Source organism: Streptomyces sp. F63 (genome assembly GCF_018070345.1).
In the GTDB taxonomy this organism is placed as follows: domain Bacteria; phylum Actinomycetota; class Actinomycetes; order Streptomycetales; family Streptomycetaceae; genus Streptomyces.
In genome coordinates, this window is record NZ_JAGPXX010000024.1 from 1 (window position 1) to 56,942 (window position 56,942).

49 protein-coding genes (1 of these 49 running past the window's edge) are annotated in these 56,942 nt (G+C 72.5%); 12 read left to right on the forward strand and 37 right to left on the reverse strand.

Going from position 1 to position 56,942, the window contains the following annotated elements:
• Nucleotides 1-97: 97 nt before the first annotated feature.
• The 6 genes from KBZ10_RS21325 to KBZ10_RS21350 all read right to left on the reverse strand — a co-directional run bounded on the left by KBZ10_RS21325 (nt 98) and on the right by KBZ10_RS21350 (nt 5,939).
• Entirely contained in the window at nt 98-541 is a 444-nt protein-coding gene (locus KBZ10_RS21325; protein WP_210989295.1) for an NUDIX hydrolase, read from the reverse strand.
• Nucleotides 542-722: 181 nt separating this feature from the next.
• Nucleotides 723-1,712, reverse strand: coding sequence for a zinc-dependent alcohol dehydrogenase family protein (locus KBZ10_RS21330; protein ID WP_210989296.1), 990 nt, complete (start codon nt 1,710-1,712; stop codon nt 723-725).
• Nucleotides 1,709-2,644 carry a carbohydrate ABC transporter permease gene (locus tag KBZ10_RS21335; protein WP_210989297.1) on the reverse strand — a complete coding sequence of 312 codons (936 nt, stop codon included), beginning with the start codon at nt 2,642-2,644 and terminating at the stop codon, nt 1,709-1,711. The genes KBZ10_RS21330 and KBZ10_RS21335 overlap by 4 nt, the downstream gene beginning before the upstream one ends.
• Nucleotides 2,641-3,618, reverse strand: coding sequence for a carbohydrate ABC transporter permease (locus tag KBZ10_RS21340; protein WP_210989298.1), 978 nt, complete (start codon nt 3,616-3,618; stop codon nt 2,641-2,643). Before KBZ10_RS21340 ends, KBZ10_RS21335 begins: the two co-directional genes overlap by 4 nt.
• Nucleotides 3,615-4,973, reverse strand: coding sequence for a sugar ABC transporter substrate-binding protein (locus KBZ10_RS21345; protein ID WP_210989299.1), 1,359 nt, complete (start codon nt 4,971-4,973; stop codon nt 3,615-3,617). Before KBZ10_RS21345 ends, KBZ10_RS21340 begins: the two co-directional genes overlap by 4 nt.
• A gap of 204 nt (nt 4,974-5,177) precedes the next feature.
• Nucleotides 5,178-5,939, reverse strand: coding sequence for a DeoR/GlpR family DNA-binding transcription regulator (locus tag KBZ10_RS21350; RefSeq protein WP_210989300.1), 762 nt, complete (start codon nt 5,937-5,939; stop codon nt 5,178-5,180).
• 381 nt (nt 5,940-6,320) lie between these two features.
• Between KBZ10_RS21350 and KBZ10_RS21355 the strand changes: the two genes are divergently transcribed.
• Nucleotides 6,321-7,541: a TerD family protein gene (locus tag KBZ10_RS21355; RefSeq protein WP_210989301.1), complete on the forward strand. Its 1,221-nt coding sequence runs from the start codon at nt 6,321-6,323 to the stop codon at nt 7,539-7,541.
• A 395-nt stretch (nt 7,542-7,936) separates the two neighbouring features.
• Here the strand turns inward: KBZ10_RS21355 and KBZ10_RS21360 are convergent, their stop codons facing one another.
• The gene (locus KBZ10_RS21360) at nt 7,937-9,394 is read right to left on the reverse strand and encodes an alkaline phosphatase PhoX (protein ID WP_210989302.1); all 1,458 of its coding nucleotides are present in this window, start codon (nt 9,392-9,394) and stop codon (nt 7,937-7,939) included.
• A gap of 185 nt (nt 9,395-9,579) precedes the next feature.
• Nucleotides 9,580-11,448, reverse strand: a complete 1,869-nt coding sequence (locus KBZ10_RS29660) for a hypothetical protein (RefSeq protein WP_247702740.1) — start codon at nt 11,446-11,448, stop codon at nt 9,580-9,582.
• 298 nt (nt 11,449-11,746) lie between these two features.
• On the opposite strand from KBZ10_RS29660, the gene KBZ10_RS21370 reads away from it, so the two are divergent.
• Together KBZ10_RS21370 and KBZ10_RS21375 are read left to right on the forward strand one after the other, a co-directional pair.
• A complete protein-coding gene (locus tag KBZ10_RS21370; RefSeq protein ID WP_210989303.1) occupies nt 11,747-13,603 on the forward strand; it encodes an endonuclease/exonuclease/phosphatase family protein in 1,857 nt (618 codons plus the stop codon).
• A 291-nt stretch (nt 13,604-13,894) separates the two neighbouring features.
• A complete protein-coding gene (locus tag KBZ10_RS21375; RefSeq protein ID WP_210989304.1) occupies nt 13,895-14,353 on the forward strand; it encodes a DUF6069 family protein in 459 nt (152 codons plus the stop codon).
• 254 nt (nt 14,354-14,607) lie between these two features.
• Here the strand turns inward: KBZ10_RS21375 and dapD are convergent, their stop codons facing one another.
• The 11 genes from dapD to KBZ10_RS21430 form a co-directional block, all read right to left on the reverse strand.
• Nucleotides 14,608-15,597 (reverse strand): 2,3,4,5-tetrahydropyridine-2,6-dicarboxylate N-succinyltransferase, encoded by a 990-nt coding sequence (gene dapD / locus KBZ10_RS21380; RefSeq protein WP_210989305.1) that lies wholly within the window; start codon nt 15,595-15,597, stop codon nt 14,608-14,610.
• A gap of 131 nt (nt 15,598-15,728) precedes the next feature.
• Nucleotides 15,729-16,988 (reverse strand): type II toxin-antitoxin system HipA family toxin, encoded by a 1,260-nt coding sequence (locus tag KBZ10_RS21385; RefSeq protein WP_210989306.1) that lies wholly within the window; start codon nt 16,986-16,988, stop codon nt 15,729-15,731.
• Between the two features lie 46 nt (nt 16,989-17,034).
• Complete coding sequence (locus KBZ10_RS21390; RefSeq protein ID WP_210989307.1) at nt 17,035-18,768, reverse strand: DUF262 domain-containing protein; 1,734 nt, start codon at nt 18,766-18,768, stop codon at nt 17,035-17,037.
• Between the two features lie 560 nt (nt 18,769-19,328).
• Nucleotides 19,329-19,664, reverse strand: coding sequence for a metal-sulfur cluster assembly factor (locus KBZ10_RS21395; protein WP_210989308.1), 336 nt, complete (start codon nt 19,662-19,664; stop codon nt 19,329-19,331).
• Nucleotides 19,661-20,125, reverse strand: a complete 465-nt coding sequence (gene sufU, locus KBZ10_RS21400; protein ID WP_210989309.1) for a Fe-S cluster assembly sulfur transfer protein SufU — start codon at nt 20,123-20,125, stop codon at nt 19,661-19,663. The genes KBZ10_RS21395 and sufU overlap by 4 nt, the downstream gene beginning before the upstream one ends.
• A 31-nt stretch (nt 20,126-20,156) precedes the next feature.
• The gene (locus tag KBZ10_RS21405) at nt 20,157-21,428 is read right to left on the reverse strand and encodes a cysteine desulfurase (protein WP_210989310.1); all 1,272 of its coding nucleotides are present in this window, start codon (nt 21,426-21,428) and stop codon (nt 20,157-20,159) included.
• A gap of 5 nt (nt 21,429-21,433) precedes the next feature.
• Nucleotides 21,434-22,189: a Fe-S cluster assembly ATPase SufC gene (sufC, locus tag KBZ10_RS21410; RefSeq protein WP_210989311.1), complete on the reverse strand. Its 756-nt coding sequence runs from the start codon at nt 22,187-22,189 to the stop codon at nt 21,434-21,436.
• Between the two features lie 7 nt (nt 22,190-22,196).
• Entirely contained in the window at nt 22,197-22,544 is a 348-nt protein-coding gene (locus KBZ10_RS21415; protein ID WP_210989312.1) for a non-heme iron oxygenase ferredoxin subunit, read from the reverse strand.
• On the reverse strand, nt 22,544-23,716 hold the full coding sequence (gene sufD, locus KBZ10_RS21420) for a Fe-S cluster assembly protein SufD (RefSeq protein WP_210989313.1): 1,173 nt from the start codon (nt 23,714-23,716) through the stop codon (nt 22,544-22,546). The genes KBZ10_RS21415 and sufD overlap by 1 nt, the downstream gene beginning before the upstream one ends.
• 121 nt (nt 23,717-23,837) lie before the next feature.
• Nucleotides 23,838-25,259: a Fe-S cluster assembly protein SufB gene (gene sufB / locus KBZ10_RS21425; RefSeq protein ID WP_210989314.1), complete on the reverse strand. Its 1,422-nt coding sequence runs from the start codon at nt 25,257-25,259 to the stop codon at nt 23,838-23,840.
• Nucleotides 25,256-26,146: an ArsR family transcriptional regulator gene (locus tag KBZ10_RS21430; RefSeq protein WP_210989315.1), complete on the reverse strand. Its 891-nt coding sequence runs from the start codon at nt 26,144-26,146 to the stop codon at nt 25,256-25,258. The genes sufB and KBZ10_RS21430 overlap by 4 nt, the downstream gene beginning before the upstream one ends.
• A 206-nt stretch (nt 26,147-26,352) precedes the next feature.
• Between KBZ10_RS21430 and KBZ10_RS21435 the strand changes: the two genes are divergently transcribed.
• A complete protein-coding gene (locus KBZ10_RS21435; RefSeq protein WP_210989316.1) occupies nt 26,353-27,279 on the forward strand; it encodes an ABC transporter ATP-binding protein in 927 nt (308 codons plus the stop codon).
• A gap of 65 nt (nt 27,280-27,344) precedes the next feature.
• Nucleotides 27,345-28,061, forward strand: a complete 717-nt coding sequence (locus tag KBZ10_RS21440) for an ABC transporter permease (protein ID WP_210989357.1) — start codon at nt 27,345-27,347, stop codon at nt 28,059-28,061.
• Nucleotides 28,062-28,177: 116 nt separating this feature from the next.
• Here KBZ10_RS21440 and KBZ10_RS21445 read toward each other — a convergent pair whose 3' ends face one another.
• The 4 genes from KBZ10_RS21445 to KBZ10_RS21460 all read right to left on the reverse strand — a co-directional run bounded on the left by KBZ10_RS21445 (nt 28,178) and on the right by KBZ10_RS21460 (nt 32,458).
• The gene (locus KBZ10_RS21445) at nt 28,178-29,146 is read right to left on the reverse strand and encodes a carbohydrate kinase (protein ID WP_210989317.1); all 969 of its coding nucleotides are present in this window, start codon (nt 29,144-29,146) and stop codon (nt 28,178-28,180) included.
• 47 nt (nt 29,147-29,193) lie between these two features.
• A complete protein-coding gene (locus KBZ10_RS21450) occupies nt 29,194-30,048 on the reverse strand; it encodes a carbohydrate ABC transporter permease (protein ID WP_210989318.1) in 855 nt (284 codons plus the stop codon).
• Between the two features lie 2 nt (nt 30,049-30,050).
• Nucleotides 30,051-31,052, reverse strand: coding sequence for a carbohydrate ABC transporter permease (locus KBZ10_RS21455; RefSeq protein ID WP_210989319.1), 1,002 nt, complete (start codon nt 31,050-31,052; stop codon nt 30,051-30,053).
• Nucleotides 31,053-31,117: 65 nt separating this feature from the next.
• Complete coding sequence (locus KBZ10_RS21460; protein WP_210989320.1) at nt 31,118-32,458, reverse strand: sugar ABC transporter substrate-binding protein; 1,341 nt, start codon at nt 32,456-32,458, stop codon at nt 31,118-31,120.
• Between the two features lie 404 nt (nt 32,459-32,862).
• On the opposite strand from KBZ10_RS21460, the gene KBZ10_RS21465 reads away from it, so the two are divergent.
• On the forward strand, nt 32,863-34,194 hold the full coding sequence (locus tag KBZ10_RS21465; RefSeq protein ID WP_210989321.1) for a mucin-1: 1,332 nt from the start codon (nt 32,863-32,865) through the stop codon (nt 34,192-34,194).
• A 25-nt stretch (nt 34,195-34,219) separates the two neighbouring features.
• Here KBZ10_RS21465 and KBZ10_RS21470 read toward each other — a convergent pair whose 3' ends face one another.
• From KBZ10_RS21470 to KBZ10_RS21490, 5 genes are all read right to left on the reverse strand, one after another.
• Nucleotides 34,220-35,242 carry a LacI family DNA-binding transcriptional regulator gene (locus KBZ10_RS21470; protein ID WP_210989322.1) on the reverse strand — a complete coding sequence of 341 codons (1,023 nt, stop codon included), beginning with the start codon at nt 35,240-35,242 and terminating at the stop codon, nt 34,220-34,222.
• A gap of 200 nt (nt 35,243-35,442) precedes the next feature.
• Complete coding sequence (locus tag KBZ10_RS21475) at nt 35,443-36,585, reverse strand: B12-binding domain-containing protein (RefSeq protein WP_210989323.1); 1,143 nt, start codon at nt 36,583-36,585, stop codon at nt 35,443-35,445.
• A complete protein-coding gene (locus KBZ10_RS21480) occupies nt 36,582-38,252 on the reverse strand; it encodes a PP2C family protein-serine/threonine phosphatase (protein WP_374223392.1) in 1,671 nt (556 codons plus the stop codon). Before KBZ10_RS21480 ends, KBZ10_RS21475 begins: the two co-directional genes overlap by 4 nt.
• Nucleotides 38,253-38,465: 213 nt before the next feature.
• Nucleotides 38,466-38,855, reverse strand: coding sequence for an STAS domain-containing protein (locus KBZ10_RS21485; protein ID WP_210989324.1), 390 nt, complete (start codon nt 38,853-38,855; stop codon nt 38,466-38,468).
• A gap of 610 nt (nt 38,856-39,465) precedes the next feature.
• Nucleotides 39,466-39,915, reverse strand: a complete 450-nt coding sequence (locus KBZ10_RS21490; protein WP_210989325.1) for a hypothetical protein — start codon at nt 39,913-39,915, stop codon at nt 39,466-39,468.
• 347 nt (nt 39,916-40,262) lie between these two features.
• On the opposite strand from KBZ10_RS21490, the gene KBZ10_RS21495 reads away from it, so the two are divergent.
• Nucleotides 40,263-41,261, forward strand: coding sequence for a COX15/CtaA family protein (locus KBZ10_RS21495; protein ID WP_307847539.1), 999 nt, complete (start codon nt 40,263-40,265; stop codon nt 41,259-41,261).
• A gap of 239 nt (nt 41,262-41,500) precedes the next feature.
• Here KBZ10_RS21495 and KBZ10_RS21500 read toward each other — a convergent pair whose 3' ends face one another.
• On the reverse strand, nt 41,501-41,902 hold the full coding sequence (locus KBZ10_RS21500; RefSeq protein WP_247702741.1) for a hypothetical protein: 402 nt from the start codon (nt 41,900-41,902) through the stop codon (nt 41,501-41,503).
• Nucleotides 41,903-42,221: 319 nt separating this feature from the next.
• Nucleotides 42,222-43,163 (reverse strand): heme o synthase, encoded by a 942-nt coding sequence (locus KBZ10_RS21505; protein WP_210989360.1) that lies wholly within the window; start codon nt 43,161-43,163, stop codon nt 42,222-42,224.
• A gap of 441 nt (nt 43,164-43,604) precedes the next feature.
• On the opposite strand from KBZ10_RS21505, the gene tkt reads away from it, so the two are divergent.
• Genes tkt through pgl form a run of 5 tightly spaced genes read left to right on the forward strand, consistent with a single transcriptional unit; the run spans nt 43,605 to nt 50,414 of the window.
• Nucleotides 43,605-45,698: a transketolase gene (tkt, locus tag KBZ10_RS21510; protein WP_210989327.1), complete on the forward strand. Its 2,094-nt coding sequence runs from the start codon at nt 43,605-43,607 to the stop codon at nt 45,696-45,698.
• Nucleotides 45,699-45,733: 35 nt separating this feature from the next.
• Nucleotides 45,734-46,849: a transaldolase gene (gene tal / locus KBZ10_RS21515; RefSeq protein WP_210989328.1), complete on the forward strand. Its 1,116-nt coding sequence runs from the start codon at nt 45,734-45,736 to the stop codon at nt 46,847-46,849.
• A gap of 3 nt (nt 46,850-46,852) precedes the next feature.
• Nucleotides 46,853-48,376 (forward strand): glucose-6-phosphate dehydrogenase, encoded by a 1,524-nt coding sequence (gene zwf / locus KBZ10_RS21520; protein WP_210989329.1) that lies wholly within the window; start codon nt 46,853-46,855, stop codon nt 48,374-48,376.
• Nucleotides 48,373-49,635, forward strand: a complete 1,263-nt coding sequence (gene opcA / locus KBZ10_RS21525; protein ID WP_210989330.1) for a glucose-6-phosphate dehydrogenase assembly protein OpcA — start codon at nt 48,373-48,375, stop codon at nt 49,633-49,635. Before zwf ends, opcA begins: the two co-directional genes overlap by 4 nt.
• Complete coding sequence (gene pgl / locus KBZ10_RS21530) at nt 49,632-50,414, forward strand: 6-phosphogluconolactonase (protein WP_210989331.1); 783 nt, start codon at nt 49,632-49,634, stop codon at nt 50,412-50,414. Before opcA ends, pgl begins: the two co-directional genes overlap by 4 nt.
• 110 nt (nt 50,415-50,524) lie before the next feature.
• On the opposite strand, the gene pgi is transcribed toward pgl, so the two are convergent.
• The 7 genes from pgi to gap form a co-directional block, all read right to left on the reverse strand.
• Nucleotides 50,525-52,177: a glucose-6-phosphate isomerase gene (pgi, locus tag KBZ10_RS21535; RefSeq protein ID WP_210989361.1), complete on the reverse strand. Its 1,653-nt coding sequence runs from the start codon at nt 52,175-52,177 to the stop codon at nt 50,525-50,527.
• Between the two features lie 60 nt (nt 52,178-52,237).
• Nucleotides 52,238-53,488: an MFS transporter gene (locus KBZ10_RS21540; protein ID WP_374223395.1), complete on the reverse strand. Its 1,251-nt coding sequence runs from the start codon at nt 53,486-53,488 to the stop codon at nt 52,238-52,240.
• Between the two features lie 397 nt (nt 53,489-53,885).
• Nucleotides 53,886-54,221 carry an RNA polymerase-binding protein RbpA gene (locus KBZ10_RS21545; RefSeq protein ID WP_078649359.1) on the reverse strand — a complete coding sequence of 112 codons (336 nt, stop codon included), beginning with the start codon at nt 54,219-54,221 and terminating at the stop codon, nt 53,886-53,888.
• A gap of 159 nt (nt 54,222-54,380) precedes the next feature.
• Nucleotides 54,381-54,611, reverse strand: coding sequence for a preprotein translocase subunit SecG (gene secG, locus KBZ10_RS21550; RefSeq protein ID WP_210989333.1), 231 nt, complete (start codon nt 54,609-54,611; stop codon nt 54,381-54,383).
• Between the two features lie 130 nt (nt 54,612-54,741).
• The gene (gene tpiA / locus KBZ10_RS21555; protein ID WP_210989334.1) at nt 54,742-55,530 is read right to left on the reverse strand and encodes a triose-phosphate isomerase; all 789 of its coding nucleotides are present in this window, start codon (nt 55,528-55,530) and stop codon (nt 54,742-54,744) included.
• A gap of 6 nt (nt 55,531-55,536) precedes the next feature.
• Nucleotides 55,537-56,739 (reverse strand): phosphoglycerate kinase, encoded by a 1,203-nt coding sequence (pgk, locus tag KBZ10_RS21560; protein WP_210989335.1) that lies wholly within the window; start codon nt 56,737-56,739, stop codon nt 55,537-55,539.
• Nucleotides 56,740-56,868: 129 nt separating this feature from the next.
• Nucleotides 56,869-56,942 carry the final stretch of a type I glyceraldehyde-3-phosphate dehydrogenase gene (gene gap / locus KBZ10_RS21565; RefSeq protein WP_030544640.1) on the reverse strand. Its footprint extends 931 nt past the window's final position, so the window shows 74 of its 1,005 coding nt (coding positions 932-1,005); its start codon lies beyond the right edge, outside the window; its stop codon occupies nt 56,869-56,871.

Below are 56,942 nucleotides of genomic sequence, written 5' to 3' on the forward strand. Positions count from 1 at the left end.
GACACGATCCGTGCCGCCGGACGCGACGAGTACGCGGGCGACCAGGACATCCAAAACCGTTCGGGGTGTCCGCAGTGACCAGGTATGGGTCCAAGACTCACTCCTGCTCACTGATTAGGAACGGTTCCTCGGCGGCGCGCCAGTGGATGGCGGCGATCTCCTCGTTCGGGGTGAACGGGCGGGGCACCGAGGTCAGCCCGGTGTAGACGGCCCCGTAGACCAGGCGTTGGCTGCGCCCCAGGGTGTAGAGCCCGTAGCCGGTGAAACGGAGCTCGTCGGCGACCTGGCCGGACTCCTCGGCCAGTTCGCGGACCGCCGCCTCGCGCGGGCTCTCCCCGGGATCGATGCCGCCGCCGGGCAGCTCCCAGGTGGCGCGGTCCCGCTCGTAGACCATCAGCAGCCGGTCCCCGTGCCACAGCGCCACCAGGGACAGATCCACTGCGGCGTCGTCGAAGCGGGTGTCCTCGGGGACGCGGTGGAACGTGTGCAGCGTGAGGCCGCGGCCGTCGCTGACCAGGCATTCTTTCGGTGCTTGTCGCATTCCCGAACTCTACGGCCGGAAGGGGCCGGTCCACAGGCCGGGACCGGGCCGCCGGCCGGGACCGGGCCGCCGGCCGGGACCGGGCCGCCGGCCGGGACCGGGCCGCCGGCCGGGACCGGGCCGCCGGGGCGGGTGTCCGGATCCGGACACCCGTTGGCCGGCGCCCCGCCCCGGCGGCCGGTCACGGCACGACGACGATCTTCCGCCCCTTCCCCGCCGCGAACCGCTCCAGCGCCTCGGGGTAACCCTCCAGCGGCAGACGGTCGCTGATGAAGACCCCGGGGTCGATGACGCCCGCCGCGAACAGGTCGGCGGCCCGCTCGTAACTGTGCAGGACCGCCATCGAGCCGGTGATGGTGATCTCGCGGTTGTAGATCCGGTACGGCTCGATGACGGCGGTCGTCGCGTAGTCGGCGACCCCGAACTGCAGGAAGGTGCCGGCCTTGGCGACCCGCCCGAGGCCGTCCTGGATCGCCGCGGCGTTGCCGGTGGCGTCGATGACGACGTCCCAGCCGCCGGGCCGGCCGAACTCCCCGGCCGCCGCCGCCGTACCGGAGCAGCCCAGGGTCCGGGCGGTGGCGAGGCGTTCGGGGCTGATGTCGACGACGTCGACGCCCGCGGCCCCGGTCCGCTTGGCCAGCTCCAGCATCATCAGGCCCATGGTGCCGGAGCCGTAGATCAGCACCCGGGCGCCCATCCGCGCCGACAGCACGTCGTAGCCGCGCACGGCGCAGGACAGCGGCTCGATGAGCGCGGCGTCCTGGAGGCCGACGTGGTCCGGGAGTTTCACGCAGTTGGCGGCCGGGGCGAGGGCGTACTCGGCCGCGCCGCCCGGCGCGGACACGCCGATGGCGGCCCAGCGGTCGCACAGATTGGCGTGGCCGGTGCGGCAGTAGCGGCACGCGTGGCAGTACAGGGAGGGGTCCACCGCCACCCGGTCACCGGCCTTGAGACCACCGGCCGCGCCGCCGGTGGCGACCACCTCGCCGGCGAACTCGTGCCCCGGCACCAGCGGCAGGGAGGGCGCGAACTCGCCCTGCAGAATGTGCAGATCGGTGCCGCACAGCCCGCAGGCGGCGACCTCGACGACCACCTCGCCGGGGCCGGGGACGGGATCGGGGACGGTGGCCAGCACGGCCCTGCCCGGCGACTCGATGACGGCGGCCCTCATTTGACGGCTCCCAGGGACAGGCCCTGGACGAGTTTGTCCTGGGCGGCGAACCCCGCGGCGAGCACCGGCAGGGAGATGACGACGGAGGCGGCGCACACCTGGGCCAGGAACAGCCCCTGACTGGTGATGAAACCGGTCAGGAAGACCGGCGCGGTCTGCGCGGTCACCCCGGTGAGGACCCGGGCGAACAGCATCTCGTTCCAGCTGAAGATGCAGCAGATCAGCGCCGTGGCGGCGATGCCGGGACCGGTCAGCGGGGCGATCACCCGGCCGAGGACGGTGGGCAGCCGTGCCCCGTCGAGCTGCGCCGCCTCGATGAGGGCGGCCGGCACCTCGGAGAGGAAGGACTGCATCATCCACACCGCGATCGGCAGGTTCATCGAGGTGTAGAGGAGGACGAGCAGCCAGATGTTGTCCAGCAGCCCGGTGTTCCGGGCGAACAGATACACCGGCAGCAGCCCCGCGACCACCGGCAGCATCTTCGTGGACAGGAAGAAGAACAGCACGTCCCGCCACTTGCGCACCGGCCGCAGCGACAGCGCGTACGCCGCCGGGAACGCCAGCAGCAGCACCGCGGCGGTGGAGAACAACGACGCCATGGCCGAGTTGGCCAACGACGGCCAGGGGCCGGCGGCGCCGGCTCCCCCGGCGGTGAAGAACTCGCGGTAGCCGTCCAGGGTGAGCGGGGCGGCGAGCGAGGGCGGGTTGGTCGCGGCGTCGGCCTCGGAGTGCAGGGAGGTGAGGACCATCCAGGCGACGGGCAGGAAGAACACGATCCCGGCGAGCCAGGCCAGCACCCCGAGCGCGGTGTTCCGGCGCCGGGCACGGCGCACCGCGGGATGCGGGGCGGTGCGGCCGGGGGGCCGGACGGGGCCGGCCGCGGCGGTCCCGGCGGGGGCAGCGGGCACGGGAGCGGGAGCGGGGGCGGTCATGAGCCGGACGCCTCCTCACCGAACAGGGACGAGACCACACGCAGGGCGAAGACGGCGAGGGCGATCGAGCCGAGGACGACGAGCACCCCCGCCGCCGAGGCGAGGCCGTACTCGTGGGCCTTGTAGAAGGTGTGGTAGATCGTGTAGGGCAGGTTGGCGGTGCCCAGCGACCCGGCGGTGAGGGTGAACACCGCGTCGAAGTGCTGGACGATGTAGATGGAGCCCAGCAGGGCCCCCAGCTCCAGATAGCGCCGCAGGTGCGGCAGCGTCAGATGGCGGAAGACCTGCCAGGAGCCGGCGCCGTCCAGCCGGGCCGCCTCGGCCGTCTCCAGCGGCCGGCTCTGCAGCCCGGCCAGCAGGATGAGCATCATGAACGGCGTCCACTGCCACACCAGGGACGCGGCCACCGCGGGCAGCGGCATATCGGAGAGCCAGTCGGGCTGGACGGGCTCCTCCACGCCGAACAGCCCGCCCAGCCAGGCGAGGACGCCGTTGAACAGCCCGTACTCGGGGTTGTAGAGGGCGTGTTTCCACAGCAGCGCGGCGGCCACGGGGACGACCAGGAACGGGGCGATGAGCAGGGTGCGCACCACGCCCCGGCCGCGGAAGGACCGGTCCAGCAGCAGCGCCAGGCCGAGCCCCAGGAGAAGGCTCGCCAGCACCACGGACGCGGTGAGCACCGCCGTGGTGACCACGGAGGACCGCAGCCGGGGATCGGAGAGCACCGTGCCGTAGTTGGCGAGCCCGGTGAACTCCCGGCCGCCGGGGTCGAGTGCGTACCAGTCGAAGAGGGAGATGACGAGCGTCGCCGCGAAGGGGAGCTGGGTGACGGCGATCAGGAAGACCAGGGCGGGCAGCAGCGGGGCGCGGGTGGCCCAGGCCCGCAGCCGCGCGGGGGCGGCCGGGGCCCGCGCGGGCGCGCGGGGCGGGGCGGCGGCGGGCGGCGGTGCGGCCGCGGAGAGCTGTCCGGTCATCGGCCCTTGTACTCCTCGCCGACCGCCTCCGCCAGCCGCTGCGAGGCGGCCAGCGCCTGCTTCACCGACGTGCGTCCGGCGATGGCCGCGCTGATCTCCTGGGAGACCTTGGTGCCCAGGTCGGTGAACTCCGGTATGCCCACGAACTGGATGCCGGGCGCGGGCCGCTCCTGCACGCCCGGGTCGCGCGGGTCGGCCCCGGCGATGGCGGTCCGGGCCACCTCGGAGAAGGCCCCGGCCGCCTCGCGGTACTCGGGGCGCTCGTAGGTGGAGGCGCGCTTGCCCGCCGGGACGCCGGCCCAGCCGATCTCCTCGCCGACCAGTTCCTCGTACTCCTTGCCGGAGGCCCAGGAGATGAACCTCCAGGCGTCGTCGGCGTTCTCCGAGGCCTTCTGCACGCCCCACGCCCAGGTGTAGAGCCAGCCGGAGCTGTCGGTCTTCTCCACCGGGGCGGGCACGTAGCCGATCTTGCCCTTCACCGGGGAGCCGGCGGCCTCCAGTGATCCGGCGCCGGCGGTGGCGTCGTACCACATGGCGGTCTTGCCCTGGGTCATGTTGTTGAGGCACTCGGCGTACCCGGCCTGGGCGGCGCCCGCCTCGCCGTGCTCGCGCACCAGGTTCACGTAGAACTCGGTGGCCTCGGTGAACTCGGGGGAGGTCAGCCGGGCGTTCCAGTCCGCGTCGAACCAGGTGCCGCCGAAGGTGTTGACGACCGTGGTGAGCGGTGCCATGACCTCGCCCCAGCCGGGCAGTCCGCGCAGGCAGATGCCCTTCATGCCCTGCTCGGCGGTGTCGAGCTCCTCGGCGAGGTCCGCGACCTCCCGCCAGGTGGGCTGCTCCGGCATGGTCAGCCCGTGCTTCTCGAAGACGTCCCGGCGGTACATCAGGAAGGACGACTCGCCGTAGAAGGGCTGGCCGTAGAGCTTGCCGTCCTCGCCGGTGAGCGACAGCCGCATCGGTTCCAGGATGTCGTCCTGGTCGAACGCCTCGTCCTCGGCCGCGGCGGAGTCGAGGGCGTGCAGCCAGCCGTTGCCGGCGTAGATCGGCGCCTCGTAGTTGCTGATGGTGGCGATGTCGTACTGGCCGGCCTGGCTGGAGAAGTCCTGGCTGATCTTGTCGCGGACGTCGTTCTCCGGCAGCACGGTGAAGTTGACCTCGATGCCGGTCTCCTTCGTGAAGTGTTCGGCGGTGAGCTTCCGCAGGTCGTTCATCGGCGGGTTGTTGACCATCAGCACATTGATCGTGCCGTCCTCCGAGGAGGCACCGCCGGCTCCGGCGCAGGCCGCCAGGAGAGAGCCCGCCACGGCGGTGGCGATCAGAGCGTGTGCCGGGTTCCGGATCTTTCTGCGTCGCATGTCGGACTCCTTGCCGGGGATCGGGACGGGGACGGGGACGGGGATGGGGACGGGGACGGGCTGATCGCGGTCTGCCCGCGGAGGGGAGCCGGCGTACGTGCGGGGCGGGGTGCGCGGGCGTGCGGTGCCGTACCGCCCGCGGTGGGTGGGCCGCGGACGGTGTACCGGTGCGGGTTTTCGCGCCGTTGCGGGTCCGGCCGCCGGTCAGACGCGGATGACCTGCGGTCCCAGGAGCGAGTAGCGGTGGGCTTCGGAGGGCGGCAGGGCGGTGCCGGTGACGATCGCCTCGACGTCGGAGACCTCCGCGAAGCGGCAGAAGCCCACGGCCCCGAACTTGGTGTGCGCTCCGACGAGCACCCGGCGCCGCGCCACCCGCACCGCCGTCGCCTTCACCTCGCCGACCACCGGGTCGGGTGTGGTCAGGCCGTGGCGGCGGGAGATGCCGTTGGCCCCGACGAACGCCAGGTCGATGACGAACCCGGAGAGCATCCGGGTCGCCCAGTGGCCGACCGTGGCCCGGGTGCCGCCGCGCACCCGGCCGCCCAGCAGGAGCACGGTGGTGTTGTCCCGCGCGGCCAGCGTCCCGGCGGTGGCCAGGGAGGTGGTGACGACGGTCAGCGACCGGTCGCGGGGCAGCGCCTCGGTGATGAGCTGCGGGGTGAAACCCTCGTCGATGAACAGGGTCTCGGCCTCGCCGATCAGCTCGGCCGCGGCGGCGGCGATCCGCCGCTTCTCCGGCACGTGGAGGGTGGCGCGGAAGGCGAGCGTCGTCTCGAACCCCGGGGTCTCCACGGGGTAGGCGCCGCCATGGGTGCGCCGCACCAGCCCGTGGTCCTCCAGAACGCGCAGATCACGGCGGATGGTCTCCTTGGCGACGGCCAGCTTCTCGGCGAGCCCGGTGACGTCCACCGCGCCCGTGTCCCGGGCCAGGGCCACGATCTCCCGCTGCCGTTCCTCGGCGTTCACCGGCGCACCTCCTCTGCTCGCCCGGGCCCGGCCCGGCCCGGCTCCCGGGGGTCTCCCGCGGAGCAGGTGGCCGGTGCGGGCCGTGAGGAGATTTGTACAGGGCCCGCGAGGGCCCGGCCAGGTTGCTGCGGGCGGCGATCCTGCCCGGATGTGCCCGGTCCCGCCGGCCGGCCGGAACGGTTCCACCAGGTGGGACGGGCCGGCCGCCGCCGGAGCCGGTGCCCGGGCGGTGGATCCGGATGCCCGCCCGGTGCCCGTTTGCCCGCCACGTCGTCCGGGCGGCTGCCCGTGACGGGGCGGGGACGGCGGCCGGACGGGAGCACTCCCCCGCCGGACGGGTAGGTAATGGAACCGTAAAGCCGGGCCGCTCGTTACCCCGGCATGACCGCAATGACCCCCGGCTCGAACATCCCGCTCTCCGTCCCCCGTGTGGCGGTGGACGTCACCGCACCGGCGCGGCTCGACGTGTCGGGCCTGCTGCTGACCGCCGACGGCAAGGTCCGCTCCGACGCCGACTTCGTCTTCTACAACCAGCCCACCGGCCCCGGTGTCACCCACCGCGGCGGTGGCGGCGCCGCGCCCGACACCATCACCGTCGACACCGGCGCCGTACCGGCCGGCATCGACAAGGTGGTCGTGACGGCCAGTCTCGACGCCCCGGGGGCGACCTTCGCCGGCACGGAGCCGACGGCCACGGTCCGCAACGCCGACGACGGCGCGGTGCTCGCCGCGTTCACGCCGCCGCGCCTCGGCCCGGAGACGGCCCTCGTGGTGGTCGAGGTCTACCGCAGGGGCGGCGCCTGGAAGGTGCGGGCCGTCGGGCAGGGCTACGCCGACGGACTGGCGGGCATCGCCACCGACTTCGGGGTGAGCGTGGAGGAGCCCGCCGCCCCCGCCGCGCAGCCCGCTCCCCCGCCGGCCGCCACCACGCCTCCCCCGCCTCCGGCGGCGCCCGCGCGGCCCGCGCCCGCGGCGCCGGCCGCTCCGGCGGCCACTCCGGCCCCGGGCGCTCCGGCCCCCGGCACCGGGAAGATCAACCTGGACAAGGGCCGGGTCAGCCTGCGGAAGAACGAGACGGTCTCCCTGGTGAAGGGCGGCCGCCCGCTGCTGACCTCCGTGCGGATGGGCCTCGGCTGGGAGCCGGCCTACCGGGGCAAGGACATCGACCTCGACGCCTCCGTGATCGCCTACGGCCCGGACCGCAAGAAGATCGACGCCTGCTACTTCGGCAAGCTCGCGATCCTGAACGGCGTCATCCAGCACTCCGGCGACAACCTCACCGGCGAGGGCGGCGGTGACGACGAAGTGATCACCGTGCATCTGGGCGATGTGCCGCCGCAGGTCACGGGGCTGGTGTTCACGGTGAACTCCTTCTCCGGGCAGAAGTTCACCGAGGTGTCGAAGGCGTACTGCCGACTGCTGGACGGCGCGGGGCAGGAGCTGGTGCGCTTCGATCTGACGGGGGCCGAGCCCCGCACGGGCGTGATGATGTGCAAGCTCATCCGGCAGTTCTCGGGCGAGTGGGAGATGACGGCGATGGGTGAGTACGTGGATTCCCGCACGGTGCGCGGCATGGTGAAGCCGGGCGGCAGGGCCCTCTAGGGCGGCGCCGCTCGCCCGCCCGCCGCCGTACGCGGCACGGCAGTTGACGCCGGACCGTCTTCTGCGGCGCCGAGGCGGCGGGCGGCATCGGAAGGGCGGGCAGCGGGCGGTACCGGGCCTTCGGGCAGCGGAGCGCGGAACGGCGGTCGTCGCGCCGCCTCGGAACCCGGTCCCGGCCGAGTCCGCCGCCCACCGGCCGCCCGCACCCCCATGCGTACGGGTGACCGGACGCCCGGCCCGTGCCCGGAGCGGGCGCGGGACCGCAGCGAGGCCCCGGGCGGGGCCGGGCGTCCGGGGCCGGGGGGCCCGGGCGTCACGGACGGGGCCGGGCAGCGCCGGATGCCCGGCATCCGGCGCCCCGGCCCGCGTCATCCCGGGCCGGAGGCCACAGGGCGTCAGCGGGGCTGGCGGCGCCAGGGGCCGGTGATGGCGAGCATGATCCCGGGCTCCTGGATGTGGGCGTACAGCGTCTTGCCGTCGGGTGAGAAGACCACGCCGGTGAACTCGCTGAACTCCGGCTCCTCCGCGGTGCCGATGTTCACCTCGTTCCGGGCGATCGGATACGTCCGGCCGCTGTCCGTGGCGCCGAAGAGGTGCTGGATTCCCTCGCCGTCCTCGGCGATGATCAGCCCGCCGTACGGCGAGACGGTGATGTTGTCGGGGCCGTCGAAGGCGCCCTCCTCGAAGGGCCGGTCGTTGACGCCGAGGATCACCTTGAGGGTGAGGGTCCGGCGCCGCGGGTCGTAGAACCAGACCTGGCCGTCGTGCGGCCGCCCTGGGCTCTCCTCGCGGGCGTAGGAGGAGACGAAGTACGCCCCGCCGTCCGCCCACCACATGCCTTCCAGCTTGCGGCCCCGGGTGACGCTCCCGTCCCCGAACTGCTTGCGCACGGGAACGGTCCGTGCGTCACGGTCGGGCACGTCCACCCAGTCGACGCCGTAGACGGTGCCGGCCCTGGTCGCCCGGGAGAGGTCGTCGACGAAACGGCCGCCGGAGTCGAAGCACTTGGGGGCCTGGAGGACGCCCGCGTCGCCGGCGAGCGTGCGGAGCCGGCCGCGGCCGTGCTCGAAGCCCTTCGGCGGGACCCAGCGGTAGAAGAGGCCGTTGGGCTCGTCGTCGTCCTCCGTCAGATAGACGTGCCCGCGCCGGGGGTCGATGACGACGGCCTCGTGGTCGTAGCGGCCCAGGGCCTTGACGGGCTTCGGGTCGCGGTTGGCGCGCCGGTCGAGGGGATCGACCTCGAAGACATAGCCGTGGTCCTTCGTCATCCCGTTCTCGCCGGCCCGGTCGGAGTTCTCCTCGCAGGTCAGCCAGGTGTTCCAGGGGGTACGGCCGCCGGAGCAGTTGTCGGCGGTGCCGGCGATGCCGACCCACTGGGCCACCTCGCCGCCGCGGCGGACCTCGACCACGGTGCAGCCGCCGGGCGCGGCGGGGTCGTAGACGAGGCCGTCGGCGAGCGGCACGGGGTGCTCGGTCTCCGCGCGCGGGCCGTCGATCTCGTGGTTGACGACGAGCAGGGTCGTGCCGCGCGGGCCGGCGAAGGCGGCGGTGCCGTCCTGGTTCGCGGGGGTCGGCTCGCCGGACTCCAGCTCGGTGACGCCGGTGCGGGAGATGACGCGGTACGAGAAGCCCTCGGGCAGCGCGACGATGCCGCCGGGGTCGTCCCGCAGCGGGCCGTAGCCGACGCCGTGCGGGGGGTGCCGGTCCGCGCCGGCGGCCCCGGACTCCCCGTCCCGGCCGCCGATGCCGATGGCGTCGGGCGCGCCGGCCAGCACGCCGACGCTGCCGGCGAGCACCACGCCCGCACCGGTGTAGGCGGACCCTCTCGCGAAATCCCTGCGGGTGAGCGGCATCTTCATCTCCTGCGTCGCCGGACGATCCCCTGCGCTACGGGAACCACGGTGCCCGGCGCCGCCGAACAGCGGCTGAACACCGCCCGACGGCCGTTCGTCCATTGGGCGATCCGACGGCCCGGAAGACGGGGTTCCGCCGGCCGGCGAGGACACCACCCCGGCCACCCCGCACGAGAGAGGCCGGCTCACCGCCCCCGCGAGCGGGCCTTGTACGCCGCCTGGCGGGCCGCTTTCGCCACGGCGCGGTCGGGGTGCAGCCGTCCCATCGCCTCCAGGACCTCCCCGGTGGCCGGGTGGTCCACCCGCCAGGCCGTGTCGAAGAAGGCGCCGTGCTGCCCGACCAGCCCGAGGACCAGCTCCTCCAGTTCGGCGGAGTCGCCGTCCGCGCCGAGCTGGGCGGCGAGGGTGTCGACGGTCAGCCAGAAGACCATCTCCTCCGAGGGCTCCGGCACTCCGGCCGCCCCGTGCTCCGCCAGCCAGACCCGGGCGAGGCCGCCGAGGTGCCGGTCGTCCAGCACCTCGCGCAGCGCGGGCTCGGCCTCCCGGCCGATCAGGGCCAGCGCCTGCTGGCAGCCGAGCCGGCGCAGCGGTGCGGCCGGGTCGTCGCCCCGGCCCGCGGCGAGGAGTTCACGGGCGGCGGCGACGGGCTCGCGCCGGAGCAGCCACTCCTCGACCTCGGCCCGGGCCGCGGGCTCCGGGTAGCCGGTGACGGTGTCCAGCAGGGTTTCCGCGCCCTGTCCGGCGAGGTCGCCGGTGAGCGGCGCGGTGATGCCCGCGTCGAGCAGCCGGGCCCGCACGCCGTGGGCGCCGAGGGCGGTCAGCCGGACCATGCCGTAGCGGGCGGCGGCGTCGTCCCGGCCGCCGGCCGGAGCGGCGTGCCCGGCAACGGCCGGAGCGACGGCGTCCGTTGCGACAGCGGTGACCGTGCCGTCCGCGGTGACCGTGCCGTCCGCCGGTTCGCCGGCCCCGGCTTCGGCCCCCGCCCCGTCCCCGTTCCCGTCCAGCTCCTCGATGAGGCTCGCGTCGACGGGCCGGTACTCGACGAGCCCGAGGGGCTCCAGCAGCCGGAAGCAGTGGTCCAGCCGCATGACCTCCTCCGACACCTCCTCCAGTACGGCGTCGGTGGGTTCCGTCATGCCCTCGGGCACGATGACCGTGGCGGCGAGCGCGGGCAGCGGTACGAAGCTCCGCCCGGGGTCGCCGAGGGCGCGGCCCTCCAGGGCGGTGAGGGCATAGAGCGCGGCGAGGACGCGGTCGAGGCTCCCGGCGGCCCCGCCGGAGGGGCGGCCGGGTCCGGCGCCGACGCGGGCGCCGGAGCCGATCGAGGCGGCCGTGCCCGCGGATGCGGATGCCCCCGCCCCGGCGGTCGCGGTGCCCATCCCGGTGCCGGACGGGATGGCCGCGCCCGGACCCGCGGACGTTCTCGCCTTGGCGGTGCCGCTCCCGGTGCCGGTTCCCGTGCCGGTTCCGGTGCCGTTCGCGGCGGGCGCGGAGTGACCGGCGCCTGCGGGCGTCCCCGCCTCGGCGGGCCCGGTTCCGCTCCACGCCGCGCGCTCCGGCCCGTTCCCCGTCCCGCTCTCCGCCTCCGCCTTCGCCTCCGCCTCCGCCTCCGCCTCCGCGAGCACGGTCTCCAGTCCGCTCCGCCAGAGCTCCAGGATCTCGCGCGGGCTCCCGCCGGTGACCCGGGCGGCCTTCTCGCCGGGGACGGCCCGCAGGCCCGTGCCTGCCGCGCCCGCCCGGCCCGCGCCGGCCGGTGTCCCGGCGTCCGCGCCGCCCTCCCCGGAGGTCCGCAGCAGGCCGGTGGCGGCGGCGAGCCGCCATGCCGCGCGGGTGGCCGCGAGCCCGTCCGGATCGCCGTCGAGTCCCAACTCCCCGGCCAGGCGCAGCAGTCCGGCGCGTTCCGGCTGCCCGTCCGCCTCCGTCGGCACCCCGTCCCCCAGCCGGCGGGCGAGCCGCACGGCGCGGGCGAGGAGGGGTGCCGTCAGTGCCTGGCGCGCGAGTTCGGCCTCGGAGGGCAGCCGGAGCGGCGGCATGACGGAACGGTCTCCGGGCATGGGCGACTTCTCCTCGGGATGCTGGGGTCCGCACCGCCCGCGTCGGGCGCGCCGCACAAAGCCTAGACCGATATGGGCCCTTCCTGTCCGTTCACCGTGGTGTCCGCCCGTGTACACCGGTGGTCCCTTGACAACGGGGGTGCGGACGCCGGAGATTGACGCGCGTAGAAACAGTGCGGGTGCCGAACTCCCGTTCCCCCGCCTCCGATCCGGCGGCGCGGGCCCGCTCCGCCCGTCCCGCGCGTGACCGCGGGGAGGCGGGCCCGCCCTCCGTCCGACCTCACCATCCGGAGAACCGATGGACCCGATAGCCCCGTCCACCGCAGCCCGTCCGCTCCGCCGAACCGCCGTGCTGGGCACGGTGGCCGTCACCGCGCTCGCGGCCGGACTGCTGGCCGCGCCACAGCAGGCCGAGGCGGCACAGCCGCGCATCCACGACATCCAGGGGAACACCCGGCTCTCCCCGTACGACGGCGAGCGGGTCACCGACGTCCCCGGCGTCGTCACCGCGGTCCGCGCCTTCGGCTCCGCGCGCGGCTTCTGGGTGCAGGACCCGCGGCCGGACCGCGATCCGGCCACCAGCGAGGGCGTGTTCGTCTTCACCGGCTCCAAGACCCCGGCCGTGGCGGTGGGCGACGCGGTGCTGCTCTCCGGCACCGTCGGCGAGTACTACCCGGGCGGGAAGGACCGCGGGCTCCAGTCCGTCACCCAGATCTCCGGCGCCACCTGGACGGTGGAGTCCTCCGGCAACGCCCTCCCCGCCGCCTTCCGGCTCAACGGCGCCTCGGTGCCGAACCGTTACGCCCCCGAGGCGCGCGGCGGCGGCAGCATCGAGCATCTGCCGCTCCGTCCGCACCGCTACGCGCTGGACCGTCACGAGTCGCTGGAGGGCATGCGCGTCCAGGTCTCCGACGCCGGGGTGGTCGGCCCGAGCAGCCGCTACAACGAGCTGTGGGTGACGGCCGATCCGCGGGAGAACCCCACCGCGCGCGGCGGCACGCTCTACGCCTCGTACCGCGACCAGAACGGCGCCCGGGTGAAGGTCGCCTCCCTCATCCCGTTCGCCGAACGCCCGTTCCCGCAGGCCGATGTCGGCGACCGGCTCACCGGCACCACCGCCGGACCGCTGGACTACGACCAGTACGGCGGCTACGAGCTCCAGGCCACCGAGCTCGGCGCGCTGGAGGACAACGGCCCGGAGCGGGAGCGGACCCGGCCGCAGCGGGCGGACGAGCTGTCCGTCGCCACGTACAACGTGGAGAACCTCTCCCCGAAGAACCCGGACGAGAAGTTCACCCGGCTCGCCGAGGCCCTGGTCCACCACCTCGCCTCCCCGGACATCGTCGCCCTGGAGGAGGTCCAGGACGACAACGGCCCCACGAACGACGCGGTGGTGAGCGCCGACGCCACGCTGCGGAAGCTGACCGAGGCCATCGCCGCCGCGGGCGGGCCCTCCTACGCGTGGCGCCAGATCGACCCGGCCGACGACCAGGACGGCGGCCAGCCCGGCGGCAACATCCGGGTGGCCTTCCTCTACAACCCCGAGCGGGTCTCCTTCCCCGACGTCCCGGGCGGCGACGCGGCAACTTCCGCCGTCCCGCTGCGCGGCGCGGACGGCGAGGTCGGCCTCTCCGCCAACCCCGGCCGGATCCGCCCGGAGAACGCCGCCTGGGAGGACAGCCGCAAGCCCCTCGCGGCCGAGTTCCGCTTCCGCGGCGAGCCGGTCTTCGTCGTCGCCAACCACTTCGCCAGCAAGGGCGGCGACCAGGCGCTCGACGGCCGCTTCCAGCCCCCGGTCCGCTCCTCGGAGACCCAGCGCATCGCTCAGGCGAAGCTGGTCGGCGGCTGGGTCAAGTCGCTGCTGGAGCTGGACCGCAAGGCGAAGGTCGTGGTCGCCGGCGACATCAACGACTTCAACTTCTCGCCGACCGTGGAAGCCCTCACCGACCGGGGCCGGACGCTCACCGACCTGGTGGACCGCCTGCCCCGCGACGAGCGCTACGGCTACGTCTACAACGGCAACTCCCAGGTGCTGGACCACATGCTCACCAGCCGTGCGGTCCGCCACGCGGACTACGACATCGTCCACATCAACGCGGAGTTCGCCGACCAGGCGAGCGACCACGACCCCCAGGTCCTCCGCTTCCGCCCCTGACCACGGCGTCCCGGGTCACCGCCACGGAAGGGTGGTGGCCCGGGACGGTCCCCGGCGGCCCCGGCGCCGGGTGAACACCGGGATCCAGCTCTTCGAGGTGACGTTCGGCGCGGCCGGTGGCGGTGAACAGCGCGCCGTCCTGCCGCTGGAGGGAGAAGATCCACCGTCGCACCACGGGACCTCGCACAGACGGGTGTTGACCTCACGTGTGGTTCAGGTTGGAGGCTTCCTCGTACGCGCCGCCGGCGCCCGCCCGGAGGCGGCACGACCTCACACACTGGAGAAGGTCCCATGTCGAGCAATACCGTTCAGAACCCCGGCCCCGCTGTGCCCGACGCATCCCCGGTCCACCACTCCGGCCTCACCTGGTGGAAGACACTGGTCACCGGCGCGGTCTGTGCGGCCGTCGTCAATCTGATCATCCTTGCCGTCGCCCAGCTGGCCGGCGCCTCGCTTGTCGTCGTCGACGGCGGCGAAGAGCATCCGATCACGGTCGGGGGCGTCATAGGCGCCTCAGTCGTCCCACTGGTCGCCGGGACGGGCGCTGCCCTGTTGCTGTCCCTGTGGAAACTGCTCTTCCTGCGGATCGCGCAGTACACGGGCGGTGGCCTGGCGCTGTTGTCGGTCGCCGGCCCCCTGTCGTCCGGCGCCGATGGTGGCACCGTCGCCGCGCTGTCCCTGATGCACATCACCCTCGGTGTGACGGTCGTCATCGCCCTGGAGCTCCACCGCCGGCACCGGCTCCTGTAGTGCCGTGAACCGTGGACGCCCGCTCCTCTCCGGGCGATGGCGCGGAACGGACCGACCCCCGATACCCACGACGGACCCCCCTCCCGGCGTGATCGCCACAAGATGCGGCGGGAGCCACGGCAGGACCGGCGCATACACGCCCCGGCATGCGGGGCCACCAGTCCGCGGGCCGGGATGCCTGCGGCCCGTGCGGCCCGTGATCCACCGGGCCGCACGGGCCGTCGTACGGCATGTGCCGTGCAGGCTGCCGCCGGTCAGTCGTTGCTGTGCAGGGCCGCGTTGAGTCCGCCCCAGGAGCCGGTGCGCTGGAGGGCCTCGACCTTGCCGGTGGTGGAGTTGCGGCGGAAGAGGAGGTTGTGGGCGCCGGAGAGCTCCACGGCCTTGACGACGGCGCCGTCCGGGAGGCTGACCCGGGTGCCCGCGGTGACGTAGAGGCCGGCCTCCACGACGCAGTCGTCGCCGAGGGCGATGCCGATACCGGCCTCGGCGCCGAGCAGGCAGCGCTCGCCGATGGAGACGATCTGCTTGCCGCCGCCGGAGAGCGTACCCATGATCGAGGCGCCGCCGCCGATGTCGGAGCCGTCGCCGACGACCACACCGGCGCTGATCCGGCCCTCGACCATGGAGTGGCCCAGCGTGCCGGCGTTGAAGTTGACGAAGCCCTCGTGCATCACGGTGGTGCCGGTGGCGAGGTGGGCACCGAGCCGCACGCGGTCGGCGTCGGCGATGCGGACGCCCGCCGGGGCGACGTAGTCGGTCATGCGGGGGAACTTGTCGACGCTGGTGACGGCGAGGTGCAGCCCTTCGGCGCGGGCCGCCAGGCGGACCTGCTCGACCTGGTCGACGGGGACCGGGCCGAGGCTGGTCCAGGCGACATTGGCCAGCAGGCCGAAGATGCCGTCGAGGTTCTGGCCGTGCGGCTTCACCAGGCGGTGGCTGAGCAGGTGCAGCCGGAGGTAGGCGTCGTGGGCGTCGGCCGGCTTGTCGTCCAGCGAGGCGACGACGGTGCGGACGGCGATGACCTCGACGCCGCGGCGGGGGTCGGGGCCCAGGGCCTTGGGCGCCGACTCGCCCAGCAGTTCGGCGGCGCGCTCCGGGGTCAGCCGCTCGGTCCCGGCCGGGCCGGGCTCGGCGGTGAGCTCGGGGGCGGGGAACCAGGTGTCGAGGACGGTGCCATCGGCGGCGAGGGTGGCGAGCCCGGCGGCGGCCGCGCCGGTCTTACGGGTGGTGGCTGCATCGGTCATGACCGAACGCTAACCGGTCCCGCTCCGCCCCCGCGAACCGGTCTCAGCGCCCGGTGTCACCCCGCTCGTCCTCTCGCGGACCGCCCGGTTTCCGTCCCGGGGCGGACGGCAACCCGGTATGACCGGCCCCACTACGTGCCGAGCAGTCGAGCTGTGGACTCGGAGATCCAGGTACTCACTGCCGCACGGAGGGGAGGATTGGCCGCCAGTGTCTCTTCGTGGGCAGTCCAGTGCTCACGGACTGCTCGAACTGTGTCCGCCGCTACGGTTGCGAGATGAGCGTCAGAAACACCGAACTTTCGGTCCAGTGCGCCTTCAAGCCGTTCGAAGGCGGAAAGCCTGACCCGGTCGAAGCGCTTACTGCCGCCGAACTTCAGGCCCAGGTCCTCCGGCTCGTCACCAGGGGCATAGGGGACCGTTGAGACCAGGTCGTACGCTGGTGAAAGGGAAGGCGTACGGCCGTCTCGGTAGATGAGGGACCAATTCTTCAGATGCCCGTCACCATTCCCGACAGCGACGGAGAACGCGATCCGGCGCACAGCCTCGCGAAGAGAGCGCACGTCCTGTCCTCGATACGACATGGCCGCGACAGTCTCGAAGGACGACATGTACTTCTCCTGCGGGTACTTGTCTCGCACCTGCGCAAGATCCTCAATATGAATCCGTGACCCGCTGCCGTCCCGAGCACGATCAAAGCGCCGTACTGCGTAAGCCCACTCCTCGGAGTTCGGCCACATACGGTCGGGCAGCCCGTCGAGTTGGTCGCGATGGAGCAGACGCACATCTGGAACATCGATGCCGACTGAATCGGCGAGAGACATGATGGTGAATTCGTTGCGCGGCACATCCGCGTGCCGGTAGTCGGGGAACTTGACCAGCCAGTCGCCGAACTCCCCGGAAGTCGGGACCGTCAGCCGGTCACCGCGCGCAAGCATCGAGAACTTCAGCGCTACCCCTGCAAGGGAGAAGCGCCACGGGGAGCGCCCGCCAACTCCTTCCGCGGAAGGTTCTCCGCCGGTCAAAGGATCCTGCCATTCCCAGCCGTCTTCCGGTCCTTCTGCACGCAGGACCTGCACAGCTCCGGGAAGGTCGTGGCCGACTTGCGCCAGGAGTTCCATTTCCCGGTCAAGGGAGACTCCTCGGTCGTCGGCGATCCATTCACGGAGGGGCCCCTCGGGAAGAAGGTTGGAGAACCACTTGGGCAACCGTAGTGCCGAGGCGTAGGGCGCTCTGAGGTTCTCCTCGAACCGCAAGCCGAGGACGGATCGCTGCGGGTCCTCCAAGTAACTCTCGCTCATGACGAAGCGCGTGTAGTCCCCTTTCTGACACAACGTGCCAACACGCAGCCCATGAAGGATAACCGCATAGTAGATCTCGGAGAGATGACCCATCGTGCAAGTAGTCCGTTTCGTGAAGACGGCGGCCCCGGCGCCGCGATCAGTACCCTTCGGGAGCAGCAGGGAGATCCGTCTCCTCGAGCTCGTCGAACTCGTCGTCCAAATTCAATGAATCCAGCGTGGGAGTGTCTTCGTAACCCCACTCCGCCATACGGCTGATGAAATCGCCCAGCTGCTCCCGGATACGTTCCTGGCGCAAGGAGAGAAAGGCGTCACGGTCCCGATCCGCCAATACGGCGACATCGCGGTCGAGCTGGTGTGAGGCCAGGACGGCGTCCCAGGTCCGGTCGTCGATCTCCAGGGGCTGCATCACGATGGCTGCCGGGATCTCGGATACGGGATCCATGCTCGTGGGCAGGAACAGTCGATTGGCGGGCGACAGCCTCGGCCGTGGGTCCCCGAGGCGGGGGTAGATCATTGGGGCGGCGCTGGCCGCGGTCCTCTCCTGCTGCAGCAGAGTGTTGAGGCTCTGTGCGTCCAGAACCTCGCCCGTGGTGAGCGAACGGGGCCCCAGGGACCACCAGGCGCTCAGGATGATCTTCGTCGTTGCTTCGTTGGTGCGGAAGCGGTCAGTGCTCGGCACGACGGGCTCTGCGCCAGAGATGGTGTCCAGCATGGCGCGGAGTGAGCCTTCCTCTTCGCCTGGCCGAATCTTGCCGCCGAGGGTGCGGCTGAACTGCGTGAAACTTCCTCTGAAAACCATGGGGCCGACAAGCGAGAGCCGCCAATACAACCTCCGCAGCAACCGGAGATTGTTGGGCCCCGGCTCCGGAAAGTGCGCAAAGAACCGAGTCAGGGTCACGAGCAGGGCCCTGTAGGGCAGCAAGGCGATATGAGGTACGCCGGCTTCCCTGATCAGAAAGTTGACCGCTCGAACCAGCGCTTCCTCCCCCTGGGAGAAAGCCGTGAGCTCGTCCTCGTCGGGGAACTCGGACTGCGTACGGCGACCAGCCGGAGAGAACTCGACACGGATGTCCCGCATCGGGTCGGGGCCGCGCCGTGCCAGAACCGACGCGAGGATGGTGCCCATGTCGATGCTGCCGAAGCCCGTCCGGGCCGCGACATTATCCGAAATCCTGGCCAGCGTCAGGCGTTCGTCAGCGCCCTTCTCCTCACCCGAGTACAGTGCGGAAAAAATCTCGCCGCGGTTCAGCTTGCGGCCGAAATTGTTCATCCGATCGAAAATATCGGTCAGGACGGCTCTGTCATCCTGCCGCACCAGGTAGGCGGGGACCTTGTACTGCCTCAGTGCGGTGGCCACGCGCTCGGCTTCGTCGAAATAGTCGGAAGCGGCCAGACCATCGGTCCGGAACCACGTGAGCAGCCTTTTGAGATCAAACAGGACGGGCAGGGCGACGTGGTGCGGCTCAGGAGAATGCGGACTCTCCACGAATTCCTTCGCAGCCAGGTCGTAGTACACGTTGAAGGGCTTGTAGGGGTGGCCCTCCGGACTCAGGGCGTTGGCCAGGCTTGTCAGACGCTGTTGCCCGTCCACGACCCACAACGACTCGTCATGTGCCGGCGCCGTCAGCCGGAGTCGCCCCAGCATGAACTGCTCCGGCTGCTGCCTGCGTACCCACAACAGCAGGTTGCCGATGGGGTAGCCCTTCACGATGCTGTCGAACAGACGCAATACGTCCTCACTCTGCCAGCGGAAGTCGCGCTGGAAGTGGGGTACACGGATCCGTCCGCCCCAGGCGAGCGGGACCAGGTCTCCGAGCTCATAAGTGGTGGCAGTGGGCTGCGCCTCGAGCCCTCCGGGACCGGTCGTCATAGCTGTCTCCAAGGGGGCATGCGGGGGGGCCGGCCATATGCGCCTGCGGCAAGGTGATTGTTTCATGCCCCGTGGCGGCTGATCCGTCGATTTCGCTGGGCATGAGACTCGGGCAGAGAAGCCGGAGCCTGTCCCGTCCCGATCACTCATGTCTGGATTCGCCGGTCTGCGACAGGCCCCTGGACCCGGCAGTTGCCCAGGGCTGGGCGTGGTGATCACTCGCATGCCGAGTGAAATGTGGTCCGACCGTTCTCGCCAGTGAGCGGACGCGGTCCGGTCCCGACCTGCGGCGGCAGTTCAACGGTGTGGTGTGGCGCTCGAGCCGGGACCCCGTGACGCGGTGTGCCGGAAGAGCGCGGTTCCTGGTCGACCGTTGACGGAGCGCTCCAACGGCGAACGGCGACCCGGCCCCCGGCCGCACCCTTCGTGACCTGCCGTGCTCGCTCGGCCGTTCCCCGCCCCGCCCAGGGCCCGGACCCGGGACAGTCCGCGGGCCGGGCCGGGCGGTGAGGGTGCGCCGGGGGCTCCGCCGCTGGGCGGGGCGGGCCCGCGCCGCCGCGTCAGACGTTGAAGCCCAGGGCGCGGAGCTGTTCGCGGCCCTCGTCGGTGATCTTGTCGGGGCCCCACGGCGGCATCCAGACCCAGTTGATCCGCAGCTCGTTGACGATCCCGTCGGTGGCCGACTTCGCCTGGTCCTCGATGACGTCGGTCAGCGGGCAGGCCGCCGAGGTCAGCGTCATGTCGATGGTGGCGACGTTGGAGTCGTCGACGTGGATGCCGTAGATCAGGCCGAGGTTGACGACGTCGATGCCCAGCTCCGGGTCGACGACGTCGTAGAGGGCCTCGCGGACCTCCTCCTCGCTCGCGGGCTTGGTGCTCTGTGCGGTCTCGGTCATGCCGACTCCTTCACTGACTCGTCGCCCAGTGCCTGCGCCGTGGCGTCCTTCCAGGCCATCCAGGAGAGCAGGGCGCACTTCACGCGCGCCGGGTACTTCGAGACGCCGGCGAACGCGACCGCGTCCTCCAGCACCTCCTCCATCGCGTCGTCGGGCTCCAGCCTGCCCTTGGACTGCATCAGCTCCAGGAAGGTCTCCTGGATCCTCCGCGCCTCGGCGAGCTCCTTGCCGACCAGCAGTTCGTTGAGCACCGAGGCGCTGGCCTGGCTGATGGAGCAGCCCTGGCCGTCGTAGCTGACGTCCTCGATGGTCTCGCCGTCGAGCCGCACGCGCAGGGTGATCTCGTCCCCGCACGTCGGGTTGACGTGGTGCACCTCGGCGTCGCCCTCGCGCAGACCGCGCCCGTGGGGGTGCTTGTAGTGGTCCAGGATGACGTCCTGGTACATGGAATCCAGCTTCACAGCAGTCAGCCCTCGTCCGTCCGTCAGTCCGTCAGCCGAAGAAGTTCCGTACGTGCTCCAGGCCGTCGACCAGGGCGTCGACCTCGGCCGGGGTGGAGTACAGATAGAACGACGCCCGCGTGGTCGCGGGAATTCCGTACCGCAGGCAGACGGGCCGCGCGCAGTGGTGGCCGACCCGCACGGCGATGCCCTGCTCGTCGAGGACCTGGCCCACGTCGTGCGGGTGGATGTCGCCGAGCGTGAAGGAGATCGCCGCGCCGCGGTCCTCGGCCGTCACCGGGCCGATGATCCGCAGGTCCGGGACCTCCCGGAGCCGGCGGACGGCGTACTCGGTGATGGTGTGCTCATGGGCCGCGATCTTGTCCATGCCGATCGAGGAGAGGTAGTCCACGGCCGCGCCGAGGCCGACGGCCTGCGCGATCGGGGGCGTACCCGCCTCGAACTTGTACGGCGCCGGGGCGTAGGTCGACTGGTGCATCGACACCGTCTCGATCATCTCGCCGCCGCCCAGGAACGGCGGCAGGTCCTCCAGCAGCTCCTGCCGGCCCCAGAGCACGCCGATGCCGGTCGGGCCGCACATCTTGTGGCCGGTGAAGGCCACGAAGTCGGCCTGGAGCGCCTGCACGTCCACCGGCATGTGCGGGGCGGCCTGGGAGGCGTCGATGACGGTGAGCGCGCCGACGTCCTGGGCCCGGCGGATGATCTGCTCCACCGGGTTGACGGTGCCCATGATGTTGGAGACCAGGGTGAACGAGACGACCTTGGTCTTCTCGGTGATGATCCGGTCGATCTCCGACAGGTCGAGCCGGCCGTCGTCGGTGAGGCCGAACCACTTCAGCTTCGCGCCGGTGCGCTGCGCGAGCAGCTGCCACGGAACGATGTTGGAGTGGTGCTCCATCTCCGTTATGACGATTTCGGTGTCGCTGTCCACGCGGTAGGGCTCGTCGGCCCAGCCCAGCATGTTGGCGACGAGGTTGAGCGACTCCGAGGCGTTCTTGGTGAAGATCACTTCGTCGCGGCTGGGGGCGTTGACGAACGCGGCGACCTTGTCACGGGCGCCCTCGTACAGCGCCGTGGCCTCCTCCGCGAGCACGTGCACACCGCGGTGCACATTGGCGTTGTGGCGCTCGTAGTACGCGTTCAGCGCGTCGAGGACCTGGCGCGGCTTCTGCGAGGTGGCCGCGTTGTCCAGGTACACGATCTTCCTCCCGTCGTGGACCGTGCGGTCCAGGAGGGGGAAGTCCTTGCGGATCGCCTCCACGTCGTACGACGACGCCGTGAGGAGGCCCGGCAGCTGTGTCACTCGGCTCAGGCCTCCTTCGTGTAGGCCTCGTAGCCCTCGGCCTCGAGCTTGTCGGCCAGCTCCGGGCCGCCGGACTCGGCGATCCGGCCCTTGGCGAACACATGCACGTGGTCGGGCTTGATGTACCGCAGGATGCGGGTGTAGTGCGTGATCAGCAGGGTGCCGGTCTCGCCGGTCTCGCGGACGCGGTTGACGCCCTCGGAGACGGTGCGCAGCGCGTCCACGTCCAGACCGGAGTCGGTCTCGTCGAGGATCGCCACCTTCGGCTTGAGCAGCTCCAGCTGAAGGATCTCGTGGCGCTTCTTCTCACCGCCGGAGAAGCCCTCGTTGACGTTGCGCTCGGCGAAGGCCGGGTCCATGTTCAGCCGCTCCATGGCTCCCTTGACCTCCTTCACCCAGGTGCGCAGCTTGGGGGCCTCGCCGCGGACGGCGGTGGCGGAGGTGCGGAGGAAGTTGGAGACGGAGACGCCGGGGACCTCGACCGGGTACTGCATGGCGAGGAAGAGGCCGGCGCGGGCCCGCTCGTCGACGGACATCTCCAGGACGTCCTCGCCGTCGAGGGTGACGGTCCCGCGGGTCACGGTGTACTTGGGGTGGCCCGCGAGGGAGTAGGCGAGGGTGGACTTGCCGGAGCCGTTGGGGCCCATGATGGCGTGCGTCTCGCCCTGCTTCACGGTCAGGTCGACCCCGGACAGGATCTCCTTCGTGCCGTTCTCGACCTCGACGGAGACGTGCAGGTCGTGGATTTCAAGCGTTGCCATGGATGCCTCAGGACTCCTGGGTGACGGAGACGAGCACAGCCGCGTCGGGGCCGTCTCCTTCGATCTTTACGGGGTATACGGGGACGGGGCGGGTGGCGGGCGGGCCGGAGGGCTTGCCGGAGCGCAGGTCGAACCGCGAGCCGTGCAGCCAGCACTCGATCTGGCAGTCCTCGACCTCGCCCTCGGAGAGCGAGACGTTCGCGTGCGAGCAGATGTCGTAAATCGCGTACACCTCTCCCTCGGTCCGGACGACCGAGACGGGGGTGCCGCCGATCTCCACCCGCCTGGGGGTGTCCTCCTCCAGCTCGGACAGCCCGCAGACCCGGACGAACTCGGTACCGGTGCCGGGGGCCATCAGACCGACGCCTCCAGCTCCGCGTCGATCTTCTCCAGCAGCCGTTCCTGCAGCTCGGGGAGGTTGATCTGCTGGACCAGCTCGGCGAAGAAGCCGCGGACGACCAGCCGGCGGGCCTCGTCGGCGGGAATGCCGCGGGCCATCAGGTAGAACAGCTGCTCGTCCTCGAAGCGGCCGGTGGCCGAGGCGTGGCCGGCGCCGAGGATCTCACCGGTCTCGATCTCCAGATTGGGGACCGAGTCCACCCGGGCGCCGTCGGTGAGGACGAGGTTCCGGTTGAGTTCGTAGGTGTCGGTGCCCTCGGCCGCCGCGCGGATGAGGACGTCGCCGATCCAGACGGCGTGCGCGTCCTCGCCCTGCAGCGCGCCCTTGTAGACGACGTTGCTGCGGCAGTGCGGGATGGCGTGGTCGACGAAGAGCCGGTGCTCCTGGTGCTGGCCGTTGTCGGTGAAGTACAGACCGTAGAGCTCGGCCTCGCCGCCGGGGCCCGCGTAGTTGATCCGCGGGTGGAGCCGGACCAGGTCGCCGCCGAAGGTGACGATCACGGACTTGAAGGTGGCGTCGCGGCCGACCAGCGCGGTGTGCTGTCCGGCGTGCACGGCCGTGCCGTCCCAGTCCTGGACGGAGACGGCGGTGAGCTTGGCCCCGTCCCCGAGGACGTACTCGACGTTGCCGCCGAACGTGGCGTCACCCGTGTGGTCGAGGACGACGACCGCCTCGGCGAAGGCGCCGACCTCGATGACGTGGTGGGCGTAGGCGGTGCCGCCCTGCCCGTGCACGGAGATCCGTACCGGCTCGGAGAGCACGGTCTCCTTGGGGATGGTGACGACCGTGGCTTTCTCGAAGGAGCTGTACGCCTGGGCGGCGACCCGGTCGACGGGCTTGCCGGCCCGGCCCAGCCGGGGGTCGTCCCGCCCGGCCCGCTCCTGGGTGGCCTCGGCGGGGGTGAAGACCTCGTAGCGGACGCCGCCGTCGTCCACGGCGGTGCCGTCGTGCAGTCCGCGGAGACGCTCCAGCGGGGTGAACCGCCACTCCTCCTCGCGGCCGTGCGGCACGGGGAAGTCCGCCACGTCATAGGAGGCGGGCGCGCTCACCCGGGCGTCGGCGGGATGGTCACCGCCCACCTGAATGGCACCTTCCGTGGTGCTGCCCACCGGGATGTTGTCAGCCATGGCTAGTCGTACTGCTCACTTTCTGCCTGATTGTGATCGCTCAAGGTCTGTGGGCGGCCGCCGCCCCGCACCCGGTCGGACGGGCACGGGACGGCGGGGGCCCGGACGGCGCCGGCCGGGATCAGCCGACCGCGCCCTCCATCTGCAGTTCGATCAGCCGGTTCAGCTCCAGCGCGTACTCCATGGGCAGCTCGCGCGCGATCGGCTCGACGAAGCCGCGCACGATCATCGCCATGGCCTCGTCCTCGGAGAGACCGCGGCTCATCAGGTAGAAGAGCTGGTCCTCGCTGACCTTGGAGACCGTCGCCTCGTGGCCCATGGACACGTCGTCCTCGCGGACGTCCACATAGGGGTAGGTGTCCGAGCGGGAGACGGTGTCCACCAGCAGGGCGTCGCAGAGGACGTTGGACTTGGAGCCCGCGGCGCCCTCGCCGATCTCGATCAGGCCCCGGTAGGAGGTCCGGCCGCCGCCCCGCGCCACCGACTTGGAGACGATGTTCGAGGAGGTGTTGGGGGCCATGTGGACCATCTTGGCGCCCGCGTCCTGGTGCTGGCCCTCGCCGGAGAAGGCGATGGACAGGGTCTCGCCCTTGGCGTGCTCACCCATGAGGTACACGGCCGGGTACTTCATCGTGACCTTGGAGCCGATGTTGCCGTCGACCCACTCCATGGTCGCGCCCTCGTAGGCCACGGCGCGCTTGGTGACCAGGTTGTAGACGTTGTTCGACCAGTTCTGGATCGTCGTGTAGCGGCAGCGGGCGCCCTTCTTCACGATGATCTCGACGACGGCGCTGTGCAGCGAGTCGGACTTGTAGATCGGGGCGGTGCAGCCCTCGACGTAGTGGACGTAGGCGTCCTCGTCGACGATGATCAGCGTCCGCTCGAACTGGCCCATGTTCTCGGTGTTGATCCGGAAGTAGGCCTGGAGCGGGATCTCCACGTGCACGCCCTTCGGCACGTAGATGAAGGAACCGCCGGACCACACGGCCGTGTTGAGCGCGGCGAACTTGTTGTCGCCGGCCGGGATGACCGTGCCGAAGTACTCCTGGAACAGCTCCGGGTGCTCCCGGAGCGCCGTGTCGGTGTCCAGGAAGAGGACGCCCTGCTCCTCCAGGTCCTCGCGGATCTGGTGGTAGACGACCTCGGACTCGTACTGGGCGGCGACACCGGCGACGAGGCGCTGCTTCTCGGCCTCCGGGATGCCCAGCCGGTCGTAGGTGTTCTTGATGTCCTCGGGCAGGTCCTCCCAGCTGGTGGCCTGCTTCTCGGTGGAGCGGACGAAGTACTTGATGTTGTCGAAGTCGATGCCGCTGAGGTCGGAGCCCCAGGTCGGCATGGGCTTCTTGCCGAACAGCCGCAGACCCTTGAGCCGCAGCTTCAGCATCCACTCCGGCTCGTTCTTCTTCGCCGAGATGTCGCGGACGACCTCCTCGGACAGTCCGCGCTTGGCCGCCGCTCCGGCGGCGTCGGGGTCGGACCAGCCGTATTCGTAGGTGCCCAGGCCCTCGAGTTCGGGGTGGGCGGTCTCCGTGGGGAGCGTCATGCGGGGTTCCTCCCGGCCGTGCTTGCGGATGCTGTGGTGGTCCTGGTGGTGGTGCGGTGCGGGCGGCCCGGGCCGCCGTCGGCGCCGTCGGTCCTCCCGGCGCGGGGGGCACCGCCCCTGGTGCGGCCGCTCTTCGCCTTCGGGCCGCCCGGGCCGCCCCCCGGGGGAGCGCCGCCCTTGGGGACGAAGGTGGTGCAGACCCCGTCGCCGTGGGCGATGGTGGCCAGCCGCTGCACATGGGTGCCGAGCAGGTCCGAGAAGACCTCGGTCTCCGCCTCGCAGAGCTGCGGGAACCGCTCGGCGACGTGAGCGACCGGGCAGTGGTGCTGGCAGAGCTGCTCGCCGACCGGCGCGCTGCGCGCAGCGGCAGCGTATCCGTCGGCGGTCAGCGCCCTGGCCAGGGCCTCGGTGCGCTGCTCGGGGGCCACGCCCTCGATGACCTTGCGGTAGCCGGCGGCCTGTGCGGCCAGCCGGGCACGGGCGAAGGCCGAGACCGCGGCCTCGCCCTTCTCGCCGCCGCCCGCCTGCTGCGCGATCCAGCGCAGCGCGTCGGCGGCGAGGGAGTCGTACGCCTGGTCGAAGGCGTCGCGGCCGTCGTCGGTGAGCGCGAAGGCCTTCGCGGGCCGGCCGCGTCCGCGCGAGCCGTAGACCCGCCGGTCACGGGGCTCGACGAGGCCCTCGGCGAGCAGGGCGTCGAGATGACGGCGGACGGCCGCCTGGGTCAGCACCAGCCGGCCGGCGAGCTCGGCGGCCGTGGACGGGCCGTGGTCGAGGATGGAGCGCGCGACGCGGTTGCGGGTGGAGCGCGGCTCGTCGTGCGCGGGCAGGGGCGAGGGGGCGGTCTCCGGGACCGCCGCCGCCTTCCGCTCTTCGCTCACGTTTTTCACAACGCCATTGTTGCGTAATTCCGCCGCCGGCGACAACCGGCGCCGGTGGGCGGCCACGTGGGCTCGATCACTAAGGGTCACCTAACGGCCCGGGCCCGGAGCGGTCCGGGAACGGGCCGCCGCCGGGGACCTCCACCCCCTCCGCCCCGGCCGCCCTTCCGGTCCCTGGCCGCCGGACGCCGCACGGGGCTCCGTAGACTGCGGCCATGCGCGATGAGCCCGTCGTCCAGGTGCGGAACCTGGTCAAGCGGTACGGACCCAGGACCGCGGTGGACGGGCTCGATCTGTCCGTGGCGGCGGGCACCGTCACCGCCGTCCTCGGCCCCAACGGTGCCGGCAAGACCACCACCGTGGAGATCTGCGAGGGCTACCGCCGCCCCGACGCGGGCACCGTCCGGGTCCTCGGTCTCGACCCGGTGGCACAGGCCGCGGCCCTGCGGCCCCGGATCGGGGTGATGCTCCAGTCGGGCGGCGTCTACCCGGGCGCGCGGGCGGCGGAGATGCTGCGGCACACCGCCAGGCTGCACGCCCATCCGCTGGACGTGGACATGCTGACCGAGCGGCTGGGCCTGGGCGGCTGCGGCCGCACCCCCTACCGGCGGCTGTCCGGCGGCCAGCAGCAGCGGCTCGCGCTCGCCATGGCGGTCGTCGGCCGTCCCGAGCTGGTCTTCCTCGACGAGCCGACGGCCGGTCTGGACCCGCAGGCCCGGCGCGCCACCTGGGATCTCGTGCGGGAGCTCCGCGCCGACGGGGTGACGGCCGTCCTCACCACGCACTTCATGGACGAGGCCGAGCAACTGGCCGACGACGTGGCGATCGTCGACGGGGGCCGGGTCGTCGCGACGGGCAGCCCCGAGGAGCTGTGCCGGGGCGGCGCCGAGGACACCCTGCGCTTCACCGGCCGCCCCGGCCTCGATCTCGCCGCCCTGCTCACGGCCATGCCGGCCGGGGCTGCGGCGGCGGAGACGGCGCCCGGCTCGTACCGGGTCACCGCGAAGGTCGATCCGCAGCTGCTGGCCACCGTCGCCTCCTGGTGCGCCCAGCACGGAGTGCTGCCGGACCGGATAGCGGTCGAGCGGCGCACCCTGGAGGACGTCTTCCTGGACCTGACCGGCAAGGAGCTGCGCGCGTGAGCACGGAAGCGGACCGGACCGCCGGCGTCTTCACCCCCCGTCCCGGGGCCGCGCCGCTGGGCCGGATGATCGCGGCGCAGACCGCCCTGGAGACGCGGATGCTGCTGCGCAACGGCGAGCAGCTGCTGCTGACGGTGGTCATCCCCACCCTGCTGCTGGCCCTCTTCGCCACCGTCGACATCGTCGACACGGGCACCGGCCGGGCCGTGGACTTCCTCGCCCCGGGGGTGCTGGCACTGGCCGTGATGTCCACGGCCTTCACCGGGCAGGCCATCGCCACCGGCTTCGAACGCCGCTACGGGGTGCTGAAGAGGCTCGGTGCCTCGCCGCTGCCGCGCTGGGCGCTGATGACCGCCAAGACGGGTTCCGTGCTCGTCACCGAACTGCTGCAGACCGCGCTGCTGACGGCGGTCGCCCTCGCCCTGGGCTGGTCACCGCGGGGCAATCCGCTGACCGTCGCGGCCCTCCTGCTCCTGGGCACCGCGGCCTTCTCGGGGCTGGGCCTGCTGATGGCCGGCACCCTGCGCGCGGAGGCGACGCTGGCCGCCGCGAACCTCGTCTTCATCCTGCTGCTGGTCGGCGGCGGGGTGGTGGTGCCGCTGGAGAGGTTCCCGGAGGCGGCGCAGTCCGTGCTCCAGCTCCTGCCGATCGCGGCCCTGTCGGACGGCCTGCGGGACGTCCTCCAGCACGGCGAGCCGGTGCCCTGGGGGGATCTGGGTCTCCTGGCCGGCTGGTCGGTCCTGGGCCTGGGCCTGGCGGCCCGCTTCTTCCGCTGGGAGTGAGGCCCGGTTCCGCCGGGCGCTGCCGCTCGTCCGGCCGGGACCGCAGGGCCTTCCGTTCCGCGGTCCCGGCCGGCCGCCGTGGTGGGGGCGGAAGGCCGCGGCCGCCGGTCGCCGGCTCAGCCCCGGCGGTCCGCCGGCTCCGGAACGGTCGGTTCGCGGGCCCAGGGCGGGTTGGCACCGGCGACCGAGCAGGTCAGTGCGGCCACCCGGGCCGCCGTGCGGCAGGCCTCCGCGAGCGCGCCGGCCGTCAGGCCGTGGAGTCTGCCGCCGAACAGGCCGAGGCTTCCGAGGTGGTGCAGCAGGCCGGCGGTGAAGGAGTCCCCGGCGCCGACGGTGTCGACCACCTCGGCCGGCGGTGCGGTGACAGCGACCCGCCGCCCGTCCAGCGAGGCCAGGGCCCCGCGGGCGCCCAGGGTCACGACGACGAGTGGAACACCCGCGGCGTGCCACCGGTCGCAGGCCCGTTCCGGTGGGAGGCCCGGCAGCAGGACCTCCAGGTCGTCCTCGCTGAGCCGCAGGATGTCGGCCAGTTCGCACCAGCGGTCCAGCCGGTCCCGGTACACACCGGCCGGTACGAGGAGCGGACGGACGTTGGGGTCGATGGAGACCGTGGCCGCCGGGCGGACGCGGGCGAGGAACTCCTCGATGCGCCGCCCGCCCGGGTCGCGTGCCAGGGCCAGAGAGCCGGTGTGCACGCACGCGGTCTCCCCGAGGGGCACTGCCTCCAGTTCAGCGGCCGTCCACTGCCAGTCCGCGGCGCCGTCCGCGTGGAAGGAGTACCGGACCCGGGCGGGATCGGTGGCGTCGGCGACGGCCAGGGTGCTGGGTTCGCGTGCCGTGACGCTGTCCCCGAGATCGGCACCGGCCGCGGTGAGGCGCGCGCGGAACAGCCGGCCGAAGACATCGCCGGAGAGCCGGCCGACGAAGCGGGTCGGTGTGCCGAGCCGGGCGAGGGCGACCGCCGTGTTGGCGGGCCCGCCCCCGGGCAGCACCCGGAGGGTGAGGCCGTCGGCGTCCTCGCCGCGGGAGACGGTGAAGGCGTCGGCGACGCACTCGCCGAGGACGGTGACCTGGGACGGGTTCATCGGGACCTTCTTCGGGAGCGCCCCGTGCGGAGCGGTGCGGACGGCGGTCACCCCTTGACGGCCGAACTGGCGACGCCCTGGACGAACCAGCGCTGGAACAGGGCGAAGACCACCAGGACGGGCAGGACCAGCAGCACGCCGAAGGCGAGGATCTCCCCCCACTCGGGCGGCTGACGGCCCTGGAAGACGCTGATCGCCAGGGGAAGGGGCCGTACCGACGGGTCGGACACCATCAGGACCGGCCAGAGGAAGGAACCCCACTGCAGGAGAAAGCTCAGGATGGCCACGGAGGCGAAGGCCGGCCTGCTCATCGGGACGATGACCGAGAACCACGTGCGCCAGGGCCCGGCCCCGTCGAGCCGCGCCGCCTCCTCGACGGCGGGCGGGACGGCCCGGAAGAAGGTGTGGAACTGGTAGATGAAGAAGGCGTTGGCGATGAACGGAAGGGCCTGGATGTACACGGTGTTCCGCTCGCCGTTGAACAGGTAGAAGAGCGGCACCGCCACCGACTCGAACGGCACCAGCATCAGCAGCAGGACGGCCGTGAGCAGGAGTTCGCGGCCGCGCCACCGCAGACGGCACAGGGCGTAGGCGGCCATGGAGTTGACCAGCAGGCCGCCGGCGACGACGGTGCACGTCACCACCACGGAGACGGCCATGAAGGTCCAGAAGTGGCCGGTGCTGTCCGAGGAGAAGGTGTCCAGGACGCCGGTGTAGTTGCGCAGGGTGAGATCGGTGGGCACGAATCCGGACAGGCCGGAGAGCACCTGGTCCGACGGTTTGAGGCTGCCGATGAACAGATAGATCACGGGCAGCGCGAAGAGGAGGGAGAGCACGCTGAGCACGGCGTAGTCGAGGCCGCGGCGCAGCGCGCCGCGGTGGATCCGGGATGCGGAGGTCATGGTCAGTCGCTCTCCGGTCGGACGAGTCGGCGCTGCAGGAGCGTGAGGGCGACGACGATCACGAAGAAGACGACGGTGATCGCGGAGGCCCGGCCGACGTTGTTCTGGTCGAAGGCCGTGGTGACGGCCTGGTACATCACGGTCCGGGCGGCGTCCTCGTCGAGCCCGCCGCCCCTGACGAGGACGTAGACCTGGTCGAAGAGGCGGAAGGACAGAACCGAGGTGAGGAGGGCGACGAACACCAGGGTGTTGCGCACGCCCGGCAGGGTGACGTTGCGGAACTGCTGCCACCGGGAGGCACGGTCGAGTGTGGCGGCCTCGTAGAGCTCGCCGGGGATCTGCTGGAGGGCCGCCAGCAGAATGACCATCTGGAAGCCGACGCCCTGCCAGACCGACAGCACGATGACCGAGGCCAGGGCCGTGGCGGAGGACCCGAGCCAGTCGAAGGCGCCCCAGTTCCCGAACGTGACGTACGACAGCAGGGTGTTGAGCATGCCCTGGTCGCTGCGGGCGAGGATCAGCCGCCAGATGACGGCGACCAGCGCCATGGGGAAGACGACGGGCAGGAAGAAGACGGACCGGAACAGCCCGATGGCCTTGAGTTTGCGGTTGAGCAGCACGGCCAGGCCCAGCGCCAGGGCGGTCTGGAGCGGCACGACGACGGCGGCGAACGTGACGTTGTTGAGCAGCGCGCGCAGGAAGGGGCCGGAGACGTCCGGATCGGTGAAGAGCCGGCGGTAGTGCTCCAGTCCGAAGAACTGCGGCGGACGGGGTGAGCCGAGCCGGACGTTGTAGAAGGAGAGCACGACGGCGTAGACGAACGGTACGCCGACGAACAGGACGAGCCCGGCGAGGGCCGGCGCCGACATCAGCAGGGCGTGCGGTCCCTGCCGGTCGCGGCGGGAGCGGCGGCCCCCGGGTACGGGCGGATTCCCTCCCGTCTCCCCGGGCGGGTCCGGTGCCCTGCGGCGCCTGGCTCGGCGGTGGGTGGCTGTGGCGGCCATGGCCGTTTACCTCTTCCCGGCGGGGCGGGGGCCCGGACCGGCCGGGCCCCCGCCGCCGACTCGTGTCACTGGGTGCGGTATCCGTCGTTGTCGGAGAAGTCCTGGTCGATGGCGCGGGCGGCCTTCTTCAGGGCCGCCTCGGGGTCGGCGCCGCCGTACACGGCGTTCAGCGCCTTGCCGAACTCCGCCGTGACCACGGGATATCCGGCGGTGACCGGACGGGTGACCGCCACGCAGTCGTCCGTGATGGTGGCGGGGTCCGATCCGCAGGGCCGGGCGAGCTGGTCGGCGAAGAGTTCGAGCGGGCCGCCGTCCCGGTACAGCTTGCTCTGCTCCAGTGCGGACCGGGTGGCCGGGACCGCGCCGTTGGCCTCGGTCATCGCCGCGATGTTGGCGTCGTTCAGCAGATGGTCGAGAAAGGTCCCGGCGGCCTTGGCGTTCTTGCTGCCGGCGCCGATGCCCCAGGCCCACGAGCCCTGGCCGGTCTTGGGGCCGTTGCCGAAGTCGGGGAGCGGCAGCACCGTCAGGTCGTCGCCCAGGGCCTCGGAGTAGGCGGGGTACATCCAGTGGCCGACCCAGCTCAGGGCCACGCGCCCCTTCGCGAAGGCGTTGCCGTCGGTGTTGGGGTCGACGAAGCCCTTCCACGACTGGAAGGTGCGCAGCGCCGAGACCGATTCGGGCGAGTCGAGCGCCCCGGCCGCCCTGCCGTCCCGGAGGAGCGATCCGCCCGCCGACCAGACCATGGGGGCGAAGCCGTAGGTGCCCCATTCGGTGGCCAGGCCGTTGCCCTCCTGGATGTCCAGGACCTTCTTGTCGGCGTCCCGGGCCGCGAGCTTCTTGAGCGCGGCGGTGAACTCCTCCGCGGTCCAGGCGTCGGAGAGGCCGGTGGGGTAGTCCACCCCGGCTTCGTCCAGGAGCTTCTTGTCGGCGTAGAGACCGAGGCCGGAGTCGTACATGCCGAGGCCGTACAGCTTCCGTTCGAAGGTGCCCTGGCGCCTCACGGCCTCGGTGGCGTTGGCCACGGTCGTGGCGGAGAGGTAGCGGTCGGCCGGTGCCAGCTTGCCGTTGTAGACGAAGTTGGCCATGGTCGGGCCGTCGAACTCCAGAACGTCCGGGAGCTCGGCGGGGTCCGTGGTGGTGATGGTCTTGGTGTAGTCGTTGCCGGGGATGAGCTTGAGCTCGGCTTTGATGTCCTTCTGCTCACTGTTGAAGGACTTCACGGCGTTCTGGAGGGCCTTGTCCTCGGCGGCCTGGCCCTGGTGGGCCCAGACGGTGATCGTGCCCTTGCCGCTGCCCGCCTCGGTCTCCGTCCCGCCTCCGCCCCCTCCGCACGCGGACGTCGCAGCGAGCGGCAGGACCAGGAGCAGGGCTAGCCCGGCCCTCCGGCGGTGCTGTCTTCTGATCATGACTCATCTCCATGGTTCGGCACGCGGCTCCGGGCGGAGGAGCCTTCCGGTGCGCGGCGAGGGCGGCCGGAGCCGTACGGACGGACGTCCCCGCCGGGCCGGGGCCGGGGACACGCACGCGGACGCCGCGCCGGCGACGGGCCGCCGCGGGCCGGCCGCGGCCGGCCGCCGGGGTGCGCCGGGTGGCCACCCGTCCCGCTTCCGGCCGACGGCGCTCCGGTTCCGCAGAACCCCGGCCCTCGCCTGATGTGCACCAGACCGTAGGGGAAGGCACTACGGTGCACAAGCGTTTGCGTTCAGATTTCTCCATTGTTATCAGCAGCCCACTGGACATCCGTTCATTGCTTGACGCACACGTTTGTGCAATCCTTTGCCCGCTTCACACCACCTGTTGGGAGATCTCCATGCGCTATGCCCCGCCCGGCCTCTGCCTCAACGACTTCGCCCTCCTGTCCGAAGGCGGTGTGCACACCCTTCTCCACCTCCAGGGGCCCTGGACGGAGGAGTTCGACGCCACGCGGATGGAGACGTCCTACGGCCGGGCGACGTCCACCGATCTGGTGCGGTGGGAGCCGCAGGGCGGCGCGTTCGGCGTGGGCCTGCCCGGCGGATTCGACGACGCGGCCGTCTGGACCATGCATCCCTTCCCGCACGAGGGCGGCCTGACCATGTACTACACGGGCGTCCGCACCGCCGTGCCGGGCGGCTGGCCCATCCAGTCGGTGGGTCTCGCACGGTCCGCCCGGCGGGACGGGACGGGCTGGCGCCGGCACGGCACCGGCCCCGTGGTGGAGGCCGACCCGCGCTGGTACCGGACCGGCGAGGGCATGGCCTGGCGGGACCCGTTCGTCGTCCGCGACGACGACGGGACGGGCTGGACCATGGTGCTCTGCGCCAGCGACACCTCCCTGCCGCAGGAGCGCAGCGGCTGCGTGGGCCTCGCCGTCTCCGCCGATCTCGTGCACTGGGAGGTCCGTCCCCCGCTGATCTCCCCGGGGGACGTGGACGAACTGGAGTGCCCCGTGCTGGAGCGGGTGGCGGACGGCTGGCTGCTCTTCGGGTGCGTCGGCGCCACCCGCCGCGTCGAGACCTGGCGGGCGCCGCGGCTCGACGGGCCCTGGGAACGGGTCGGTCCGCTGGCCCCGGCGGACGTGTACGCCCCGCGGGTCACCACGGCGCCGGACGGGCAGCGGGTCGTCCTGCACACCACTCCGCGCCGCACGGGACTGTCGGATTCGGGGGCGCCGTGCCGCGGCATGCTCGCCCAGCCCAAGGTGCTGGCGGTCCCGGCGGACGGAGTCCCCCGGCTGGAGTGGTGGAGCGGACTGGACGCCTGGCTGGGCGAGCCGGGTGACGGCCCCGCGCTGCACGCGGCCGGGGACGTGGAGGTCGCCGGCCGCACCGAGGTCGTGCTCCGCGAGGACGCTGCGGGCCCGGCGCTGCTCGTCGGCTGTGCGGGCCGGGAGATATGGGTCACCGGAGCGGGCGGGAGCCGCCTCCGGGAGACCGTGCTCGACCGGGAGCCCGGCCGGCTGCGCATCCTGACGGTCGGCGAGTACGTGGAGGTCTACGCGGACGGGGTGTTCGTCCTGGCCGCCGCCGGCTACGCGGGCCGCCCGGTCGCCTGGCGGGCGGTCTCCGGGGGAACCGCCCGCGCGGTCCGCGTCCGCCCGGTGCGGCTGCCCGACCCGGACCGCGGGGACGTCTCGGCGGTCTGGCCCGGCCCCGTGGGCTGAAGCGGCCGGACGGCGGCCTGCCCCCTCAGTCCCGGTCGAGGTCCCGCGGCGGCCCGGTGGTGTCCCGGAGCACGAACCGCACCGGCATCCCGACGTACTCGGGAACCTCGCCACCGGGGTTCCGCAACTGCTCCAGCAGCAGTGCGGCCGCCTCGGCGCCCTGCGCGGCGACGGGCTGCGCCACGGTCGTGAGGCCCACGACCTCGGCGAGCTGATGGTCGTCGAAACCGACCACGGAGACGTCCCGCGGCACACGCAACCGGTGACGGCGCAGCGCGCGCAGGGCGCCCATGGCCATCTCGTCGGACTGCGCGAAGACGGCGGTGGGCGGCCGGGAGGCGGCCAGGAGCCGCGTCATGGCCCGCTCGCCGCCCTCCACGGTGAACTCCCCGTCGGCCTCGATCTCCGGGTCGTACTCGATACCGGCCTCCGCGAGCAGTTCCAGATAGGCCAGGCGCCGCTCGATCGGAGTGGTCCAGTGCATGGGGGCCGTGGGGCCGGTGCCGATGAGACCGATCCGGCGGTGACCGAGGTTGAGGAGGTGCCGGACGGCCAGCCGGGTGCCGGCCCGGTCGTCGATACCGACGGTGACGAAACCGGGCCGGGCACCGCCCACGATGAGCCCGAGGGGGATGCCGAGCCCGCGCAGGGCCGCGGCCTCCTCCTCGGTGGGGACCACCAGGGTCAGCAGGGCGTCGACCCGCTTGCGCACCGGCAGGTCCGCGAAGAAGCGCTCCCTGGCCTCCTCCGAGCCGACGTTGTAGAGCAGAAGGTCGTAGCCCGCTTCGCTCAGGACCCGCTCCGCCGAGTCGATGATCTGGCCGAAGAACCACCGCCCCACGTAGGGGGTGAGGACTCCGAAGGTGAGGGTGCGGCGGCTCGCCAGGCCCGCGGCGTTGCGCGAGGCCGTGTAGCCCAGCGAGGACGCCACCCGGCTGATCCGCTCGCGGACGGCGTCGGAGACGCCGGGTCTCCCGCGCAGCGCCCGGGAGACCGTCGATGCCGAGACACCGGCCGCCTTCGCGACATCCGTGATGCTCACCGTCACCGCCGGTTACCCTTCTCCCGCCTCCGCGGCGCGGGGGTTCTCCCTCCGCCGGAAGCCCGACACTAGTCCGGCCGGACTGCGGTGCGCAAGCGTTTGCTCCCCGGCAGGGCGGGGGAAGACGGGGGTCCGGGCGGCCCGGCCACCGGGTTCTCACGCAAGTCGTGCGGCGGCGGGCGGAGCCGGCGTCCCGGGCCCGGACCTCAGCCGTGCTCCGCGTCGTCCACCCGGGCGGCGTCCGCCACGTCGGTGGACACGGGGACGGACACCGGGCCGGCGGCCAGCCGTTCCCGGGCCCGGTCCAGCAGCCGGCGGGTGCGGGGGCACTCGCCGAGGTGCTCCCCGAGGTGCTCGCCGAGGACGTCCAGGGCCGCCGGCAGTCGGCGCGGGTCGACGTCCCGTGCCGCCAGCACCCCCGCCGTCCAGAGGACATAGCCGGTGAACAGCTCGGCGTCGTCGGTGTAGAGGGCGGCGGCGAGGTAGTCGACGAGGTGGGCGGCGTCCTCGGCGATGTGCTGGCGCTGGGTGCCGGTGAGGCCCGCGGGCTCCGGAAGGCGCCGCTCCAGACCGTCCAGCACCGCCTCGACCAGGCGCGGAGCCGCGTCCGAGACCCGGGTGTACTCGTGGTCGGCCAGGTGCGGCAGGTCGTCGACGGCCCGGTGGGCGGGGCGGGGCGGCGGCAGCGGGTCGTCGGCGAGCCGGCCGGCGGCGGAGCGGGCGTCGGGCGCCCAGGCGTCCGCGTGGAAGAGGCGCGCGTAGCGCCCGTCGGGCCCGAAGGCGGCTCCGCCGACCAGCACCGGGACCCCGGCCCCCTGGCAGGCCGTGATCGTGGCGTGTGCGGTGGGGAGCCGGGTGGCGAGCGAGCCGGACAGGGCGACGGCGTCCGGCCCCGTGCGGTGCAGATGGGCGATGAGGTGCGGGGCGGGCACCTGGGCGCCGAGGTAGTCCACGCGCCAGCCGCGCAGTTTCAGCACCTCGGCCAGCAGCCGCGCGGGCAGCGCGTGCCACTCCCCGTCCACACAGGCCACGGTGACCCGCCCGCGCGGGGACTCCGGCGGGGACGGTTCGCCGCGCTGGGCGACGGCGGCGACCACGCGGTCGTTGATGGCGGTGGCCGCGTGCTCGTCGGCCACACTCATGCGGTTCGCGGCCCACTCCACGCCGACCCTGCGCTGGACGGCGCCGATGACGTCGAGGAGCACGCTCTCCGGGTCGAGGCCCGCGTCGAGGGCGCCGAGGGCCGTCCGGGTGGCGGCGTACTCGTCCCCGTCCGTGACGGCCTCCCACAGCTCCCGCGCGTACACGGCGGGGGCCGGGTGCCGCTCCTCCGGGTCTCGTACGGTCATGAGGTGCTCCCGTCCGGTCGGTGTGCCGGGCGGCCGGCGGGCGGAACCGCGCGCGGCGGCGCGATGGCGACCACGGCCATGTCATCGGAGGGGCCGGGCCCGGCCCACTCGCTCGCGAGCATCCGGACGCGCTCCACGACGGCCTCGGGCGGCAGTTCCGCGCACTCCGAGAGCGCCTGCCGCAGCCGCTCGTCACCGAACATCTCCCCGCCCAGCGGCCCGCCCCTGGCCTCGGTGATGCCATCGGTGAACAGCACGCAGGTCTCCCCCGGCGCGAGGGTGGTCCGCGCCGTGACCGTCTCGACGTCCGGAAGCGCGCCGACCAGCGTGCCGGAGGTCGCGGCCTCCTCCACCCGCCCGCCTGCCCGCACGATCAGCGGTGCCGGATGGCCGGCGCTCGTCATCCGCAGCTCCAGCCCGTCGCCGCGGCGGACGGCCGACGTCAGCACCAGGGTCGCGAACCGGGTGTTCTGCGGGGAGTTGAGCAGCGCCCCGTTGAGCAGGCTCAGCACCTCCTGGTGGTCCCCGGCGAGCGGCAGCAGGGCCTCCAGCGTGATGCGGATCTTGCCGGCCAGTACGGCGGCCTGCAGCCCCTTGCCGCAGACATCGCCGAGGACCACCAGGAACCCCGCGTCCCCGTCGCCGTCCGGCAGCGGATGGACGTCGTAGAAGTCGCCGCCGACCTGCTCGCTGTCCGAGGACGCGCGGTAGCCGCCGGCGAACTCGACACCGCCGGCCCGGTGCAGCACCGGTGGCAGGAGTTCACGCATCAGCGTCTCGGTGATCGCGGACTGCTCGGCGTACAGCCGTGCCGCGGACAGTGCCGCCCCCGCCCGGGAGGCGAACAGCCGGAGGAAGAGCTCGCCGCGCTCCGTCAAGCGCGCCCGGCCGGGGCGCAGCAGCAGGACCAGGGCCCCGGCGGGCTTCTCCAGGGGCCCGGGAAGCGTCTTCACCAGGATCGAGTCCACCGGTCCGAACCCCGGCGGAACCACCCATGCGGGCGCCTCCCCGGGAGCGACCCACCGCGGGGGCGGCAGGGGCGCACCGCGCAGGGCCTCGGCGAGACCCGGCAGCCCGGCGAGGTCGCCGCCCGGCGCGCGGCGCACCGGACGGCCTCCGCGCTCGCAGGAGACCACCGGCGGCAGGCGCCCGGGCCCGGCGACCACCACCAGCGCGGCGTCCGCGAAGTGCTCGGCCGCCAGGAGGGCGGTCGCCTCCGCGCAGCGTTCGGGATTCAGCGAGGCCAGCAGCAGGTTGGCGGCCTCCGCCAGGGCTTCCGTGCGTTCCCGCTCCTCGCGGAGCTCGTCGTCCAGGGCGCGGCGGCCGGTGTCGTCGACCAGCCACCACAGCACCGTACCGTCGGGGTACGGGCTGGGGTGCGCCGTGAAGAAGCGCTCCCCGATCCGGCCGCCGGCCGGGCCGTCCTCCGGGCCGTCCTCCGGGCGGCCTCCGGTGAGCCGGTCGTGCGCCTCGGCCAGCCAGGCCGGTGCGGTCTCCCGCAGCCGTGCGCCCGGCAGGACGGCGGGGCGCAGCTCCGCGGCCGCCTCGCTCACCGAGCGCACCACGCCGTCCGCGCCCACCGCCAGCACGGGGTGGGGCGCGGCCCGCCAGGCGGTGCCGAGGCCGGCACCTCCGGCGGCGGTCACCGGGTCTGCGGAACGTTCCACGGGAGCAGGGCACACCGCGGGCCCCTCACCTCGCAACGCTGGACGGCGGTCGGTCCCCCTACCCCGACGATCTCCCGCGCCGGACCGCGCGGCAACCGCACCGCCGCGGTCCGGCCGGTGCGGCCGGGGCAGCGGTCCCCGCCCGCGTGCCCGGCCCCTCCGTCCCCGGCGCCGTCCGCCCGTCGGTTCCGGGCCCGGCCGGTGCCGGGGCCGCTACTCCCCGGGCGCTTCCGGTGCGGTCCGGCCGAGTCCGGCGCGGACGGCCGCCAGGGCGTCGTCGGCACTGGCGTGGACGGGGATCAGCCGGCCGACCCCGGTGAGGTCGAGCAGGCGGCTCAGGGAGTGCGGCGGCGCGGCCAGGGTCAGTGAGCCGTCGCGTTCCCCCGCGTAGCGGAGCAGATTGATGAAGGCGTTGAGGCCGGAGGAGTCACAGAACGGCACGGGGGCCAGATCCAGGACGAGATGGCGCCGGCCGGTGTCCACCAGTTCGAGACCGCGGGACCGCAGGGCGGGGGCGGTTTCGAGATCGAGTTCCCCCTCGACGCGGAGCAGTGCCAGAGGGCCGTCGGTGTGGGGGACGCTGAGACTGAGGGGTTCGGTCATGAGGGCACGGACTCCTACTCCTGCCGGACGGGACGACGAGCGCCGTTGTCGGCGGACGCGGAGAGGGCCCGGGCACCGGACGCGGTGCCGCCGGTTCCGGCGGCCGGGCGGGGCGGGGCGCCGGCGGCACCGCGGCGGCGGGCGGGGCCGGGGCCCGTCGCCCGCCCGGAGGCGGCCCGGGCCCGGGCGCCTCCGGGCGGTGGTATCGCGTGTTCCGCCCCTGACATGCGCCACCCCTCTTCCTCGTATGCCGCGCCCGGCGGCCGGCCGCTCGGAATGTTCAGCGTAGGGCCGGTGCAGACCCTTACAAAAACGCGTGCGACGGGCAGAACGCCCCGCAGGACGGGAGGGAGGGCGGCCGGCCGCCGTCAGTCCCCGCGCTCCCCGGGCCAACCGCCGTACGGAAACGGGACATGGCGGAATGCTACTCTCCGCTTCCTTCGTCCGCGGGGTCCGGGAACCGGCGGACCGGGCGACGGGAGCACTGGACCGGCCGCCCGGAGCCCTTTCCCCCGGTGCGCGCTCGGCACGCCCGCGGCACGCCCGCTCCCGGCCGGGGCCCACGCCCCACCCGGCCCCCGGGCGGTCCCGCCCCGGCCGTGCGGGCCCCTCAGGGCAGAATCCGCCCCGGAACGGCTCCGGCGGCCAGAAAGGCCAGCCGGCTCGGCTCCTGGTCGCCCTCCCAGTCCTCGCTCCAGCCGACGGCTCCCGCGACGACGTGGTCGCGGCGGCGCCCCTCGGCGGTCTCCAGCATCAGCACCCGGTCGTCGCGGCGGGCGTGCCCGGTCTCGGCCAGGATGAGCCGCCGCTCCTCGTCCGTGGCGCAGCGGATCACGAGCCCGCTGTAGTTGATCCCGGTCTTGACCGCCCGCACCGGTTTGAACAGCACGTCGATCCGGGACCGCCGGGTGCCGTCCCGTCCGGTGGAGCGGGCGCGCAGCAGCAGCTGGCCGTGGCTGACGGTGTAGGCCCATACGGAGAAGGCGCGATCGGAGCGGAAGAGTTCTCTGCCGGGGGTGAAGTGGCCGTCGGTGTTCAGCCATACCTCTGAGGTCTCCATGACGGAATCCTGTCAAAAACCGGCCGTTCGGTGAACGCGAAACCATATCTCCGGGACCCTCCGCCGCGCCGCCCCTCCGCCTTCCCTCATTTCCAACAGCAGCCACTGCAAGTCTTTTTGACGAAGAGTCACATAATTTCGGCGGCGGTTCCCGCTCCGGCCCGCCGCTCGCCGGCGGACCCGCCACCCCGCCGCAGGGAGGCCGGAACCCCGCCCCGCCGACGGCGGCCCCCGCACGCGGCCGGCCCCGCCACCGGCCCGGGGAGGCCCGGACGGCGGCCGCTCCCCCTCCCGCCGTCCGGGGACCCTCGTGAAAAGATGCACAAGGGCATGTTTACGATGGACCCGTGTCCAAGCTGACCGCAATCGTGCCCAATCCCCTCGCCCTCATCGCCTCGCGATGGACCCCGTCCCCGCGGACGGTCCGGCTGGCCGCGCTCTCCGCGCTGGTGATGAGCATCGTCATCATCGTCACGGGGGGCGCCGTCCGGCTGACCGGCTCCGGGCTCGGCTGTGACACCTGGCCCAAGTGCTCGGGCGACAGCCTGGTCGCCACCCGCGAGATGGGCCTGCACGGCGCCATCGAGTTCGGCAACCGCATGCTCACCTACGTGCTGACCGCCGCGGTCGGCTGGACGATCATCGCGGCCCGCTCCGCGAAGCCGCGCCGCCGGAGCCTCACCCGGCTCGGCTGGTGGCAGTTCTTCGTCGTCCTGGCGAACGCGGTGCTGGGCGGGATCACGGTGCACATGAAGCTCAACCCGTACATCGTCGCCGGGCACTTCCTCGCGGCCACCGCGCTGCTCACGGTGACGGCGGTGACCTGGCAGCGGACGCACGAGGGCGACGGCGCCCCCCGTCCGCTCGCCGGCCCCCGGGTGCGCGGGCTGGCGTGGGTGCTGACCGCCGTCACCGCCGTTCTGGTGGTCGCCGGCACCGTGGTCACGGGCGCGGGCCCGCATGCGGGGGACAGCAGCAAGGTGCCCCGGATGGGCGTGGACTGGGAGACCGTGACCCGGGTGCACGCCCTGCTCGCCTGGGCGGTGGTCCTGCTGACCGCCGCGCTCTGGCTGGTGCTGCGCGCGGTGGACGCCCCGGGCACGCCCCGCAGGCGCACCGCCCTGCTGATGGCGGTGCTGCTTGCGCAGGGCGCCATCGGTTACGCCCAGTACCTCACCGAACTGCCCGAGGTCCTGGTGGGCCTGCACATGCTCGGCTCCTGCCTGGTCTGGGTGGGGGCGATCCGGGTTCTGCTCTCCCTGCGGGAGCGGCCCGCCGTCCCGGCGGAGCCGTCCGTGCCCCCGGCGCCCCGACAGGAGGGCCCGGCGGTCGCCGCCGCGCTCTGAGCCGGGCGGCCGCCGGCTCACCGGCGGACCGGACGCGGACGGCCTCTCCTCCGGCACGGTGACGGCTTGCGCCGACCGTGCCGGAGGAGAGGCCGTACCGCTGCCCGGAGCGGGCGCCCTCGCGGGCCGTCGTCCGGGCGCAGTCTTCCACGGGCCGTCGTTCCGTTCCGCCGCCGGACGGCCCCGGGGGCGCGGGGGGGCCGTCCCACCGGAACTCCTCCCCGAGGCTCCCAGGGAGGTCAGGCGGCGTTGCGCGGGCCGCCGACCTGGATCCCGGCCATGCGCGACCACTCGTACGGGCCGGTGCGGACCCGGGCCGCCATCTCCCCGTCGAAGTTCTCGTGCACGGTGATGCCGGCCTTCTCCGCAGCGCGCTCCGCGACCGCGTACGACGGTGCCACCAGGTCGCCCCAGCCGTCGTCGGCCCCGACGAGAACGATCCGGGCACCCATCTGCCCGAGGTGCGCGATCTGCCCCTCGGCCGAGCCTCCGTGCCGCCGGGCGAAGGCGCTGATCTCCCGGGCCAGCTTGGCCACCCGGCGTTCGGCCCTCTTGTCCGCGGCCGCGTTCCCGGCCGCCGCGGCGGTGTCTCCGGCGGCCCGGGTGCCGCCCGCGTCCTGCTCCTGCTTGCTGTCTGCCATGACCAGGATGCTACCCACGGGTAGATCAACTGGCGACGGGCCGGATGCGTGGCCTTGACCACGCACCCGGCCCGTCGGACCCGGCTGGGGCGCCCAGTGCCGCACCGGGCGGCGTTCGCCCTGTTGCGACGGCCGGCACTCCCCCAAGCTCTCCGAGCAGGGGGCACCCCCACCCCAAGCTCTCCGAGCAGGCGGCACCCCCACGCGCCGCACCGGCCGAAAGCCCCGTGCGATCCGGTACGAGGACTCCCGGCCGGCACGCCGGGAGTCCTCGTACCGGACGATGCTCCTCACCGGGCACACGCTGCCCGATGCGGCCTCAGCGGAGGAAGGGGTCCACCGCGACGGCCAGGAAGAGCAGGGAGACGTAGGTGATGGACCAGTGGAACAGCCGCATCTCCTTCAGCTTGGCGCCGGTGATCCCGGCCCGGGCGCGGGCCTGCAGACCGTGCGCCTCCTTCAGCCAGAACGCGCCGAGGACCACGGCCGCCACCGGGTAGAACCAGCCGGTGTAGCCCAGCGGCCACAGCAGCAGCGAGACCCCGACCATCACCCAGCTGTAGAGGACGATCTGCCGGGCGACCGCCCTGTTGCCGGCGACCACCGGCAGCATCGGCACGCCCACGCGCGCGTAGTCGTCCCTGACCTTCATCGACAGCGGCCAGTAGTGGGGCGGCGTCCAGAAGAAGATGACCAGGAAGAGGACGAGCGCGGCCCAGGAGACCTCGTTCCGCACCGCGGACCAGCCGATGAAGACCGGCATACACCCCGCGATACCGCCCCAGACGATGTTCTGCGCGGTACGCCGCTTGAGCCACATGGTGTAGACGACGACGTAGAAGAGGAGCGCCCCCAGCGAGAGCATCGCGGACAGCGGGTTGACCAGGAACCAGAACCAGGCCGTGGAGCCGACGGCGAGCGCGGTGGCGAAGACCAGGCACTCGCGCGGCGAGACCATGCCCGTCACCAGCGGACGCTGCGAGGTGCGGTCCATGAGCGCGTCGATGTCCCGGTCGATGTACATGTTGTACGCACCGGCACCGCCGGCCGACAGGAAGCCTCCGATGCAGGTGGCCAGCACCAGCCAGAGATCCGGTACACCCTGCGCGGCCAGGAACATCACCGGGACGGTCGTCATCAGCAGCAGCTCGATGACGCGCGGCTTCGTCAGCGCGAAGAACGCCTTGACCCGGGCATCGAGTGGCCGGTAGCCGGGGCCCATCACGGGCACCCGCACTGGATGGGAATCGACGGCCGTCACGCGCACCCCTGTGGTGAATGACATCGGCGGCTCGGTGCCGCGGGGAGATCCTGCAAGTCCGCCCGGAGCCGAGGGGCCCGGTGACGGCTTGCGCGTACCACGCCACTTTAGACGCCCCGGGTACCGCGCCCGCCGCCGGGGGGTGCCGGACGTGTTGGACGGGCACGACGCACATCCGTTTGAGCAGTTGGGGCACATGACCCGTATGGATGCCCGACGGGTCCGACCCCGCGGGTCACGGGACACCCGGGAGGAGGTGTCCCGCCGCACCGGACGACCCATGGGGGCAGGAGCGCGCCATGGGGACAGAAGCCACCGTGAAGTGCGGTTCCGACAGCTGGACGGTCGAAAGCACGCACACGGGTGCGAGATAGGCTCGACGACGCCCGGTGAGCCAAGTCACCGGCACTGCGACCTTGTGGAGAGGAGCCCTGACCCAGGGTGAGCATCAAGCCGACGACCACAGAGCTCGAGTGGACTGAGCTGGACCAGCGGGCCGTTGACACCGCCCGAGTCCTGGCCATGGATTCCGTGCAGAAGGTCGGGAACGGCCACCCCGGCACGGCCATGAGCCTGGCGCCCGCCGCCTACCTCCTGTTCCAGAAACTGATGCGGCACGACCCCTCCGACGCCGGGTGGACCGGACGGGACCGCTTCGTCCTCTCCCCCGGACACTCCAGCCTGACCCTCTACATCCAGCTCTACCTGGCCGGTTACGGCCTGGAGCTGGACGACCTCAAGGCCTTCCGCACCTGGGGCAGCAAGACCCCGGGGCACCCGGAGTTCGGCCACACCACCGGTGTCGAGACCACCACCGGCCCGCTCGGCCAGGGCATCGCCAACGCCGTGGGCATGGCGATGGCCGCCCGCTACGAGCGCGGACTGTTCGACCCGGAGGCACCCGAGGGCGGCTCCCCCTTCGACCACACCATCTGGGCGATCGTCTCCGACGGCGACCTGGAGGAGGGCATCTCCGCCGAGGCGTCCTCGCTGGCCGGGCACCAGAAGCTCGGCAACCTCATCGCGCTCTACGACGACAACCACATCTCGATCGAGGGCGACACCGCCACGGCCCTCTCCGAGGACGTGCTGCAGCGCTACGAGGCCTACGGCTGGCACGTCCAGCGCGTCGACCAGGCGCCGAACGGCGACTTCGACGTGCGGGCGCTGTACGCCGCGTTCCGGGCCGCGCAGGCCGAGACCGGACGGCCCTCCATGATCGCCGCCCGCACCATCATCGCCTGGCCGGCCCCGAACGCACAGAACACCGAGGCCTCGCACGGCTCGGCGCTGGGCGCCGAGGAGGTCGCCGCCACCAAGCGGGTGCTCGGCTTCGACCCCGAGGTGCACTTCCCGGAGGACGCGGAGGTCCTGGCGCACGCCCGGGCCGCCGCCGACCGGGGCCGCGAGGCCCGCGCCGCCTGGGACAAGCGGATGCAGGACTGGCGGAACGCCAACCCGGAGCGCGCCGCCGAGTTCGACCGCGTCAGCGCGGGCGAACTGCCCGAGGGCTGGGAGCGCAAGCTGCCGGTCTTCGAGCCCGGCAAGGACGTCGCCACCCGCAAGGCCTCCGGTGAGGTCCTCAAGGAGCTCGGCCAGATCATCCCCGAGCTGTGGGGCGGCTCCGCCGACCTCGCCGGCTCGAACAACACCACGATCGACGCCACCTCCTCCTTCCTCCCGGCCGACAACCCGCTGCCCGAGGCGAACCCCTACGGCCGCACGGTGCACTTCGGCATCCGCGAGCACGCCATGGGCTCGACCATGAACGGCATCGCGCTGCACGGCAACACCCGCATCTACGGCGGCACCTTCCTGGTGTTCTCCGACTACATGCGCCCCGCCGTCCGGCTCGCCGCCCTGATGGAGCTGCCGGTCACCTACGTCTGGACGCACGACTCGATCGGCCTCGGCGAGGACGGCCCGACCCACCAGCCCGTGGAGCACCTGGCCGCGCTGCGCGCCATCCCGGGCCTCAACATGGTCCGTCCGGCGGACGCCAACGAGACCTCCGTGGTCTGGGGCGAGATCATCCGCCGGCACACCGCCAGGCCCGCTCCGCACGGCCTGGCCCTCACCCGGCAGAACGTGCCGACGTACGCCGCGAACGGCGGAGCCGCCAAGGGCGGTTACATCCTGTTCGAGGCCGAGGACGCCGACGGGAAGGCCACCGACCCGCAGGTGCTGCTCATCGCCACCGGCTCCGAGGTGCAGCTGGCCGTCGAGGCCCGGGAGCGCCTCCAGGCGTCCGGGGTCCCCGCCCGCGTGGTGTCGATGCCCTGCGTCGAGTGGTTCGAGGAGCAGGACCCGGGGTACCGGGACAGCGTGCTGCCCCCGGCCGTCCGGGCCCGGGTGGCGGTGGAGGCGGGCATCGGCCTGTCCTGGCACCGGTACGCCGGTGAGGCGGGCCGGATCGTCTCCCTGGAGCACTTCGGTGCCTCCGCCGACTACAAGGTGCTGTACCGCGAGTTCGGTCTCACCGCCGAGGCCGTCGAGGCCGCGGCCCGGGAATCCCTCGAAGCCGCGGGTCGCTGACGCCCGTATCCGTACAAGGAGGAGTTGCAACTCTTATGGCAGACGCACTCAAGCGCCTCTCGGACGAGGGCGTGGCGATCTGGCTGGACGACCTGTCCCGCACCTTCATCTCATCGGGTGATCTCGCGGAGCTGATGGACACCAGCCACCTCGTGGGGGTCACCACCAATCCCACCATCTTCCAGAAGGCCATCTCCGCCGGCGAGGGGTACGAGCGGCAGCTCTCCGACCTCGCCGTGCGGCGGGTGACCGTCGAAGAGGCCGTGCGCATGATCACCACGGCGGACGTCCGGGACGCGGCCGACGTGCTGCGGCCGGTCTTCGACGCCACGGACGGCCGCGACGGCCGGGTCTCCATCGAGGTCGACCCGCGGCTGGCGCACAACACCCACGCGACCGTCGCCGAGGCCAAGCAGCTCGCCTGGCTGGTGGACCGGCCGAACACACTCATCAAGATCCCGGCCACGGAGGCGGGCCTTCCGGCGATCACCGAGGTCATCGGTCTCGGCATCAGCGTCAACGTCACGCTGATCTTCTCGCTGGAGCGCTACCGCGCGGTCATGGACGCCTACCTGGCCGGCCTGGAGCAGGCGAAGGCCGCCGGCCTGGACCTCTCCCGGATCCAGTCCGTCGCCTCCTTCTTCGTCTCCCGCGTGGACACCGAGATCGACAAGCGGCTGGACGGCCTGGACACCGACGAGGCGGCCGCCCTGCGCGGCAAGGCCGCGGTCGCCAACGCCCGGCTCGCCTACCAGGCCTACGAGGAGGTCTTCGCCTCCGACCGCTGGGCCGCCCTGGAGCGCGAGGGCGCCAACCGGCAGCGCCCGCTGTGGGCCTCCACCGGCGTCAAGGACAAGGCGTACAAGGACACCCTGTACGTCGACGAGCTGGTCGCCCCCGGCACGGTCAACACCATGCCGCACGCGACCCTGGAGGCCGTCGCCGAACACGGCGAGATCACCGGCGACACGGTGACCGGCGGCTACGAGCAGGCCCGCGCCGACCTCGACGCGCTGGAGAAGCTCGGCATCTCCTACGACGAGGTCGTCCAGCTCCTGGAGGACGAGGGCGTGGAGAAGTTCGAGAAGTCCTGGACCGACCTCCTCGCATCCACCGAGGCCGAGCTGAAGCGACTCGCTCCGGAGGCGTGAACATTGAGCAGCAGCAATCCGCTGCGTGACGTGTCGGACCGGCGGCTCCCGCGCATCGCGGGGCCGTCCGGTCTGGTCATCTTCGGCGTCACGGGGGACCTCTCCCGCAAGAAGCTGATGCCCGCCGTCTACGATCTGGCCAATCGCGGACTGCTGCCGCCGGGGTTCTCCCTGGTCGGGTTCGCCCGCCGGGAGTGGGAGGACCAGGACTTCTGCCAGGTCGTCCACGACGCGATCAAGGAGAACGCCCGGACCCCGTTCCGCGAGGAGGTCTGGCAGCAGCTCAGCCAGGGCTTCCGCTTCGTCCCGGGCACCTTCGACGACGACGACGCCTTCCGCAAGCTGAAGGCGACCATCAACGAGCTCGACAAGGCCCGCGGCACCGGCGGCAACTTCGCCTTCTACCTCTCCGTGCCGCCGAAGTTCTTCCCCACCGTCGTCCGGCAGCTCAAGGAGCACGGGCTGTCGGAGGGGCAGGGCGACTCCTGGCGGCGCGCCGTCATCGAGAAGCCCTTCGGCCACGACCTGGCCAGCGCCCAGGAGCTCAACCACATCATCCACCAGGTGTTCCAGCCCGGTGACGTCTTCCGGATCGACCACTACCTGGGCAAGGAGACGGTCCAGAACATCCTGGCGCTGCGCTTCGCCAACACGATGTTCGAGCCGATCTGGAACCGCAGTTACGTGGACCACGTGCAGATCACGATGGCCGAGGACATCGGCATCGGCGGCCGGGCCGGCTACTACGACGGCATCGGCGCCGCCCGGGACGTCATCCAGAACCATCTGCTCCAGCTGCTGGCGCTGACCGCGATGGAGGAACCCTCCTCCTTCGACGCCAAGGCGCTGGTGACGGAGAAGCTGAAGGTCCTCAAGGCCGTCCAGCTCCCGGCGGACCTGGGCGCCCACACCGTGCGCGGCCAGTACACGCACGGCTGGCAGGGCGGCGAGGAGGTGCTCGGCTACTGCGAGGAGGAGGGCATCAGCCGCGACTCGCGCACCGACACCTACGCCGCCATCAAGCTGTCCGTGGACAACCGCCGCTGGGCCGGGGTGCCGTTCTATCTGCGCACCGGCAAGCGGCTGGGCCGCCGCGTCACCGAGATCGCGGTCGTCTTCCAGCGCGCCCCCTATTCGCCCTTCGACACCACCGACACCCATGAACTGGGGCAGAACGCCCTGGTCATCCGGGTGCAGCCGGACGAGGGCGTCACCATCCGGTTCGGCTCCAAGGTGCCGGGCACGTCGATGGAGATCCGCGACGTGACGATGGACTTCGCGTACGGCGAGTCCTTCACCACCTCCAGTCCCGAGGCCTACGAACGGCTGCTGCTGGACGTGCTGCTGGGCGACGCCAACCTCTTCCCCCGGCACCAGGAGGTCGAGGAGTCCTGGCGCATCCTCGACCCCGTCGAGGAGTACTGGGACACCCACGGCAAGCCGGAGGAGTACACCGCCGGCACCTGGGGTCCCAGGGCGGCGGACGAGATGCTCGCACGAGACGGACGGAGCTGGCGCCGGCCATGAACATCGATCTCACGGACACCACCTCCAGCCAGATCAACTCCAGCCTGGTCCAGGCCCGCCGGGCCGCCGGTTCCCCGGCCGTCGGCATGGTGCTGACCCTCATCATCGTCACCGACGAGGGCAACCACTACGACGCGCTCAGGTCGGCCAGACAGGCCTCCCAGGAGCACCCCTCCCGCATCCTCGTGGTCATCAGGCGGCCGGGGCGCTCGCCCCGGGACCGCAAGCTCGCCCGGCTGGACGCGGAAGTGCGGGTCGGCGGGGAGACCGGCACCAGCGAGACGGTGCTGCTGCGGCTCCACGGCGAACTGGCCCACCACGCCCACTCGGTCGTCCTGCCGCTGCTGCTGCCGGACACCCCCGTGGTCGTGTGGTGGCCGGAGGACGCGCCGGCGCACCCCAACGAGGACCTGCTGGGCAAGCTGGCCGCCCGGCGCATCACCGACGCCTCGGCCACCGAGGACCCGGTCTCCACGCTCGCCCTGCGGGCCGAGACGTACACGCCCGGCGACACCGACCTGGCGTGGACCCGCATCACCCCGTGGCGCAGCGTGCTCGCGGCCGCCCTCGACCAGCGGCACGCGCCGGTCGAGTCGGCCGTGGTCGAGGGCGAGGCGTACAACCCGAGCAGCGAGCTGCTGGCCCTGTGGCTGGCCGACCGGCTGAAGGTGCCGGTGGCCCGCAAGGTGTCGGCGGGGCCGGGCCTCACGGCCGTACGGCTGACGACCGGCGAGGGCGAGGTCTGCCTGCACCGGGCGGACGGCTCGCTGGCGGCGCTGAAGATGCCCGGCCAGCCGGACCGGCATGTCGCGCTCCAGCGGCGGGAAACCTCCGAGCTGATCGCGGAGGAGCTGCGGCGGCTGGACCCGGACGAGGCGTACGCCGCCACGGTGCGCTTCGGCGCCGGGCGGCTCGGCAAGCAGACGATCCAGCCGGAGACGGTGAACGGGGCACGGACGGCCCCGGCGCCCGGGGCACCGGCCGCCGGGCGGACACCGTCCGGGCCGGAGCCGGAGAAGCCGCCGGCCCCGGCCCTCCGGGCGCCGGAGGCCCCGCGGCCCGCGCCCCGGGGACCGTCCGGCTCGCCGGGGGCCTCCGCCGGGGCGGGCTCCCCCGGTGCTCCGGCAGCGCCCGGTTCCACCCGCGCACCGACGCCGCCGCCTCCCCCGCCGGGGGCGCGCCCGCTGGAGAGCACCCGGCCGCAGCCGCCCCGTACGGATCCGGGCGGCGCGGGCCCGGCCGGGAGGCCGGCCCCGTGAGCACTCCGCAGATCGTCGTCCACCGCGACAAGGAACTGATGGCCGGGGCGGCCGCCGCCCGGCTGATCACGAAGATCGTGGACGCCCAGTCGGCGCGCGGCTCGGCCTCGGTGGTGCTCACCGGCGGCCGGAACGGCAACGGGCTGCTGGCCGCGCTCGCCGCGTCGCCGGCGCGGGACGCCGTGGACTGGACGCGGATCGACCTGTGGTGGGGCGACGAGCGCTTCCTGCCCGCGAACGACCCCGAGCGCAACGAGGTCCAGGCCCGCGCGGCCCTGCTGGACGCCCTGCCGCTCGACCCGGCCCGCGTCCACCCGATGGCCCCCTCCGACGGTCCCCACGGTCCGGACGTGGAGGCCGCGGCCGAGGCGTACGCCGAGGAACTGGAACGGGCGGCCGCCCCGGAGGACCACGGACCGGTGCCGGCCTTCGACGTGCTGATGCTGGGAGTCGGCCCGGACACCCATGTGGCTTCGCTGTTCCCGGAGTTGTCGGCCGTCCGGGAGACGGAGCGGACGGTCGTCGGGGTGCACGGCGCGCCCAAGCCGCCGCCGACCCGGATCTCCCTGACCCTGCCCGCGATCCGCGCGGCCCGCGAGGTGTGGCTGCTGGCGGCGGGCGGGGACAAGGCCAAGGCGGTGGCGCTCGCGCTGTCCGGTGCCGGGGAGATCCAGGTGCCGGCGGCGGGCGCGTACGGCACCCGCCGCACCCTGTGGCTGCTCGACCGGGCCGCCGCGGCCGGGCTGCCGCGCGGGATGTACCCGCCCGCGTCCCCCTGACGCGTCGCCCGCCGGGCCGCTCGTACCGGAAACGGCCCGGGGCCGTGCACCGGAGTGCACGCTCCCGGGCCGTTCCGCCGTTCCGGGGCCTTCCGTTCCCCGGTTGTCCCCTAGCGGCCGCGCAGGGTGCGGTAGCGGGAGACGAGGGCGGCCGTGGAGGCGTCCAGGCCGGGCACGTCGGCCCCCTCGGTGAGCGCGGGCTCGATCCGCTTGGCCAGCACCTTGCCCAGCTCGACGCCCCACTGGTCGAAGGAGTCGATGTTCCAGACGGCGCCCTGCACGAAGACCTTGTGCTCGTAGAGCGCGACCAGCTGGCCGAGGACCGAGGGGTTCAGCTCGGGGGCCAGGATGGTGGTCGTGGGGTGGTTGCCGTGGAAGGTGCGGTGCGGCACCTGCCCGGCCGGTACCCCCTCCGCCTCGACCTCCTCCGCCGTCTTGCCGAAGGCGAGCGCCTGGCCCTGCGCGAAGAGATTGGCCATCAGCAGGTCGTGCTGGGCCGCCAGCCGGTCGTCGAGCTCGCCGGCCGGGCGGGCGAAGCCGAGGAGGTCGGCCGGGATCATCTTGGTGCCCTGGTGCAGCAACTGGTAGTACGCGTGCTGCCCGTTGGTGCCGGGTGTGCCCCAGACGACCGGCCCCGTCTGCCAGCTCACCCGGCGGCCCTCGCGGTCCACCGACTTGCCGTTGGACTCCATGTCGAGCTGCTGGAGGTACGCGGTGAACCGGGAGAGGTAATGGCTGTACGGGAGCACGGCATGCGACTGGGCGTCGTGGAAGTTGCCGTACCAGATGCCCAGCAGGCCGAGCAGCAGCGGGGCGTTCTCCTCCGGCGGTGCGCAGCGGAAGTGCTCGTCCATGAGATGGAAACCGGCCAGCATCTCGCGGAAGTGGTCCGGGCCGATGGCGATCATCAGGGACAGCCCGATGGCCGAGTCGTAGGAGTACCGGCCGCCGACCCAGTCCCAGAACTCGAACATGTTGGCCGTGTCGATGCCGAACTTCGCGACCTCCGGGGCGTTGGTCGAGACCGCCACGAAATGCCGGGCCACCGCCGCCTCGTCGCCGCCGAGTCCGTCCAGCAGCCAGCTGCGGGCGCTGGTGGCGTTGGTGATGGTCTCGATGGTGGTGAAGGTCTTGGAGGAGATGACGAACAGCGTCGTCTCCGGGTCCAGGCCGCGCAGGGCCTCGTGCAGATCCGCGCCGTCGATGTTGGAGACGAAACGGAACGTCAGCTCCCGTGCGGTGTACGGCCGCAGCACCTCGTAGGCCATGGCCGGCCCGAGGTCGGAGCCGCCGATGCCGATGTTGACGACGGCCCGGATCGGCTTGCCGGTGTGGCCCCTCCACTGGCCCGCGCGGACCTTGTTGGCGAAGACGCACATCTTGCCCAGCACGGAATGGACGGCGGGGACCACGTTCTCCCCGTCCACCTCGATCACGGCGTCGTGCGGGGCGCGCAGCGCGGTGTGGAGCACCGCCCGGCCCTCGGTGTTGTTGATCTTCTCGCCGCGGAACATCGCGTCCCGCAGACCGGCGACCCCGGTCGCCGCGGCGAGATCGCGCAGCAGAGCGAGCGTCTCGTCGGTCACCAGGTGCTTGGAGTAGTCCAGATGGAGGTCACCGGCCTGGAGGGAGTAGCGTCCGGCACGCTCCGGGTCGCTCGCGAAGAGCTCCCGCAACCCCACCTCCCCCAGTTTCTCCCGGTGCTGAGCCAACGCGGTCCACTCCGGCATGCGGTCCAGCCTGCCGCGGCCTTCTGCGTTCATCTCGGACATCGACCCACTTCTTCTCGTACGAGCCCCCACTGCGTCTTCCAACCTAAGGGATCACACCGCGGCAGGAGGTGTCTCCCCGCTGCCCGGGGCGCGGAGCGCCGGCAGCAACGCCAGTACACCGAGCGCGAAGAGACCGGCGGTCAGCAGCGCGGGAGCGTTGAGGCCCCAGAAGGCGGCAGCCGCGCCGCCCAGCACGGCCCCGAGCGGGGCACCGCCGGTGGACAGGGTGCGGCTCCCGGCACTCACCCGCCCGAGCATCCCGGACGGGCTGCGCTGCTGCAGCATCGTCACCTCGGTGACGTTCCAGATCATGCCGATGACCCCGAAGACCCCCAGAGCGGCCAGGGCGGCGGGCAGACTGCGCACCGAACCGAGCACGGCCAGACAGCCGGTCTGCAGGACGAGACCCAGGACCAGGGCGCGGGCCTGCCCGATACGGCGGGTGGCCCGGCCGGCGACCAGGCCGCCCACGACGCTCCCGGCGCCGTAGGCCGTGAGGATGGCGGCATAGCCGGCCTCGCCCGCGTCCAGCCAGCCGGTCACATGGAGCACCAGCGTCGCGATCAGGGCCCCCATGCCCACGCTGGACAGCGCGTTGGCAAGGCACAGCGACCGCAGCACCCGGTCCCGCCACAGGACCCGCACACCCTCCGCGATGTCCCGGCGGAGGGTCCGCCCCCGGGATCGCGGCTTCCGTTCGGGCGCGCTGCCCCGGACGGAGGCGACGAGAGCCGCCGCCACCAGATACGTCGCGGCGTCGGCGGCGTAGGGCACGGCGGCGCCCAGGGCGAGCGCCGCCGGGACCAGCGGCGCGGCGACGAACGACCCCGCGATCTGCTGGCCGGTCATCAGCCGGGCGTTCGCCGAGGAGAGCGCGGAACCGGGGACGACGGAGGGCAGCAGGGCCGTGGCGGCGTTGTCGAAGACGGTCTGGAGGGTGGTGAGGGCGAAGGCCAGCGCGATCAGCAGGGCGATCGTCGCGAGACCGAGGGCCACGGCCACCGCGAAGGCCGCCATCAGCGCGCCCCGGAGCACGTCCACGGACCACATGGCGCGGCGCTGGTCCACCCGGTCGGCCACGGCCCCGCCGATCAGCCCGAAGAGGAGCCACGGAAGGAACCCCGCGGCGGTCACCAGGGAGACCGGCAGCGGGTCGTCCGTGAGCCGCACCGCGAGCAGCGGCAGCGCCGCCCCGCGCAGGGCGTCACCGAAGCGGGACAGGACGGCGGCCGTCCACAGCCTCCCGTAACCGCCCCGCCAGGCGGGCACCGCCGGGGCGGGCCCCGCCGCCCCGGTCGTCACGGCTCCGGCCCCCGCGGCCGTGCCCGCGTCCGTGCCCTCGTCCGTGCCCTGTGGTGCGCCCTCGCCGGGGGCCGTGTCCGAGCCCCGGCCCGCGCCCCGGTCGGTGTTCGTGCCCGTGTGCGCCGTCATCGCACGCCCCGCCGCCCCCCGCCGTCACCGGCTCCGTAGGTGTCTCCCGTACGCCGGAGAACCTATCCGCGGGCACTGACAACGGCATCGGGAGCATCCTCGTCCGGGATGCCCGAGGGGCCGGAAGCCCCGGTTCCGGAGGCGTTCGGGAAGTCCCGCGGGCCCGGCCCCGGGCGGGCAGGCCGACGGCCCGGCCGCCAGGGCTCGCCTGGCGGCCGGGCCGTCGGAAGATCGTGGTGCCGGTGTTCGCGGGCTCTGCGCGAGTCTCTCAGATCTCGCCGCGGAGCTTGGCCAGCGCCTCGGCGAGGATCGCCTCGCCGTCGGCGTCGCTGCGCCGTTCCCGCACATACGCGAGATGGGTCTTGTACGGCTCGGTGCGCGGCGGGTCCGGTGGGTTCTCCCGGTCCTGACCGGCGGGGAAGCCACAGCGCGGGCAGTCCCAGGTGTCGGGGACCTGCGCGTCGCTGGCGAAGCTCGGCTGCGTCTCGTGCCCGTTCGAGCACCAGAAGGAGATGCGGAGGCGCGGAGCGGACTCGCCCCGCTCTGCCTCCCCCATCGGCCCCGCGCCGACCCGGCTTCCACGGATCGCGTTGCCACTTGCCACGGTCGTAACTCCCTGCGTGATGGTGCTGCGAAGCATCGGTAGGCAGCTCAGCTACCGGGCGCCCCAGTCTATGCAAGGCCCAACGCGCGTCCAGTGGCCGAGTTGCAGAATCCGCCCCGCGGACGCAAGCCCATGATAGGCCGCGAACACGACGACCCGTCAGCTGTCCAGCTTCATCAGGATGCCCAGCGCGACGATGCAGGCGAACCAGAGAAGCCCGATCACGACGGTGATGCGGTCGAGGTTGCGCTCGGCCACGGAGGACCCGCCGACGGAGGACTGCATGCCGCCGCCGAACATGTCGGACAGACCGCCGCCCTTCCCCTTGTGCATGAGCACCAGCATCATCAGCAGACCGCTGAAGATGATCAGGGCGATCGAGAACCCCATAACCACGACTGGACCAACTCTCTCGGGCTTGACGGCTGACTGCGGCAGTTCGGGGGCCGGCGGCTGTGCGCCGTCCCGGCCCCCGACAGAGTACGCCGGACTGTGCTCTCCGGCCTACTTCCCGGTCTGCTTACTGGTCGCGGAACCGGACGATCCTGACGAACTCGTCGGCGTCCAGCGCCGCGCCGCCGACCAGGGCCCCGTCCACATCGGGCTGTGCCATGATCGCCGAGACGTTGCCGGACTTCACGGAGCCGCCGTACTGGATCCGGACCCCGTCCGCCAGCTCCCGGCCGTAGAGCTCGGCCAGGCGGCCGCGGATCGCGCCGCACACCTCCTGGGCGTCCTCGGGGGTGGCCACCTCGCCGGTGCCGATGGCCCACACCGGCTCGTAGGCGATCACGATGGACGCGGCCTGCTCGGCCGGGACGTCCTTCAGGGCGCCGTCGACCTGGGCGAGCGTGTGCGCGACCTGGTTGCCGGCCTTGCGGACGTCCAGGCCCTCGCCGACGCAGAGGATCGGGGTCAGGCCGTGCTTGTACGCGGCCTTGACCTTGGCGCCCACGATCTCCTCGTCCTCACCGTGGTACTGCCGGCGCTCGGAGTGGCCGATCGCGACATAGGTGCACTTCAGCTTGGCGAGCATGGAACCGGAGATCTCGCCGGTGTAGGCGCCGTTGTCGTGGGCGGAGACGTCCTGGGCGCCGTAGGCGATCCTCAGTTTGTCGCCGTCGACCAGGGTCTGCACCGAGCGCAGATCGGTGAAGGGCACCAGAACGGCGACCTCGACGGCGTCGTAGTCCTTGTCGGACAGGGCGAAGGCGAGCTTCTGGACGTGCGCGATGGCCTCAAGGTGGTTGAGGTTCATCTTCCAGTTGCCCGCCATCAGCGGGGTCCGGCCGTGGGCGGGAGCGGTCATGCGGGGTCAGTCCTCCAGTGCGGCGAGGCCGGGGAGCGTCTTGCCCTCGAGGTACTCGAGGCTCGCGCCACCGCCGGTCGAAATGTGGCCGAAAGCGTTCTCGTCGAAGTCCAGCTGCCGCACGGCGGCGGCGGAGTCGCCACCGCCGACCACGGTGAAGGCCGGGCTGTCGACGAGAGCCTGGGCGACCGCGCGGGTGCCCTCGGCGTAGTCCGGGTGCTCGAAGACGCCCATCGGGCCGTTCCAGAAGACGGTGGCCGCGTCGGCGAGCTTCGAGGCGAAGAGCTTACGGGTCTCCGGGCCGATGTCCAGGCCCTGCAGATCGGCGGGGATGGCGTCCGCGGACACCGTGACCGGGTTCGCCGGGGCCTTCGCGTGCAGGTCCGGGAACTCCGCGGCCGCCAGCACGTCGACGGGCAGCACGAACTCCACGCCCTGCTTCTCCGCCCGCGAGAGGTACTCCCGGACGGCGGGGATCTGGTCCTCCTGGAGCAGCGAGCCGCCGACCTCGTGCCCCTGGGCCTTGAGGAAGGTGTACGCCATGCCGCCGCCGATCAGGATGCGGTCGGCCTTGCCCAGCAGGTGGTCGATCACGCCGAGCTTGTCGGAGACCTTGGCGCCGCCGAGCACGACGGCGTACGGCCGCCCGACGTCCTCGGTGAGCTTCTTCAGGACGCCGACCTCGGTGGCGATGAGGCCGCCCGCGGCGTGCGGGAGACGCGCCGGGAGATCGTAGACGGAGGCGTGCTTGCGGTGCACCGCGCCGAAGCCGTCACCGACATAGAGGTCGGCGAGGGCGGCCAGCCGGTCGGCGAAGGCGCCGCGCTCGGCGTCGTCCTTGCTGGTCTCCCCCGGGTTGAAGCGCAGGTTCTCCAGGACGGCGACCTGGCCGCCGGCGAGGCCCTCCACGGTGGAGCGGGCACGGTCGTCCACGGTGTCGGCCGCGAACGCCACGTCCCGGCCCAGCAGTTCACCGAGGCGCGCGGCCGCGGGAGCGAGGGAGAACTTCGGGTCCGGGGCACCCTTGGGGCGGCCCAGATGCGAGGCGACGATCACCTTGGCGCCCGCGTCGGCGAGCCGGGCGATCGTCGGGAGGACGGCGCGGATGCGGCCGTCGTCGGTGATGGTGGTGCCGTCGAGCGGCACGTTGAGGTCGGCGCGGACGAAGACCCGCTTGCCCGCCACCTGGACGTCGTCGATCGTCTTCATGAGGGGACTCCTTGTGAACCGGTGAACCGGTGAACCCGGTGAGCCGGGGTGCCTGATCAGGCAGCAGGGCCCGCGCGTTGCGGCCGCGGGCCCTGCTGCCTCATGTCGAGCTGTCCGGTGCGGCGGTGGTCAGAGCTTGCCGCCGACGAAGGTGGTCAGGTCCACCAGACGGTTGGAGTAGCCCCACTCGTTGTCGTACCAGC

Bases quoted from the DNA above. Each gene is read 5' to 3' on its own strand.
- KBZ10_RS21475 (WP_210989323.1), bottom strand. From the start codon at position 36,585: ATGACCGTACGAGACCCGGAGGAGCGGCACCCGGCCCCCGCCGTGTAC.
- sufD (WP_210989313.1), bottom strand. From the start codon at position 23,716: ATGGCTGACAACATCCCGGTGGGCAGCACCACGGAAGGTGCCATTCAG.
- KBZ10_RS21325 (WP_210989295.1), bottom strand. From the start codon at position 541: ATGCGACAAGCACCGAAAGAATGCCTGGTCAGCGACGGCCGCGGCCTC.
- KBZ10_RS29660 (WP_247702740.1), bottom strand. From the start codon at position 11,448: ATGCCCGGAGACCGTTCCGTCATGCCGCCGCTCCGGCTGCCCTCCGAG.
- KBZ10_RS21385 (WP_210989306.1), bottom strand. From the start codon at position 16,988: ATGGGTCATCTCTCCGAGATCTACTATGCGGTTATCCTTCATGGGCTG.
- tal (WP_210989328.1), top strand. From the start codon at position 45,734: ATGGCAGACGCACTCAAGCGCCTCTCGGACGAGGGCGTGGCGATCTGG.
- KBZ10_RS21370 (WP_210989303.1), top strand. From the start codon at position 11,747: ATGGACCCGATAGCCCCGTCCACCGCAGCCCGTCCGCTCCGCCGAACC.
- KBZ10_RS21340 (WP_210989298.1), bottom strand. From the start codon at position 3,618: ATGACCGGACAGCTCTCCGCGGCCGCACCGCCGCCCGCCGCCGCCCCG.
- dapD (WP_210989305.1), bottom strand. From the start codon at position 15,597: ATGACCGATGCAGCCACCACCCGTAAGACCGGCGCGGCCGCCGCCGGG.
- KBZ10_RS21335 (WP_210989297.1), bottom strand. From the start codon at position 2,644: ATGACCGCCCCCGCTCCCGCTCCCGTGCCCGCTGCCCCCGCCGGGACC.
- KBZ10_RS21435 (WP_210989316.1), top strand. From the start codon at position 26,353: ATGCGCGATGAGCCCGTCGTCCAGGTGCGGAACCTGGTCAAGCGGTAC.
- secG (WP_210989333.1), bottom strand. From the start codon at position 54,611: ATGGGGTTCTCGATCGCCCTGATCATCTTCAGCGGTCTGCTGATGATG.
- pgi (WP_210989361.1), bottom strand. From the start codon at position 52,177: ATGAACGCAGAAGGCCGCGGCAGGCTGGACCGCATGCCGGAGTGGACC.
- KBZ10_RS21395 (WP_210989308.1), bottom strand. From the start codon at position 19,664: ATGACCGAGACCGCACAGAGCACCAAGCCCGCGAGCGAGGAGGAGGTC.
- KBZ10_RS21465 (WP_210989321.1), top strand. From the start codon at position 32,863: ATGCGCTATGCCCCGCCCGGCCTCTGCCTCAACGACTTCGCCCTCCTG.
- KBZ10_RS21390 (WP_210989307.1), bottom strand. From the start codon at position 18,768: ATGACGACCGGTCCCGGAGGGCTCGAGGCGCAGCCCACTGCCACCACT.
- KBZ10_RS21455 (WP_210989319.1), bottom strand. From the start codon at position 31,052: ATGGCCGCCACAGCCACCCACCGCCGAGCCAGGCGCCGCAGGGCACCG.
- KBZ10_RS21500 (WP_247702741.1), bottom strand. From the start codon at position 41,902: ATGGCAGACAGCAAGCAGGAGCAGGACGCGGGCGGCACCCGGGCCGCC.
- KBZ10_RS21445 (WP_210989317.1), bottom strand. From the start codon at position 29,146: ATGAACCCGTCCCAGGTCACCGTCCTCGGCGAGTGCGTCGCCGACGCC.
- pgk (WP_210989335.1), bottom strand. From the start codon at position 56,739: ATGAAGACGATCGACGACGTCCAGGTGGCGGGCAAGCGGGTCTTCGTC.
- KBZ10_RS21355 (WP_210989301.1), top strand. From the start codon at position 6,321: ATGACCGCAATGACCCCCGGCTCGAACATCCCGCTCTCCGTCCCCCGT.
- KBZ10_RS21460 (WP_210989320.1), bottom strand. From the start codon at position 32,458: ATGATCAGAAGACAGCACCGCCGGAGGGCCGGGCTAGCCCTGCTCCTG.
- sufC (WP_210989311.1), bottom strand. From the start codon at position 22,189: ATGGCAACGCTTGAAATCCACGACCTGCACGTCTCCGTCGAGGTCGAG.
- sufB (WP_210989314.1), bottom strand. From the start codon at position 25,259: ATGACGCTCCCCACGGAGACCGCCCACCCCGAACTCGAGGGCCTGGGC.
- KBZ10_RS21360 (WP_210989302.1), bottom strand. From the start codon at position 9,394: ATGCCGCTCACCCGCAGGGATTTCGCGAGAGGGTCCGCCTACACCGGT.
- KBZ10_RS21450 (WP_210989318.1), bottom strand. From the start codon at position 30,048: ATGACCTCCGCATCCCGGATCCACCGCGGCGCGCTGCGCCGCGGCCTC.
- KBZ10_RS21440 (WP_210989357.1), top strand. From the start codon at position 27,345: ATGATCGCGGCGCAGACCGCCCTGGAGACGCGGATGCTGCTGCGCAAC.
- KBZ10_RS21330 (WP_210989296.1), bottom strand. From the start codon at position 1,712: ATGAGGGCCGCCGTCATCGAGTCGCCGGGCAGGGCCGTGCTGGCCACC.
- tpiA (WP_210989334.1), bottom strand. From the start codon at position 55,530: ATGACCGCTCCCGCCCACGGCCGGACCCCGCTGATGGCGGGCAACTGG.
- KBZ10_RS21490 (WP_210989325.1), bottom strand. From the start codon at position 39,915: ATGGAGACCTCAGAGGTATGGCTGAACACCGACGGCCACTTCACCCCC.
- opcA (WP_210989330.1), top strand. From the start codon at position 48,373: ATGAACATCGATCTCACGGACACCACCTCCAGCCAGATCAACTCCAGC.
- KBZ10_RS21415 (WP_210989312.1), bottom strand. From the start codon at position 22,544: ATGGCCCCCGGCACCGGTACCGAGTTCGTCCGGGTCTGCGGGCTGTCC.
- KBZ10_RS21345 (WP_210989299.1), bottom strand. From the start codon at position 4,973: ATGCGACGCAGAAAGATCCGGAACCCGGCACACGCTCTGATCGCCACC.
- KBZ10_RS21375 (WP_210989304.1), top strand. From the start codon at position 13,895: ATGTCGAGCAATACCGTTCAGAACCCCGGCCCCGCTGTGCCCGACGCA.
- KBZ10_RS21485 (WP_210989324.1), bottom strand. From the start codon at position 38,855: ATGACCGAACCCCTCAGTCTCAGCGTCCCCCACACCGACGGCCCTCTG.